Source organism: Streptococcus infantis, from assembly GCF_964243025.1.
Lineage (GTDB): Bacteria > Bacillota > Bacilli > Lactobacillales > Streptococcaceae > Streptococcus > Streptococcus infantis_N.
Window position 1 is genome coordinate 240,507 of sequence record NZ_CAXTDJ010000003.1, and the last position, 46,196, is coordinate 286,702.

Genomic DNA, 46,196 nt, shown 5'->3' on the forward strand with positions numbered 1-46,196 from the left:
CGTCTATCAGTCTCCCCATCAGGTAGACATCAAGAAACTCTCCTCCTTCTATACAAGCACCACGTTCCTGCTGGCCTTCTATGATAAAGCCCATCTTTTTATATAGATGAACAGCTGCTAGATTTCGTTTTTGAACTGTCAGTTGTAAGCGTCGAATACTTCCACTCGACTGGGCCCATTCAATAGCTTCCTCCATCAGGATACTACCGAGACCATTGCCCCAATAGGCTTTCTTGATGCCCAAGAAAACATCGCCAATGTGTCGAACTCTCGGACGCTGATCAGCCGTTATATTGATGACTCCTGCCAATTCTTCATTCAAAAAAGCTAACAGAGTAATCTGATTATCCGATTGGGCCTGCTTGTTAATAAAACGTTGCATTTCAGATTCAGTCATTGCAATTCCATTTTCATCCAGACTGGTAAAACTAGATTCATGACCAATCTGATCCAAAAGTGCAATAAGACCTGTAGCATCCTCTACTTCTGCTTCACGAATTAAAAGATCATACTCCATCTGTCAACCTCTGCAAGAGTTCTGCCGCTCGTTGACCGTGGGCATGAAAGACAACTTCACGGCCCTCACCATCTTTAAGAATTTCTAATTCCAGATAGTCGGCTGGAAGAGCATCACCTAATAGGTGCCCCCATTCAATAACTGTCACACCTGAACCAAACAGAAATTCATCCAAGTCGATCGAATCTGCATCCCCTTCGATGCGATAAACATCCAAGTGATACAGGGGTAGACGTCCTTCATACTCTCGAACGATAGTATAAGTAGGACTCTTAATCATTTGATGAATCCCTAAGCCTTTAGCCAGACCTTTGGTTAGCGTTGTTTTACCAGCACCTAATTCACCAGTTAAAATTAGTACATCATTTTTTTCAAGTAGACTACCCAACTCTTGCCCAAGAGCGATTAGTTCATCTTCATTTTTTGTGTGCATGTAAACATTATACCAAAAAGTTTTCTTTTGCGATATTTCTAGTAATAAAAAAGGAGGATATTCCTCCTTCTTTTTTTAAAGTTTTTGTCTTTAGTTAAGTGCCATGCTGATGTAGTTCAAGATGAACAAAGCATCCAAAATCCAAATCATGACATGCACTTCCTTAACTTGACCTTTGACAATCTTCGCCAAGGTATAAGTTAGGAACCCAACGGCAATCCCTTGTGTAATTGAGTAACTGAATCCCATAAAGATAGAGGTGAAGAAGGCAGGAACTGCTTCTGACATATCATCCCAAGGAATATTTTTCAAGTTAGAGAGCATCATAATTCCGACGATAATCAAAATTGGTGCTGTCGCAGCTGAAGGAACAATGGCAAGAAGTGGACTAAAGAAGCTTGATAGGGCAAAACAGATAGCAACAACTAAGGCTGTCAATCCAGTACGTCCACCAGCACCGATACCTGCTGCTGACTCAACATAAGTTGTAACGTTTGAAGTACCTGCAATGGCACCTACTGATGTCGCTACCAAGTCAGAATAAAGAGCTTTATCCAATTTAGCTGACTCATGGTTTTCACCACTTGTCGCAACGATACCAACTTTTTCACCAGTACCAATAAGAGTACCGATAGTATCAAAAATATCTGTCAATGAGAAGGCAAGAATAGCCATCAAAGTTTCTGGCAAACGAGAAGTATTTGAAATCAAAGATCCTAAACCTTCTGAACCAAGAGCAGCACCAAACAAAGTACCTAAGTCGTTAACTGCTGCTGAAAGATTGTTGCTAGCAAAATCGATTCCTGACACATTAACAAGACCAACCGCAATCGCAAGGACTGTCGTTGTCAAAATAGAAAGAATGATTCCACCTTTAATACCTTTGACAACAAAGAAGATTGTAATGGCAAGACCTGCAATAGCTACCAATACTGCTGGAGTATTGAAATCTACCAATCCTGGAACAGCTGCTGCATTTGCAGTAATCGCTGCTTGAGCCTTATCTGCTCCTTCACCTGCTACAGTATAAGTCCCTGGGTCAATTGAGAATTTCAAGAGACCAGCATTCTTAATACCAACATAGGCAAGGAAAACACCAATACCAGCTGAAATTGCTGAACGAAGAGTTGCAGGAATAGACTCAATGATCATTTTACGAACATTGGTTAATGTGATAATCAGTGAAATAATCCCACAGATGAAGACCATACCAAGAGCTTCTTTCCAAGTATAGCCCATTCCGAATACAACCGTAAATGTAAAGAAAGCATTAAGTCCCATACCTGGAGCTTGTGCGTATGGCAAGTTAGCATAGAAAGCCATCATCAAAGTTCCTACTACAGAACCGATGATTGTTGCCAAGAATACACCCTGAACAGGCATTCCTGTTTGCGAAAGCATTTGAGGGTTTACAAAGAGAATATAACTCATTGCAAAGAAAGTTGTTAAACCAGCAAGCACCTCTGTACGGACGTCTGTCCCGTGCTCTTTTAGTTTAAATAATTTGTCCATTTTTAATCTCCTTTGTCATTTTACGAACAATATGACTATTATATCATCAATCATTCACATTTTCAAGCTGTTTTTCCTATTTTTAAAAATTCTTAAAGGATATAATTCTTCTTATTTTTGCTTATAGTCAGCTTTTCTTTCAGCTTTTTGATATAATAGGAAACATCTTATCTGAAACTAAATTCGGGAGGATTTTATGACTAAAAAAATGATTGCCGTGGACTTAGACGGTACCTTACTTAATGGAGAAAGCAAACTCTCTGACTTTACAAAAGAAACCATTAAAAAAATCTCTAAAAAAGGCCACCATGTGGTTATCGCAACCGGTCGCCCATATCGTATGGCCAAAGATTTTTATGACCAACTTGAACTTGAGACTCCTATGATCAACTTCAACGGTTCACTCACTCACCTACCTGGTAAGGTTTGGAAACATGAAAAATGCCTTACTGTGGACAAAAAATACCTCTTGGATATCGTAAAACGCAAAGAGGACATCGAGGCAGACTTTATCGCAGGTGAATACCGTAAAAAGTTTTACATTACAGCTCCGAACAAAGAGATTGCCGACCCTAGGCTATTTGGTGTTGAAAACTTCAGACCTGAAAATCAATTTAATCCTGAACTTGTCACCAAGGACCCTAACTGCATTTTATTTCAGACTCGCGCAAGTGACAAATATGCTCTCGCAGAAGAAATGAACAGTTTTTACAAGCATCAACTCAACATTAATACTTGGGGTGGTCCTTTAAACATCCTCGAATGCGCACCCAAAGGTGTTCACAAAGCCTTTGCTCTTGAATACCTCCTCAATGTCATGAATATAGACAGACAGAACTTGATTGCCTTTGGTGACGAACACAATGACCAAGAAATGCTCTCCTTTGCAGGTAGAGGATATGCCATGAAAAATGCTAATCCCGCTCTACTTTCTTTCGCAGACGAGCAATTACCGCTAACCAACGAAGAAGACGGAGTCGCTCACTTTTTACAAGAGCAGTTCCTTTAATAAAAACTATCCCTCCATACTTTTTTGGTAGAAAATAGCTACCTTAATCGTATGGATTTTTTTTTTGCCAAAAATCGATTAAAGAAAAAAGGACCCGAATCCGTGTTAACGAGATTCAAATCCTTACAAAAGATATCTATTTTTTTAGAACGATACGATCAGAAATTTCGCGACCCATATCATCAATAATAATTTGATTGCCATCAGCTACATAAACCTTTATATCATCTCCAATAAAGACTCTCTGACTTTCTGGTTCGAAGGTGACCTTTTTAATTTCCTGATCGCCATCAGGTTCTACTTCTGTCCATGTTCCAGTATTACCAGTAACTACGAGAGTAATGCTATCGCCCTCATCTTGCCCTTTATAGGTCCCATCAATGTTAGTTACTGAGCTAGCAGTCGAACTAGAAACAGTCGTTTCTGCTGACTGAGCAGTCGTTACTTCCGTACTAGCACTTGCTTGAGTTGAAGGAGTTGCTTGCTCTTTTGGCGAACATGCAGCTAAGAGACTAAGACTTGCCAAAGAAGCAAGAGAAAGTGTGAATTTTTTTAGTGACATGATGGCTCCTTTCTTTTAGTGGCTTAAAATCAGAATAACCCTGCTGAGCCACCACACCTTTACTATAACAAATAAAGATAGGAGGGTCAATCAAATGAATCTAGGGCCATGAGACAAGCTCGAACCTCAGATATAAAATAGAGAGAGCCTGTCACAAATAGCAAGTCTTTCTCTTGTGCAGAAGCTTCAAAATTATCTATAAAATCTCGATAGGAAGCAATGCTTGTATAATCTCCAAAGTCTTGCTCTTCCAAGGAACCCTGATAGTCAAAACTCGTAACATAGAGAGCTACATCAGGTAAATGCTCTGTTAAATAAGTAAGCATCCCACTATAATCTTTCCGCTTTAGGGCACCAAATAGAATTTGAGGCTGATACCCTTGCTGGATTTTTTCTTGGATAAACTCAACCAAACGCTCTAGAGCTGGTAAATTGTGAGCCCCATCTAGATAAATGTGCTCAGTGACAGCTTCTAGCCTTCCAGCCCATTTAGTAGCTTGCAAGGCAGCACGTACTGCTTCTTGATCTACTTTCTCGTTTCTTTGTACCATAAATAGTAGAAAAGCCTGCAAGGCAAGAGCAGCATTTTCCTCCTGATATGCTCCCTCCAATCCCAATATTAGGTGGTTAAAGTCAGCTAGAGAAGATGAAAAGTTCCCATTTCGGAAAGAAAAATCTTTATTAGCTTGATAGAGACTTACACCCAAATCAGTGGCTGTCCTTTGACAAACGAGTTGGGCTTCCGGTGCTAAATTTGCAATCACAGCTGATTTCCCAGGCTTAAAAATTCCTGCTTTCTGCTCTGCAATTGCTGTTAAACTATCGCCCAAGGTCTCCTGGTGATCGAGGCCGATTGATGTGATGATTGCAATTTCTCCTGTCACGACATTGGTAGTATCAAGAAGTCCACCTATCCCAACTTCCAGTAGGACCAAATCTACTTCTTGCTCTTTAAAATAAAGCAAAGCAATCAAGGTCAGCAACTCAAAAAAAGATAGCTGATCGTGGGTTTCTAGAAGTCTTTGCTCCATTGCTTTGACTTGATCTGCTAAACGAATAAAATCTGTGTCCGATATAGGCTCACCATTAATACAGATACGGTCATGGATGCTGACAATGTGGGGCGAAGTAAAGGTACCAACCGTTTTCCCATGGGCAACAAAAAGCTCCCTCATAAAAGCAATAGTTGACCCCTTGCCATTTGTCCCTGTCACATGGATAATTGGATAGGTTTGCTCAGGATTCCCCAGCAAATCTATCGCTCTTTGCATCCGTCCCAATCCTGATCTAAAATTCAAGCCAATCCGACTATGAAGCCATTTTTCTACTTCAATCATGCTTATCTCCTTAACAAAAAAGCGAAGATTCTCTTCGCTTTTTACTCATTTTGCTAGATACTAGCTAAATTTTATTTTTAGCGTCAGGCTAAAAACGTCCACTGGACTTACCAGTTCTCTCTTATTTTAAGGAACTGGGCTGATACAGTCTACCAGACTACCTGCGTTTCTATTTTCTAGCGCAGGGCTAAAAACATCCCCCGAACTTACTGACGGTCTTTATTTTTAGCGTCAGGGTAAAAATGTTCACTGAACATTTTTACTCCTCCATAAAGCTGTTGAAGACTTCTTCAATCATGTTCCATTCATCTTCTGAATCTTCAGGGATTGGTTGCAATTCACCTTCAGTTCCATCTTCATTTTCGATGAATGAGTATGCTTGAATTTCAACTTCACCGTTTTCATCTTCTTCTGCATTAACTGGTACAAGAAGAACATAGTTTTTACCAAATTCTTCTTTTCCGTCAATAGTCAAAAGGATTTCAAATAAAGTTTCGTTTCCTTGCTCATCTACAAGTGTAATAAGTTCACGTTCTTCGTGATCGTGGTTGTGATCGTGTGACATAGTTTCTCCTCTGTCTTAAAATTTTCTATCTAAATAATTTTGCAAAATCAACTGAGCTGCTAATTTATCAATAACTTTTTTACGCTTATTGCGACTAATGTCTGCTTGCTCAATCAACATGCGCTCAGCAGCAACCGTGGTTAGGCGCTCATCCTGGTACTCCACTGGTAAGCCAAAGAGTTCTTCCAGTTTTGCTCCATAGGCTTGACTCGCTTCCACCCGCGGTCCACTGGTATTGTTCATATTTTTAGGTAAACCAACAACAAAGCGCTCCACCTTATAGGTGTCAACCAATTCCTTGAGTCGTTCAAAGCCGAACTCTCCTTGATCTTCATTGATTTGGATGATTTCGAGCCCTTGTGCTGTAAACCCTAACGGATCGCTAATCGCTACTCCTACTGTTTTGGAACCAACGTCCAACCCCATAATTCTCATTGGTTATAGATCGACTCCTTGTCCCTTAAGGTAGTAGCGGACCAATTCTTCAACAATCTCATCGCGTTCGTATTTACGGATTTGATTTCTTGCGTTATTGTAACGAGGAACGTAAGCTGGGTCTCCACTGAGAACATAGCCCACAATTTGGTTAATAGGGTTATACCCCTTCTCGTTCAATGAAGCATAGACTTCTGTCAATGTTTCACTAATTTCTTTTTTATTGGAATCATCCAATTTAAAACGTACGGTTTCTTCAGTAAATCCCATTCTAACACCCTCTTTCCTTAGAATAGTACTATTATAGCACATTCACAACCATTCTACAAATGACACAGCCTGATTTTGCTGATTTTCTGTGACTTCCTTACTGGACAGTCGCGCCACTTGCAACTCGATTTTCAATATATTCTTCTGGTTCGTTTTTTAGTAGATTTTCTAATCCCACATTTTTTAAATATTCGCTTTCGCTTGCCTTTTTAACGTCTAGAACTTGAAAATCATAACTTGTTTTTGTTTCAATCTCGGTTTCACTTAAAAGATTGGTTTCAATGTTAAATCCAGGAATTTTACGTGCTTCTTGGACCGACTCATCCTTGTCTTCTCCTTCTTTCAAGGCCTTTCTTGCTTCCTCTAATCCATGCTCTGCAATAAAGTTCTTGAGGTCTTCTGAAATTTGTCGTTTTTGCTGAATCGTTAAGGTCAAGAACTGTTTGCCCTTATAGGTAATGGTCTGGGTTTGTTGAACCCCATTTTCGTCAGAAGGTAGAACAAGCGTCTTTGTTACAACTGTATTGTTATTGGCATTTTCTAGAATAGGCAAAGTTGATTGAAGAGCTTCTGTCGTTGTATCTTTAGAAGATTCCGCAGACTCTTTTTTCTGTCCACAGCCAGCTAGCAAAAATAGGAGCGCAACTGTACCGATAACTATCTTCTTCATATTTATTTTTCCTTATTTATCTATCAAATAAGGCTAGGAGTCACTCCCAGCCTTTATGTTTTATAGTGCTGCACGTAAACGTGCTTCTGCATTTTCTACATTGCGGACAGAGCGTGGCAAGAAGGCACGAATGTCATCTTCTTTATAGCCAACTTGTAAACGTTTCTCGTCAACAAGAATTGGACTTTTTAGGATGCGTGGTGTTTCCATGATTAAATTAAGCACTTCATTGACACTCAAATCTTCGATATCAACTCCGAGAGCTTTAGCGTAGCGATTCTTTGATGATACAATGCTCGCAATTCCATTGTCTGTTTTTGTTAGAATATCTAATAATTCTTCTCTAGAAATCCCCTCTTTACCGAGGTTTTGTTCTTTATAACTTAACTGGTGGGCATTGAGCCAGGTCTTAGCTTTTTTACAGCTAGTACAACTTGAGACTGTATAAATTTTGATCATGTACCTACCCCTTTCGCTACACGTTACTATCAGTTTATTCTATTATACCATAAAAAACATCCGACTTGCGACCTATTTTTAAAAAAATTTAACTTTTTCCCCAGTTTTCTATCTTTTTTCTTGACAAAAACCGAACTATAACCATTCTTTATACTTCTTAATGTAAAATTTCTTAATAACTGTAACGCTAAACATATACAAGAAAATAATACAGATTAAGAACAAGAAGTAAGGAAGCCCTAAGGGTGCTAGACGAAGGATATTTACTAGCGGTCCATAAGGTAGACTTGTTACGAAAAAGGCTGCAACCAAGGTTGTCAAGATCACAAGCCAAGCTGGTCTGCTTTGTACAAAAGGAACTTTTGCCGTACGAAGCATATGGATAACCATGGTTTGAGACCACATAGATTCAATGAACCATCCTGTTTGGAACAAGATAATAAACTGAAGGGCAGATTCTGACCCATGAACATAATGATAGCCTGTCACCAAAGGAACAATAATAAAGTAGAGGAAAATAAAGGTCAAAATGTCAAAGATAGATGAGATTGGACCCATCCAAACCATAAATCGCGTAATGGATTTTGCTTCCCATGTATGGGGTTGTTTTAGGAAGTCTTGATCCACATTATCAAACGGCAATGCCACACAAGATAAATCGTAGACTAGGTTTAGGACAATGAGATGAACAGGAGCCATTGGTAAAAATGGCAAGAAGATACTTGCAACCAATAGAGAGAAGATATTCCCAAAGTTTGAACTAACTGTCATCTTAATATATTTGGTCATGTTGGCGTAGACCTTCCGGCCTTCAACGATACCTGTTTCAAGAACCATGAGATCCTTGTCCAACAAAATAACATCAGCTGTTTCCTTTGCGATATCTACTGCTGTATCAACGGAAATTCCAACATCTGCCACCTTCATAGATGGGGCATCATTAATACCGTCACCCATATAACCAACGGCATGACCATTTTTCTTCAATTGTAGAATAATTCGAGCTTTTTGGTCAGGAGACAATTTGGCAAAGACTGCTACACTTTCAACCGCTTCTGCCAATTCTTGGTCTGTCATTTGGTCGATATCAGCTCCCAAAAGCATCTGCTCAACATCCAAACCAACCTTTTCACAGATGGCTTGGGTTACTTTTTCATTATCCCCAGTTAAAATCTTTGTTCTGACACCATGCTCAAGCAAAGTTTGAATAGCGGGTGCTGCAGATGGTTTTGGTGGATCCAAGAAGGCAAGGTAACCTGTAAGGATCATGTCACTTTCATCAGTCACAGCATAGGCATAATCTTCACGGAGACCTGACTTGTAACCAACACCTAATACACGTAAACCTTGACGATTTAATTGACCAACTTCTGCCAGTACTTCTTGGCGAATACCTTCCGTAATAGGGATTATTTCTCCATGATATTCCACATGTGTCGAAATGGTCAACATTTCTTCCAAGGCGCCTTTGGTCACCATACTAACAACATTACTATCATCTTTGACGATAACACTCATGCGTCTACGTTCAAAATCAAATGGTAGTTCGTCGATTTTTTGGAAGCTGGTGTCTAGATTTTGTAGGATAGCGTGTTCTTTGGCTTCCTTTTCAGTTCTACTGATGATGGCACGGTCCATCAAGTTTTTCAAACCTGTTTGAAAATGTGAATTTAGATAAGCTCTTCTTAAGACCGCCATATCCAAATCACCATGGATATCCAAGGGATATTCTAAGACAATCTCATCTTGCGTAAGAGTTCCAGTTTTATCCGTACAAAGGATATCGATTGCTCCTAGATCTTGGATAGCATTGAGTTTTTTGATGACTACCTTTTCCTTGGCCATGATAATGGAACCTTTTGCTAAGCTGGCTGTAATAATCATTGGCAGCATTTCTGGTGTCAGTCCGACACCAACGCTCAAGGCAAACACTCCCGCTTCTAGCCAATCTCCATCGGTTAAACCATTTGCAAAAAACACAATCGGGATCATGACAAGCATCAAGCGGATCAAGAGCCAGGAAATGCTGTTCATTTCACGTTCAAAAGAAGTTGGCTCATCATAAGTATTAAGAGTTTGCTCAATAGCTCCCATCATGGTGTCATCCCCAACTGCTAGGACCATAGCTGTAGCACTTCCTGAGATAACGTTTGTCCCCATGAATGCCAAGGATTCTGCTTCTAAGAGGCTATCTATATTTTGACCAGTGACTTTATTTAAAGCTAGCTTTTCAACTGCATCACTTTCTCCAGTCAAACCTGACTGTTGAACGAAAAAGTCGCGGGATTCAAATAAGATAACATCTGCTGGAATCATGTCTCCCGCACTCAATTTCACGAGATCTCCCACAACCAACTCATCGATTGGCAACTCTTGTTCAAGACCATCACGAATAACAGTTGCAGTGTTGACAATCATTTTTGAAAGGTTGGTTGTTGCCTTATCGCTCCGCAACTCTTGGACAAAACGGATGCCTCCTGAAATCAAAACCAAGACAACGATAATAATAGAGGTCGTAGGGTCCTCTTGGCCAGGTTTGGCAAGCCAGACGTTTGTAACGAGAGAAATAAAGGCAATCACAAGCAAAATGATTGTGAAAGGATTAATAATGGACTCATAAATCTTTTTAAAGATGGAATCCTCTTGACCCTTGGTAATGGTATTTTCACCATATAAGTCACGGTTTTCTTCGACTTGTTCTTGGTCTAAGCCTTTTAGACTTGTATGGTAAAAAGCTAGACTATCTTTAAATGGAGTTTGAATAGCTGCTGCTAATCTTTCTTTTGTAGTTTTCATTGGTTTCTCCTATCTGTATGAATGATAATTTCATACACAGGAACCAATCACTTTATAAGGACAGAACGACACAAATCAGCGATTGGCTGTGTATGTGCGGTTCTGGATGATCGTCAATTTGCATCGTTTGTCTCCTTTCTTTGTTTTAAAACAGCAGAAAATCCTGCCATAAAATGGCAGGACTAAAAAACTTATGATCTGTTTTCGTTCAAGCTTTAACTCCATAGGGCGATGTAATGAGCTTAGTCTTGACCTTCGCGACCAGGACTGTTGACCAACGAGTAGTGTCTCCACTGCTTTGCGGTAGTCATCCGTATCCCTATGGTAGCCTCACCTACCGTTTTCGCCTTTCAGTATAAACCTTTAACTAGTAAAAGTCAACGATTTATCTCATTTTCTTAGATCACAATCAATTCTTTTGGAGCAAGGGTTAATAATTCGCAACCTGTCTCTGTGATCAGAATGTCATCTTCGATACGAACCCCGTATTTACCTTCGATATAAATACCAGGCTCATCAGTCAAGACCATACCCGATTTAATAACTTCTGTAGAAGTTTGGCTAAAGTATGGCTCTTCGTGGATATCAAGTCCGATACCGTGCCCGATACCGTGTGTAAAGTATTGTCCATAACCTGCTTCCACAATAATGTCACGAGGAATCTTATCAAAGTCTCGGAAACCTAAACCAGCCTTAGCCTGGTCAATCAATGCTTGGTTAGCCTTCAAAACAGTGTTATAAATTTCTGCTTGTTCGTCGCTGACATGACCAAGGTAGATGGTACGGGTCATATCACTGACATAGTGGTCGTAAAGGCAACCGAAGTCCATAGTAATAGCTTCACCTAGTTCTACTGGCTTGTGCATTGGGTGAGCATGGGGTTTAGAAGAGTTGATCCCACTAGCTAGAATCGTGTCAAAAGACAAACCAGCAGCGCCTAATTCACGCATACGGAAGTCCAGGAAGTTGGCAATTTCAATTTCTGTCTTCCCTGGCTTGATAAAGTCAAGAGCATCATGGAAAGCTTGGTCAGAGATGGAACAAGCCTTACGAATAGTCGCAATTTCTGTCTCATCCTTAATCATGCGAAGGGCTTCAACAAACTGTGTCTGTGGAACTAGTTCTAAACCTTCAAAGGCGGTTTGCATGCGATGGTAATAAGAAACTGAAATCTCATCTTCAAACCCGATACGAGAAAGGCCCATGTCCTTAGCAATTTTTGCGATAGTAGCCAACTCGTCACGTTCTGCAAAAATCTCAAAACCAGTAACTTCCTGCTTAGCAGCGATAATATAGCGGGCATCTGTCACCAAGACCTGACGGTCACGACTGATAAAAACTGTTCCATTTGAACCCCAAAATCCTGTCAAATAGTAGACATTTTTAAGGTTATTGATAATGATTCCATCTAGTTCTTTTTCTTGCATTTTATCGAGAAATGCTTGCACACGTTTATTCATGATGTAACTTTCCTTTCAAATACTGTCCTGTATAGCTAGCTTCATTGGCAGCTACTTCCTCTGGTGTTCCTGTTGCGATAATAGTACCACCGCCAACACCACCTTCTGGGCCTAGGTCGATAATATGGTCTGCTGTTTTGATGACATCTAGATTGTGCTCAATGACGAGAACTGTATTTCCATCATCGACAAAGCGAGACAAAACGGTGAGTAGACGAGCGATGTCCTCAGTATGCAAACCAGTTGTCGGTTCATCTAAAATGTAGAAGGACTTACCTGTCGAGCGCTTGTGGAGTTCACTAGCCAGCTTCATACGCTGCGCTTCTCCACCAGAAAGTGTCGTAGCTGGTTGTCCCAAGGTCACATAACCTAGACCTACATCCTTGATGGTCTGGAGTTTGCGTTGAATTTTCGGAATGTGTTGGAAAAATTCTACTGCGTCATTGACCGTCATATCCAAGACTTGCGAGATATTCTTTTCCTTGTAATGAACTTCTAGGGTTTCACTGTTGTAGCGGGTTCCATGGCAGACTTCACAAGCCACGTATACATCTGGCAAGAAGTGCATTTCAATCTTGATAATCCCATCACCCGAACAGGCCTCACAGCGACCACCCTTGACATTGAAACTGAAGCGACCCTTTTTGTAGCCTCGAATCTTGGCTTCATTTGTCTGAGCAAAGAGGTCTCGAATGTCATCAAAGACACCTGTATAGGTAGCAGGATTAGACCTCGGTGTTCGTCCAATTGGACTCTGGTCAATGTCTATCAGACGATCGATATGCTCAATTCCTGTAATCGTCTTAAACTTACCAGGTTTGTCTGAATTGCGATTGAGCTTTTGAGCAATGGCTTTTTTGAGAATGCTGTTAATGAGTGTCGACTTCCCTGAGCCAGATACCCCTGTCACCGCAATGAATTTTCCGAGTGGGAAGCGAGCGGTGATATTTTGCAAGTTGTTCTCACGCGCACCTGTCACTTCGATAAAGCGACCATTGCCTACACGGCGTTCTGACGGCACTGGAATCGCGCGTTTCCCTGACAGATACTGTCCTGTAATGGATTTGCTGTTGCGAGCTACCTGCTTAGGCGTTCCTGCAGCAACAATTTCTCCACCAAAGACTCCCGCTCCAGGACCGACGTCAATCAGATAATCAGCTTCTCGCATGGTGTCTTCATCGTGTTCTACCACGATCAAGGTGTTCCCCAAGTCACGCATCTTTTTCAGACTGGCAATCAAACGGTCATTGTCCCTCTGGTGAAGACCGATGGACGGCTCATCAAGGATATAGAGAACTCCTGAGAGATTGGAACCAATCTGGGTCGCTAAGCGAATACGTTGACTCTCCCCACCTGATAGGGTTCCTGCCGAGCGGGATAACGTTAAATAGTTAAGGCCCACGTTATTTAGGAAAGTCAAGCGGTCCTTGATTTCCTTGAGGATAGGACGAGCAATGATAGCTTCATTTTCAGATAAGGTTAGCTGGTCAATAACTTCCAAATGGTCTGCAATGGAGAGGTCTGAAATTTCTCCGATATGGAGTCCTTTTTCTCCCCCTACTCGAACAGATAAGGCCTGGTCATTGAGACGATAACCATGACAGGTGCCACAAGTCAGCTCGTTCATATAAAGACGCATCTGTGTACGAGTGTAGTCGCTATTGGTTTCATGATAGCGACGCTTGATATTGCCAAGCACTCCCTCAAATGGAATATCGATATCACGAACTCCACCAAATTCATTCTCATAGTGGAAATGGAATTCTTTCCCATCTGAACCATAGAAAATGAGATGTTTATCCGCCTCAGACAAGTCCTCAAAAGGCCTATCCATATCCACTCCAAAAGCTGTCATAGCTTGTTCCAGCATGTTTGGATAATAGTTAGAAGAGATAGGGTTCCAAGGCGCCAAAGCGCCCTCGCGAAGAGTCTTGCTAGCATCTGGCACTACCAAGTCCGTATCAACCTCTAGCTTGATTCCCAAACCATCACACTCACTACAGGAGCCAAAGGGTGCATTGAAGGAGAAGAGACGGGGTTCTAGCTCTGGAACTGTAAAACCACAGACTGGACAAGCGTAGTGTTCTGAGAAGAGCAACTCTGAATCATCCATAGTATCAATAACGACATAACCTTCAGCGATACGGAGAGCTGCTTCAATCGAATCAAAGAGACGACTACGGATACCATCCTTGATGATGATACGGTCTACCACCACGTCAATGTTGTGTTGTTTATTCTTTTCAAGTTCAGGAACTTCGGTCACATCATAGACAATCCCATCGACACGGACACGAACATAACCATCCTTTTGAATCTTTTCAATCAGCGTCTTGTGTTGCCCTTTTTTCTTACGAATAACAGGAGCCAAAATCTGCAAGCGTTGGCGTTCTGGCAATTCCAAAACCTTATCCACAATCTGCTCTACAGACGAAGCCTTGATAGCCCCATGTCCATTGATACAGTAGGGTGTCCCTACACGTGCATAGAGAAGACGTAGATAATCGTTGATTTCCGTCGTTGTTCCAACCGTCGAACGAGGATTTTTACTGGTCGTTTTCTGGTCAATGGAAATGGCAGGGCTGAGACCGTCGATAGAATCCACATCTGGCTTTTCCATATTGCCCAAGAACTGACGAGCATAGGCTGACAGACTTTCAACATAGCGACGTTGCCCTTCTGCATAAAGGGTATCAAAGGCTAAACTAGACTTTCCTGATCCAGATAGTCCCGTCACCACCACTAGCTTGTCACGTGGAATTTCCACGTCAATATTTTTTAAATTATGGGCGCGTGCCCCATGGATGACAATCTTATCTTGCATGTTACTTCTTTCTAGTCCATTGTTGCTTTCCATTATACCAAAAAAAGTGAAATTCTATTACCAAAAAAGCCGATTTTGTAGTATAATAGTACGGTGCTAAAAATCACTGAAACACGGATTAGATTAGGAAAGGATAGGAGATATGAAGCAAGTCTTTCTCTCAACTACAACTGAATTTAAAGAGATCGATACGCTCCAGCCGGGCACTTGGATCAATCTCGTCAATCCTACTCAAAGCGAATCGATGGAAATCGCCTCTGCCTTTGATATTGATATAGCTGACCTCCGTGCACCACTCGATGCGGAAGAGATGTCTCGTATTACTATCGAAGATGAGTACACCTTGATTATCGTGGACGTCCCAATCACAGAAGAAAGAAATAATCAAACCTACTATGTGACTATTCCCTTGGGGATTATCATCACAGAAGAGGCTATCATCACCACCTGCTTGGAGCCTCTCCCACTTCTTGATGTCTTTATCAATCGTAGACTTCGGAATTTCTATACCTTCATGCGTTCGCGCTTCATCTTCCAAATCCTATACCGCAACGCGGAGATTTACCTAACTGCCCTCCGTTCGATTGAACGTAAGAGTGAGCAGATTGAAAGTCAACTTCACAAATCTACTCGAAACGAAGAATTGATTGAACTCATGGAGTTGGAAAAGACTATCGTCTACTTCAAAGCTTCACTTAAGACAAATGAGCGCGTGATTAAAAAATTGACCAGCGCAACTAGCAATATCAAGAAATATCTCGAAGACGAAGACTTACTGGAAGATACCTTGATTGAAACGCAACAGGCCATCGAGATGGCGGACATCTATGGAAACGTCCTTCACTCTATGACAGAGACCTTTGCTTCTATCATTTCAAATAACCAGAACAATATCATGAAAACCTTGGCACTTGTGACTATCGTTATGTCCATCCCGACCATGATTTTCTCAGCTTACGGAATGAACTTTAAGGATAATGAAATTCCTTTAAACGGAGAACCGCATGCTTTCTGGCTCATCGTCTTTATCGCCTTTGCTATGAGTGTTTCTCTCACTCTTTACCTCATCCATAAAAAATGGTTCTAAACAGGAGTTATTATGTCACAGATTGATTTAAAAGAATTAACCAAGAAAAACCAAGAATTTATCCACATTGCAACCCAACAGTTTCTTAAAGATGGAAAAACCGACACTGAAATCAAGGCTATTCTTGAAGAAGTGATTCCTCACATCCTTGAAGAACAACCAAAAGGTGTGACCGCTCGTTCTATCTACGGAGCACCAACTCACTGGGCTCACAGCTTTAGCGAAAAAGAGCAATACGAGAAAGAACATCCAAAGGAAAATGACGATCCAAAATTGATGATGTTGGATTCAGCCCTTTTCATCACAGGACTGTTTGCAGTGGTTAGCGCCTTGATGAGCTTCTTCTCAAACCAACCCGTAGCTTACGGATTGGTAACACTTATCAGTGTAGGGGCCTTTGGTGGAGTTGCCTTCTACCTTCTCTATCACTTCATCTACCGCTACTACGGACCAGATACTGACCGTAGCCAACGCCCTCCATTCTGGAAATCACTTTTAGTTATGTTAGCGACTATGTTTGCTTGGGTCTTCATCCTCTTCTTGAGTAACTTCCTTCCACAAGCCATCAACATTAGTCTCCCACCACTTGTTTTGTTGGTAATCGGTGGAGCTCTCCTTGCCCTACGTTTCTACCTCAAAAAACGTTTCAACATTAAGAGTGCAAGTGCAGGACCTGCTAGATATTAAGATAAACAATAAAAGTAGTGTGTTTTGTAGACAGACTACTTTTTTTATAGTTCCAAATCATTTTTTGATTCTCCAAAGAAAAGTAGCTACATTTTCTAAAAACGTTCTAATATAAAGTCTTTCCTTAGAATCCCGAGGTTTTTCCTTGAATCCAAGTTGTTTTTCTGTTATACTAATAAAATAATAAGGAGAAATATATATGACTAAACAGAGAATTAATCAAATTGTTGGTTCAATTGGTGCCTTTATCGGAATTATTGTATTTATAGCCTACATCCCTCAAATTTTTGCCAATTTACAAGGAAACAAAGCTCAACCATTCCAACCTTTATCTGCCGCAATCTCTTGCTTAATCTGGGTCATTTATGGATGGACAAAAGAGCCTAAGAAAGATTGGATTCTAATCATTCCAAACTCGGCCGGGGTTGTCCTTGGCGGACTGACCTTCCTTACTGCTCTATAAGAATGCAACTACTATAAAAAGCAACCACATCGAACGGTTGCTTTTTTACTACTTTCGTGATCTAAAAGCCATTTTCTGATTCTAATTCTTGTTGTTTCTCCTCATCTTTTGTGATACAATAGCATCAATTTATTTCTAGGAGGATGAGATATGGTTTCTACTATTGGTATTGTTAGTTTGTCTAGTGGCATTATCGGAGAAGACTTTGTCAAACACGAAGTGGACTTGGGTATTCAACGTCTCAAGGATCTAGGACTCAATCCTATCTTTTTGCCCCATTCGTTAAAAGGCTTAGACTTTATCAAGGACCATCCTGAAGCACGTGCGGAGGATTTGATGCAAGCCTTTTCTGATGATAGTATCGACATGATCCTATGCGCCATCGGTGGAGATGATACCTATCGTTTGTTGCCCTACCTTTTTGAAAATGACCAACTAGAAAAAGTTATCAAACAAAAGATTTTTCTTGGTTTCTCAGATACAACCATGAACCATCTCATGTTGCATAAACTAGGTGTTAAAACTTTTTATGGTCAATCCTTTTTAGCAGACATTTGTGAATTAGACAAAGAAATGTTAGCCTATAGCCTTCACTACTTTAAAGAATTGATTGAGACGGGAAGAATCTCAGAAATCCGCCCTAGTGACGTTTGGTATGAGGAACGAACTGACTTCAGTCCCAAAGCTCTAGGAACACCTCGTATCAATCATACAAATACTGGTTTTGACTTGTTACAAGGAAATGCCCAGTTCGAGGGAGAAATCCTCGGTGGTTGCCTCGAATCTCTCTACGATATCTTTGACAACTCTCGATACGCAGACAGCACGGAGCTCTGCCAAAAATACAAACTTTTCCCTGACTTGTCAGACTGGGAAGGAAAGATCCTCTTGCTAGAGACAAGCGAAGAAAAGCCTGAGCCAGAATATTTCAAAAAGATGTTGCAGACTTTAAAGGAAACTGGGATATTCGAGGTCATCAGCGGACTCTTGGTCGGAAAGCCAATGGATGAAACCTTTTATGACGACTATAAGGAAGCACTACTGGACATCATTGACAGTAATATCCCGATTGTCTATAATCTGAATGTCGGCCATGCGACACCAAGAGCAATTGTTCCCTTTGGAGTCCACGCGTATGTAGACGCAACGGAGCAAGTCATTCGCTTTGACTATAACAAAGAAAGCTGAGATGAATTTCTCAGCTTTTTCTCATTATCATTACTGGCATTTTCATCACATACTACTGATAGCTACAATGATCAAGGCGAGGCTGTTGCCTAACATATGAACCAGTAAGGGATAGTAGACATTCTCCTTTTCTTTCACATAAATGATAGAAAAGGCAAAGCCACCACCTAGGTATCCGACTGCACCAATCCACTCTGACAAAGACAAACTGTGCATATGGATTAAAGCAAAGGCAAGTGCGACTATAAAGATACTCAGCCAAGTTGGCAGACTTCTTCTCAAATATCTCAATAGAATTTGACGGAATAAGAGTTCTTCCATCAAAGGTCCAATGATGCAGGCAAAAACCGCTATCAGTAGTGGTTGTTCTTGAAAGATGCTTTGAAGATTCGACTGATTTAGACTTTGTCCGTCCAGTCCCAAAAACTGCCTCAACATTTCTGATATAGAGCCAAAGACAACAGTCATCAGAATAAGAAAGAGGCAGCCTTTTAAAACGCCAAAGAAGAATTTTCTTTTAGTCTTTCTGATCTCATTCCATTGTTGAATCAATCTATCCTTGCACAAGAAAGAGCCATATAGAGCTAATACTACATAGAGTAGATAATGTAGATAATTCGCAATGGCAGATGGCATCAAAGCAGCCAGCAATTTCACACCACCAAACACAAAGAGAACTGTATAAAGAATCGCAAAAATCAGAATTCCCTTATTTTTGTTAGACTTCATTTCACTTTCCCTTCCATTCACAATCATTCTCGTGGTCGTCAACCAGACCTGCAGCCTGCAGATAGGACAAGACAGCGACTGGTCCAGTGAACTTAAAACCACATTTTTTGAGATCCTTGGATATTTTTTCAGACAAAGGCGTTTTGGCTGGTGCTTGACTGTAGTCCGGGATATCATTAACGATGGTTTTTCCATCTACAAAAGACCAGAGATAAGCATCAAAAGAGCCATACTCTTTCTGAACTTGTAGAAAGGCCTGGGCATTAGCTCGCGTCGCAAATATCTTGGCGCGATGACGAATGATAGCTGGATTGTCTAACAAAGATTCCAGCTCTTCATCCGTCATGTCTGCAACAGCTTGAATTTGGTAACCATGAAAAGCTTGACGGAAGGCTTGGCGTTTATTGAGCACCGTTTCCCAAGACAGGCCTGCCTGATAGGTCTCCATACACAACAACTCAAACAATGCTTGATCATCATGTAGGGGTTGGCCCCACTCTTCATCATGGTAGGCTACATACAGAGGGTTGTTCATTTTAACCCAGCCACAGCGTTTTGGCATAGACTTCTCCTATTTCACCAACATCTTGAGAGCAGATTTAATGTAATTTTCTGCTGTATCTGTCGTTCCTTCAAAGAATTTCTTGATTTTCTTAAGCTCAGCCGCCTTGTAGCCCAAGGCCAACATGGCTTCCATGGCTTCTTCCAATTCTTGGTTGTCGTTGCTAGATGGAATAGCAGTCTTAGCAGGGAAGTCATCACCTGCCACAACCACCTTACCTTCTAGGTCCAAAACCATCTGTTGGGCTGTTTTCTTGCCGATCTTCGGAAACTTGGTCAAGTAAGTGATGTTCTTGCTTTCGATAGCTTGGACAAGGCCTGCATTGTCATCAGCTGCAATAATGGCAAGAGCTGATACAGGACCAATGCCCGACACCGAAATCAAACTGAGAAAGAGTTTTTTCTCGTCTTCCGAACGGAAACCGTAAAGCAGGTGAGCATCTTCGCGAACGACTTGATGCACATAGATTTGCGCTTCTTGGTTGACTTGTCCTGAGTAAGCATAGGGGTTAGCCACGTGCAAAATGTAGCCGATGCCGTTTGCTTCTAGGACGATGTATTTAGCAGTAATTTTGGTAATAATACCCTTTAGATATTCGTACATAATTTTCCCTTCAATTTATACTCAATGAAAATCAAAGAGTAAACTAGGAAGCTAACCGTAGGCATAACTTGAGTTAGGCAAGGTAAGGCTGACGCAGTTTAAAGAGATTTTCGAAGAGTATTAGTATTTTCCTAGTTCTCGTAGGCTAGTATGATTTTCTTGAATGCGACGGAACATCTTTTCCATATCTGACTTGGTAAAGTGGACCAAAACAGGACGTCCGTGGGGACAATTGTATGGGTTGTCGCATTGAGAGAGTTGATAGAGAAGCTGTCTGGCTGAGTGGTCATCGATACGATGGTTGGCCTTGATTGACCGTTTGCAGGACATCATAATGGCCAGCTCTGCTCGGTATTTCTTGATAGAAACTTCCTTTGTCAAAAGGAGCATATCACACATCTCATAGATACCAGACTCGATTTCCTCTTCTGCCATCCAAATAGGATGTTCCCGAAGGATGAATTGATTCTCACCATATTCTGCTAGAAAGACTCCCACTTCCTCTAAAAGAGGCATTCTTTCCTTGAGACGAAGGGCATCATCCGCTGGAAATTCGAAGATGTAAGGCACTAGGAGCTGCTGCTGGCTCTGGTCAACATTGCCAATACTTTCGCGATACTCCTCATACTTAACCCGTTCCTGAGCCGCGTGCTGATCTATGATGTAGAGCCCATCTCGACCTTGGGCAAAGAGGTAGGTTCCGTGCATCTGACCGAAAAATTCCAACTCTGGGAAGCTAGACGACTCTTCCCTTTCCAGCTTATCATAAGCCTTATCCAAACTAGCTAGATCTAACTCTGGATGATCTAGTTGATCGTAACTAACAAGTTTTCTCTCTGCAAAATGCAGTTTGGCTGGTTTGGTTATCTGGTCTAAGGTTTCCTTAGCAAACAGATTCAAATCCTGTTTCTCTTCAGTCAGATTCACCTGATAATCAGCCACCTCAGCTTGGCTAGGTCTTGTCGGCTCAGTTTGCTCATAGTAAAGAGTGTTTTCTTTGAGTGGGAGAATGGTCTGCTCCACCTTTTCACGATTGCGAACAGTAGATTTGGCCAGATTTTCCAAGGCATCTGGTATCAAGGTTTGTTCCTTGAGACTATTAGAAATAGCTTCTGAAACCAGCGTCATCAGTTCTTTTTCCTTGGAAATCCGCACCTCTTGCTTGGTTGGATGCACATTGACATCTGCCAGATATGGGTCAATCTGGATATGAATCACAGCCAGCGGGAACCGCCCCACCATGAGCTTACTGCCGTAACCATCTAAAATAGCACGATTGAGCAGGAAGTTTTTGATATAACGGCCATTGATAAAAAGACTGATATAGTTACGATTAGCCCGTGTCAATTCAGGCAATGAGACAAAACCAGAAATTTCAAAATCGAGGTCAGCATTCTCAATTTCAACCATTTTTTTGGCACTGGCTAAACCATAAATCCCAGCAATGGCTTGGCGCAGTTGACCCGTACCAGCTGTTCGTGTCATTTCCTTACCATCACTAATCAGACTAAAGGAAATCTCCGGATGGGCTAGCCCCAAACGGTTGACAATATCAATGATGTGAGACAACTCCGCCTGCTGATTCTTCATATACTTGAGACGAGCTGGTGTGTTGAAAAAGAGGTCCTCCACACAAACCTTAGTTCCCACAGGACTGGTCGCTGGAATGATTTCCTCAACTTCTCCCCCACGAGCGACTAGCTTGGTCCCGTGACTTGCACCATCCACCGCTGTCAACAAAGTCAAAACACTGACAGATGCGATAGAGGGCAGGGCTTCACCACGAAAACCCAGCGTGCGAATCCGAAAGAGATCTGCCTGATTCTTAATCTTACTGGTTGCATGACGACGCAGAGCCAACTCGACTTCATCGTGGGCAATCCCGTGACCATTATCGGTAATTTGGATTTTCTTAAGACCAGCTTCTTCGATCTCAACGATAATCTGGCTTGAGCCAGCATCGATAGCATTTTCAACCAACTCTTTAACTACGCTGGCAGGACGCTCGATAACTTCTCCTGCTGCAATTTGGTTGGCCAATACTTCTGGCAATTCAATAATATGAGACATTTTTCAGCCCCTTTCTTAACGATTTTTTCTATTTCTCTGAAAATAAGCTAGTGCTATTATACCATATTTCACTCGTTTCCAAAAAAGTCCAAGTAGCAACTTTCTTCCCGATTTTACTAGGTTATTTGCCAAGTTTGTGGTAAAATAGGTAGAAATAATATTTTAAAAAGGAGAAAAGACACATGCACATTTTTGATGAGCTAAAAGAGCGTGGTTTGATTTTTCAAACGACTGATGAAGAAGCTTTGCGTAAAGCCCTAGAAGAAGGTCAAGTTTCTTATTATACTGGCTACGATCCAACTGCTGACAGCCTTCACCTAGGCCACCTTGTTGCAATCTTGACAAGTCGTCGCTTGCAGTTAGCAGGTCACAAACCATATGCGCTCGTTGGCGGTGCTACAGGTCTCATCGGAGATCCGTCCTTCAAAGATGCTGAACGTAGTCTCCAAACAAAAGACACAGTGGATGGCTGGGTCAAATCTATCCAAGGACAACTTTCTCGCTTTCTTGACTTTGAAAATGGTGAAAATAAAGCTGTCATGGTCAACAACTACGACTGGTTTGGCAGTATCAGCTTCATTGACTTCCTCCGTGATATCGGAAAATACTTCACTGTCAACTACATGATGAGCAAGGAGTCTGTGAAGAAACGGATTGAAACAGGGATTTCTTACACTGAGTTTGCCTACCAAATCATGCAAGGTTATGACTTCTTTGTTTTGAACCAAGAGCACAATGTAACCCTTCAAATCGGTGGTTCTGACCAATGGGGAAATATGACTGCTGGTACAGAGTTGCTTCGTCGTAAGGCTGATAAGACTGGTCACGTTATCACTGTTCCACTCATCACAGACGCAACTGGCAAGAAATTTGGTAAATCTGAAGGAAACGCTGTTTGGCTCAACCCTGAAAAGACTTCTCCATACGAAATGTACCAATTCTGGATGAACGTCATGGACGCTGACGCTGTTCGCTTCTTGAAAATCTTTACTTTCTTGTCACTTGATGAGATTGAAGACATCCGTAAACAATTTGAAGCGGCTCCACACGAACGCTCGGCTCAAAAAGTCTTGGCTCGTGAAGTCGTGACTCTTGTTCACGGAGAAGAAGCCTACAAAGAAGCCCTTAACATCACTGAACAACTCTTTGCCGGAAATATCAAAAACCTTTCTGTCAAAGAACTTAAACAAGGACTTCGTGGCGTGCCAAACTACCAGGTACAAGCAGACGAAAACCACAACATCGTAGAACTTCTCGTATCATCTGGTGTTGTTAATTCAAAACGCCAAGCCCGTGAAGACGTCCAAAACGGAGCTATCTACGTCAACGGTGACCGCATCCAAGACCTTGACTATGTCTTGAGTGACGCTGATAAGTTAGAGAACGAACTGACTGTTATCCGTCGTGGGAAGAAAAAATACTTTGTATTGACCTACTAAACTGTTCAACATTTATCTATAAATAAAGGAGTTAACCTCGAGAAAGGTAACTCCTTTTTGTTGTTGATAACCTCATCTATCTAGTTTTAATAGACAGGCTACGCAGTACAATGCGTAAGGTTGTTAGATTATGTAAGATAGAGAGATTTGAAGGACTGAGCCAGTTAAACAAGCCAAAGCCAATCAAACTACTATTTACGACAACGGTATCTTGAATATTCTTCTTAATGAGTGTTTGCAAAGATGATGATAGCGAATCCAACTCTTGGAAGAAATCCAAACGATTATCTAACAATAAGATATCACTCATCTGCTTAGAAATATCTGCACTCTCATTCATCACCACACCGATATCTGATAGGGTTAGAGCCGCTGAGTCATTCAATCCATCTCCAACCATCAAAATAGTGTGACCTGCTTTCTGCAGTTCCTCTACTAACTCAAATTTCCCATCAGGTTTCAAGTCTGTATATACCTGATCAAAGGGCAAATCTTTGACTAATTCCTCTGTCCTAACCAAGGTGTCCCCTGTTGCCAGAATCAATTTTTTCCCCTGTGCCTTAAGTTTATCCAAGGCTGTTTTTGCTTCTTTTCTCAAAGGAGTATGAATGCAGAACATTCCAATCAATTCATTCTGATAAGCCAAGAATAAGAGATTGTAGTGACTCTTGTACTCTTCAATTAAAGCATTTTGTTCTGAACTGATATGAATCTGCTCATCCTGCATCAAGACATAATTCCCAATAAGAACTGGTTGGCCATCTATATGAGATTTGATCCCCTTGCTTGCGATATATTGGAGTTTCCCATGCATTTCCTCATGTTCAATCCCCTCTATCTCAGCTTGCTTGACGATGGCATTAGCAATAGGATGATAAATGTGTTCCTCAAGACAGGCACTGATTCTGAGAATATCTTCCTCACTATAGTCTCCAAAAGGTAACACCTTTTCAACTATCGGATAGCTAGTTGTGATTGTTCCCGTCTTATCAAACAAGAAAGTATCAACTTCCAGATATTTCTCCAAAACATCTCCATCCTTAATCACCATTTCACGGTTCAACCCCTCCTTGATAGCTGTCAAATAAGCTACAGGAGTAGAGATTTTCAAAGCGCAGGAGAAATCGACCAATAGGAAAGAAATAGCCTTAGAAAAAGAACCTGTCAATAGGTAAGTCAGTCCAGCCCCCAAGAAATTATATTTGACGACCTTGTCCGCCATTTTGATGAAATAGCGTTGTTTCGTTTTCTTGTTTTCTTCAGATTTCTTCATCAACTCAATCAGTTGTAAAACCCGGCTGTTCATCTGATTATCGGTTACACGAATGCGTAACTCTCCAGTTTCTAATACTGTATTTGCACAAACCAAATCAGACTCTCTTTTTTCAACTGGAAAACTCTCTCCCGTCAAGGAACTTTCGTTGACCATACCTAAACCTGAAACTACTTGTCCATCAAACAGAATTTCATTTCCTTGAGATAAGACCAAAACATCTCCTATTTGAACATCGGAACTCTTGATACTAACAACCGTATCGCCCTGTACTAGGAATACATCGCTCTCTTTTGCAAGAAGACTCTGTTCTAAATCTGTTGCAGTTTTTTTCAAGGACCACTGATCTAAATGATTCCCCAAATCAAGCATAAACATGATGTTGCTAGCAGTCTTGGATTGATTCATGAACAAGGACAATAAAATCGCCGAACAGTCCAAAACCTCCATCGTTAGTTCCTTACGCGCTAGGATCTGATAAGCTTCTTTGACATACCCCAGAGCCTGATAACAAGTCCATATATAGCGAATAGGAGACGGTACAAGACTACGAAAAAGCACACGCTTAATCGCTGCACCTGAAACAATAGAATAGGCACTATCTTCTCTACGAATGGGAAGAGTCATCAACTCAGAAACTTTCCCTCTATCAATTCTTTTTAAAAAGGCTTCTGCATTATCTAATACAGAAAAGCCTTCTTTTATACGTAGAGTAAAGTGCTGTTGATCCATGTAAAACTGGATAGACTCAATTCCTTTTTCATCTCTCGCCAAGGAACGAAGATAGTCTTGAATATCCAAGGTGAGTGAAAAAGAAGATGATAGTCGGATATGTTGGTATCCTCTATGTAGCACTTTAAAAGACATATTATTCCCCTATCAGGCTATCTAATTGCTCTTCTTTTTTCTCTTGCTCATACAAATATTTAGCATCTTGCAAGACATCGTCTCCATGTTGTTTTACAATGGAAACAGATGCATCCAATTCATCTTTCAATTTGTAAGCTTTAGCCAAAGCTTTAGAATAACCTTTTTTAGCTTCCTTACTTGCTAAGATTTTCAAACCAAGAGTGCCAAATGCTACACCACCCAAAAAGAGTGATGATTTTTTCGCAACTTTTGCGACGCTTAATACTTCTTTTAACATACTTATTTCCTCCTTATCATTATTATATAGCAATTTAGATATAAAAGCAATTTCATTCTATAAATTGGAGAATTAATTTTATTTCTACTGAATCTCCCATCTACTTATTCCTAAGGTTGCTTTCATTTGCCTCTTTTGATACACTTAAACTATGAATACAAACCTCAAACCAAAACTTCAACGTTTTGCTACTGCTAGTTCCTTTTCCTGCCCCATCTGCCAAGAAGATCTCACCTTGGTAGAGTCTAGCCTTAAGTGTAGCAACCGCCATTCTTTTGATCTGGCAAAATTCGGCTATGTCAATCTGGCACCGCAAATCAAACAATCCACCAACTATGACAAGGAAAATTTTCAAAACCGTCAACAAATCCTAGAAGCTGGTTTTTATCAAACTATTTTAGAAACCATCTCAGACCTGCTTACAAATTCTAAAACTAACCAAACAATTTTAGATATCGGCTGTGGCGAGGGATTCTACTCTCGAAAACTCCAAGAAAGTCACTCTGACAAAATCTTCTATTCCTTTGATATTTCTAAAGATTCCGTCCAAATCGCTGCTAAGAGTGAACCCAACTGGGCAGTCAATTGGTTTGTTGGTGACCTAGCTCGTCTTCCTATAAAAGACGCTAGTATGGATATCCTGCTCGATATCTTCTCGCCTGCCAACTACGGAGAATTTCAAAGAGTATTATCAAAAGACGGCATCTTGATTAAGGTCATCCCGACTGAAAATCACCTCAAAGAAATCCGCCAAATGGTGCAAGATCAGCTGACAAAGAAGGACTATTCCAACCAAGATATCAAAGAACATTTCCAGGAACATTTCAGCATTCAATCTAGCCAAACGGCCTCTCTGACCAAACCTATCACGGCTGAGCAACGCCAAGCTTTGCTTGCCATGACGCCCCTTCTCTTTCATGTTGACCAGACCAAGATTGACTGGAGCCAACTGACAGAGATTACTATCGAAGCAGAGATTCTGGTCGGAAAAGCACTGTAAATTAGTTTAAATATGAAAAAACGCACCTTAAATAGATGCGTTTTGTTTTACAATCTGATGTAATGTATCTTAGTTCAAGTGCCAGATATCTTCGTTATACTGAGCGATTGTACGGTCAGATGAGAAGAATCCTGCTTTAGAAATGTTAACGATAACTTTGTCCAACCATGCGTCACGGTCTTCGTAGTCAGCCAACATTTGCTCTTTAACTTTGATGTAGTCTTCCAAGTCAAGAAGAGTCATGAACCAGTCTTTGTTGATTAATTCGTTATAAAGACGTTCCAAGCGTTCAATCTTACCAACTGCAAGAACAGCGTCGCTCACGATAAAGTCAACCAATGGTTTGATCGCTTTACGAGCGTAGAATTCGCTTGATTTGTAAGCTGATTTTGCGTAAAGATCGATAACAGTTTCTGAATCTTCACCGAAGATGTAGATGTTTTCATCGCCAACCAACTCAGCGATTTCCACGTTAGCCCCGTCCATAGTACCAAGAGTCAAAGCTCCGTTCAACATGAATTTCATGTTACCAGTACCTGAAGCCTCCTTAGAAGCAAGTGAGATTTGTTCAGAGATATCACATGCTGGAATCAAGAAGCTTGCTGCAGTAACGTTGTAGTTTTCAACCATAACCACTTGTAAGTGTGGTGCAACTGCTGGGTCATTAGCAATCACTTCTGACAAGCAAAGGATCAAGTGGATGATGTCTTGAGCAATTGTGTAGGCAGGGGCTGCTTTACCACCAAAGAAGACTGTGATTGGACGAGCAGGGATGTTACCAGCCTTGATGTCAAGGTATTTATGGATAACATACAAAGCGTTCATTTGTTGACGTTTGTACTCGTGAAGACGTTTGATTTGGATGTCAAAGATAGAGTTTGTATTGATTTCCACACCTTGGTGCTCTTTCAAGTGACGAGCCAATTTACGTTTGTTGTGAGATTTGATGCTTTCAAATTTTTCTTTGACAGCAGCCTTGTCTTCGTATGAAAGAAGGTCTTCCAATTTAGAAGCTTCATGGTGCCATTCGTGGCCAAGAATCTCATCCAAGTAGTGAGACAAGCTTGGGTTCGCATGCATAAGCCAACGACGGAATGTGATACCGTTTGTTTTGTTGTTGAATTTTTCTGGGTAGATATCGTAGAAAGCTTTCAACTCTGAGTTCTTCAAGATTTCAGTGTGAAGAGCGGCAACCCCGTTTACGCTGTATCCATAGTGGATATCCATGTGGGCCATGTGTACACGATCGTTTTCATCAATGATTTGAACAGCTGGATCTTTGTATTCTGCTTTAACACGACGGTCCAATTCTTTGATGATTGGTACCAAGTGAGGAACCACTTCTTCCAAGAATTCAAGAGGCCATTTTTCAAGGGCTTCAGCAAGGATTGTATGGTTTGTGTAAGCAGTCATGCTACGAACGATAGAGATTGCTTCATCAAGTTCGATACCACGTTCAGTCAAAAGACGGATCAATTCAGGAATCACCATTGATGGGTGAGTATCGTTGATTTGTACAACTGCGTAGTCAGCAAGGTCATGCAAGTTGCTTCCTTTTTCGATTGCTTCATCGATGATCAATTGTGCACCGTTTGAAACCATGAAGTATTGTTGGAAGATACGGAGCAATTCACCTTGTTTGTCGCTATCGTCTGGGTAAAGGAAAAGAGTCAAGTTGTGAGCGATGTCTGTCTTATCAAAGTTAATGCCATCTTCAATGATAGATGAATCAACTGAATCCAAGTCAAACAAACGCAAGCGGTTTTTCGTAGCAGTTTTGTAACCAGGTACATCGATATCGTAAAGAGTAGATGTCAATGTAAAGTGTGCAAATGGCACTTGGTAGCTACGGCTTGAGCGAACCAACCAGTTTTGGTCAGTCAACCAAGCGTTAGGAATAGTTTCTTGTTGGTTGTTTTTAAGCACTTGTTGGAAAAGACCAAAGTGGTAGTTCAAACCAACACCGTCACCGTTCAATCCAAGTGTAGCGATTGAGTCGATAAAGCAGGCTGCCAAACGTCCCAAACCACCATTACCAAGTGATGGTTCCAATTCTACTTCTTCGATTTCGATCAACTCTTTACCTGCGTCAGCAAGTTCTTTTTTAACTTCGTCATAAAGACCAAGGTTAATCAAGTTGTTTGACAAGAGTTTACCAATCAAGAACTCAGCTGAGATGTAGTAAACTTTTTTCTTACCAGTGTTCACTGGTTTTTGGCTGCTTGCAAGTTTGCTGTAGTTAAGAAGAGCAAGGTAAAGCTCCTCATTGCTACATTCTGCGATAGATTTATTGTAACGATTTTGTACAAATTCTTTTAATGGTAACATTTTTTGTGTCTCCTGATAATGTCTTATTTCTTTAATTCTACCAAATTTTCATTGATTCGGCGATAAATTGTAGTCAAGTCAAGCAAAGTTTCTTCGACAGCAGGAGTCAATTGATCCTCTGTCATACGCCATGACCAGTTTCCACCAAGAGTAGATGGGAAGTTCATACGAGCTGACTCATCTAGTTCTAGCAAGTCTTGCATGGTTGCAATAGCCATGAAGCTAACTGATGAAAATACTGTGCGAAGCATTGCGTGTGGCACTGTTTCATACTCTTTACGGTTCGTGTAACGAGCCATGTATTCACGAGTTGGATCGTCAATCTCATTACGGTACCAACCAAGAACTGTATTGTTATCGTGTGTTCCTGTGTACATAACAGAGTTGGCAGGTGCCAAGTGTGGGCTATCGATACTTTCGTCTTCTGGGTTGAAGGCAAATTGAAGAATCTTCATTCCTGGGAAGCCAGTGCGTTCACGTAGTTCAATAACTTCGTCAGTCATGAATCCAAGGTCTTCTGCGATGATGTTCAAGTCACCAAGTTCCTCTTTAACCGCTGCAAAGAGTTTGTAGTCAGGACCTTTCACCCATTTACCAGGTGCTGCTGTTTCAGAACCAGCAGGAATTTCCCAGTAAGACTCAAATCCACGGAAGTGGTCGATACGAACGATATCGTAGATTTTGAAGCTTTCACGCAAGCGTTCAATCCACCATTTGTAGCCATCTTTGTCCATAGCTTCCCAGTCATAGATTGGGTTACCCCAGAGCTGACCAGTAGCAGAGAATTCATCTGGTGGGCAACCTGCGATGCAAGTTGCTTTCCCGTTTTCATCTGTTTTAAAGAGATGTGGATTTGCCCACATGTCGCTTGAATCTTCCGCTACATAGATAGGCATGTCTCCGACAATCTCGATGTGATTCTCATTAGCGTATGCTTTCAATTTCAACCATTGTTGGAAGAAAAGGTATTGGGTTACGCGGTGGTAAACAAGCTTGTCAGCTAATTTCTCACGGTAGCTTTCAAGAGTTGAAGCTTTACGAGCACGAGCATCTGCATCTGGCCATTCTGTCCAAGCAAGATTATCAAAATGCTCCTTGATGGCCATGTACTCTGCAAATAGTTCAAGCCATGATTGATTTTCTTGAGCAAATTTTTCGAAGTCTTTGACATCTCCAGTTTCAAGGAAACGTTTGACAGCTTTCTCTAGAAGTGGACGACGTGCATAGTAGATTTTAGCGTAGTCAACTTCAGTTGGGTTGCTACCAAAGTCCACACCTTCAAGATCACTTGCTTCCAACAAACCTTGCTCCACCAAAATATCAAGGTCGATAAAATGAGTGTTTCCAGCAAAGGCTGAGAATGATTGGTATGGAGAATCTCCATAGCTGGTTGTTCCTAAAGGAAGGATTTGCCAGTAGCGTTGCTTCGTACGAACCAAGAAGTCAACAAAATCATAGGCGCTTTGACCAAATGATCCGATTCCGTATGCTCCTGGAAGTGATGAGATGTGCATCAACACACCGCTTTGACGTTTTTTCATATTAGCACCTCAAGTGTTTATATTGTTAATTATTTCAATCTTTGCGCAAACGTTTGCGCTAAGTCAAGTATACCCCATTTCTAAAATAAATGCAAGCGTTTGTAGAAAACTTTTTTTGATTTATTTATATAATTAAAAATGAAATTTACTATATCCTCTTCTCTTATCTTGATATTTTTTTCAAAAAAATTGCGCAATCGTTTCCATTTGTCCATTTCCGAACAATTTTTTCTTAATTATTTACTTTTTCTTCTTATTATATCGACAGTTTTCGGTTTCTCTTGATTTTAAGCTTTTTAAAAATTTTTCAAAAAAACGCTTGCAACCGTTTTCCGTTTGTGCTATACTAGGTTCATAAGGGAAAACGTTTGCGTTTCCTCGAAATTAAAATTTGTTATTCTTTAGGAGGAATACACTATGTCAACTAAATTCATGAAGAGTGCTGCTGTACTTGGTACTGCTACTCTCGCTAGCTTGCTTTTGGTAGCTTGCGGAAGCAAAACTGCTGATAAAGCAGCTGATTCTTCTGCATCAGGAAGCCAAGAAATCACACTTTACGTTGAAGACCAATATAAAGCATTTGCTGAGAAAGTTGCTGCTGCTTATGAAAAAGAATCAGGAACAAAAGTTAACATCAAATCTGGTGACCAACTTGGTGGACTTGACAAACTTTCACTTGACAACCAATCAGGTCAAGCCGCTGACGTTATGATGGCTCCATACGACCGTGTAGGTAGCCTTGGTACTGACGGACAACTTTCAGAAGTTACTTTGAGCGACGGTGCTAAAACAGATGACACTACTAAATCTCTTGTAACAGCTGCTGACGGTAAAGTTTACGGTGCTCCAGCCGTTATCGAGTCTCTTGTTATGTACTACAACAAAGACTTGCTCAAAGAAGCTCCAAAAACTTTCGCTGAATTAGAAGAACTTGCTAAAGATAGCAAATACGCTTTCGCTGGAGAAGACGGAAAAACTTCTGCATTCCTAGCTGACTGGACTAACTTCTACTATGCATACGGACTTCTTTCTGGTAATGGAGCTTACGTATTCGGACAAAACGGTAAAGATCCTAAAGATATCGGTCTTGCAAATGACGGTGCTATCGCAGGTATCAACTACGCTAAATCTTGGTACGAAAAATGGCCTAAAGGTATGCAAGATGGAACAGCTGCTGCAAACTTGATTCAAACTTCATTCCAAGAAGGTAAAACAGCTGCTATCATCGATGGTCCTTGGAAAGCTCAAGCATTCAAAGATGCTAAAGTAAACTACGGTGTTGCTACTATCCCAACTCTTCCAAACGGAAAAGAATACTCAGCATTCGGTGGTGGTAAAGCTTGGATCATCCCATCAAGCACTAAGAACCTTGAAGGCGCTCAAAAATTTGTAGACTTCCTTGTTTCAACTGAACAACAAAAAGCATTCTACGAAGCAACTAACGAAATCCCAGCTAACACTGAAGCACGTGCATACGCTGAAGGTAAAAATGATGAGTTGACAACAGCTGTTATCAAACAGTTCAAGAACGCTCAACCAATGCCAAACATCTCACAAATGTCAGCTGTTTGGGAACCAGCTGCGAACATGCTCTTTGACGCTGTAAGTGGTAAGAAAGATGCTAAGACAGCTGCTAACGATGCTGTTACATTGATCAAAGAAACAATCAAACAAAAATTTGGTGAATAATTGAATTCGTTACAAGGGGGGAGAATACAAATCCCCCTTTGATTTTATAAATTTACGAATGATTGCAGTTGTCTATCTAGTGATTGGAGACAAACTTCAATCTCGTATCCTATGAAAGGAGTATTCATGGAAAACCAACAACCTAGCAAAGCAGCCTTGCTTTCAGTGATTCCTGGGCTAGGGCAAATCTACAACAAACAAAAAGTTAAAGGTTTTATTTTCCTTGCTGTAACTTTAGTTTTTGTCCTATATTTTATAGCACTTGCAGCGCCTGAATTGAGTAACTTGATTACACTTGGGGTTAAACCTGGTCGTGACAACTCTCTCTTCATGCTGATTCGTGGTGCCTTCCACTCTATTTTTGTAGTTGTTTATCTAGGATTTTATCTTTACAATATAAAAGATGCATATACTATTGCTAAACGTATCAATAATGGCATCCCTGTCCCACGTACCTTTAAAGATATGATCAAAGGTATCTATGAAAATGGATTCCCTTATCTCTTGATCATCCCATCTTACGTTGCCATGACATTTGCGATTATCTTCCCTGTTATCGTAACATTGATGATTGCCTTTACAAACTACGACTTCCAACACTTACCACCAAACAAACTCTTGGACTGGGTTGGATTGACTAACTTTACAAATATCTGGAGCTTAAGTACCTTCCGTTCAGCCTTTGGTGCAGTTCTTTCTTGGACTATCATCTGGGCTCTGTCTGCATCTACTTTGCAGATTATTATTGGTATCTTTACAGCTATTATTGCTAACCAACCGTTTATCAAAGGAAAACGTATTTTCGGTGTTATTTTCCTTCTTCCTTGGGCTGTTCCAGCCTTCATCACTATCTTGACTTTCTCAAATATGTTTAACGATAGTGTCGGAGCTATTAACACTCAAGTATTGCCTATCTTTGCTAAGGTTCTTCCTTTCTTAGATGGTGCCCTTATCCCTTGGAAAACAGACCCAACTTGGACTAAGATTGCTTTGATTATGATGCAAGGTTGGCTTGGCTTCCCATACATCTACGTTTTGACCTTGGGTATCTTACAGTCTATTCCTAACGACTTGTATGAAGCAGCTTATATCGACGGTGCTAATGCTTGGCAAAAATTCCGTAACATCACTTTCCCTATGATTTTGGCTGTTGCGGCTCCTACATTGATCAGTCAATACACCTTCAACTTTAACAACTTCTCTATTATGTACCTCTTCAACGCTGGAGGACCTGGTAGTGTCGGAGGTGGAGCTGGTTCTACAGATATCTTGATCTCATGGATTTACCGTTTGACAACAGGTACATCTCCACAATACTCAATGGCGGCAGCTGTTACCTTGATTATCTCTATCATTGTCATCTCTATCTCTATGATCGCATTCAAGAAACTACACGCATTTGATATGGAGGACGTCTAAGATGAATAACTCAATTAAACTCAAACGTAGACTGACTCAAACTCTCACTTACCTCTACTTGGTTGGCCTTTCAATTGTCATTATCTATCCTCTTTTGATTACGATTATGTCGGCCTTCAAGACTGGTAACGTAGTAGCCTTTAAACTAGATAGTAACGTTGACTTTAGTTTTGCTAACTTCCAGGGACTCTTCTCTGAAACTTTATATGGTACTTGGTATCTCAATACTTTGATTATCGCCTTGATTACCATGGCTGTTCAAACAAGTATCATCGTTCTAGCAGGTTATGCCTATAGCCGCTACAATTTCTTGGCACGTAAACAAAGTTTGGTATTCTTCTTGATTATTCAAATGGTACCTACTATGGCCGCTTTGACAGCCTTCTTCGTTATGGCTCTTATGTTGAACGCCCTTAACCAAAGCTGGTTCCTCATCTTCCTCTACGTTGGTGGAGGTATCCCGATGAACGCTTGGCTCATGAAAGGTTACTTTGATACCGTGCCAATGTCTCTTGATGAGTCTGCAAAACTAGATGGTGCAGGACACTTCCGCCGCTTCTGGCAAATTGTTCTTCCTCTTGTTCGCCCAATGATTGCCGTACAAGCTCTCTGGGCCTTCATGGGACCTTTCGGGGACTATATCCTCTCTAGTTTCTTGCTTCGTGAGAAAGAATACTTCACCGTTGCCGTTGGTCTCCAAACCTTCGTTAACAATGCGAAAAATATGAAGATTGCCTACTTCTCAGCAGGTGCTATCCTCATCGCCCTTCCAATTTGTATTCTCTTCTTCTTCCTACAAAAGAACTTTGTTTCAGGACTTACAAGTGGTGGCGAGAAGGGGTAATATTACCCCCCGCCACCCTTTTTCATTTTTGAACTTGTACATCGATTGTCTGGTGAGATACAAGAGCTTGCTGAGATTACCTTGTTAGTTAGTGTACGAATCATAACAAACATTCACTTTTTCCAAGGATTCTACTATCCCCGCTTGAAATTAAAAACATTTCTCTATATAATACTCGTATAGAAAAATGCCTATAGAAAGAGATTTATGTTACCATATCCATTTTCTTATTTTAATAGTATTTGGGGATTTCGTAAGCCCCTCTCTCATCGTTTTGGTCTAAATTGGTTTCAACTGATTTTTACCAGTATTTTCTTGATTAGCTTGTCTATGGTCCCTATTGCCATCCAGAATAGTTCTCAAGAGACATACCCTTTAGAAACTTTCATCGATGATGTCTACGCTCCTTTGACGGACGAAGTCGTTCAGAATCTAGCTACCAATGCTCAGATTGTAGATGGTAAACTAAGCTATACGGGTTCGACTCCTCATCAAGCTTCTGTTCAAATCGGGGCTTCTGCTAGTTCAAGTTTCCCTGAGGAATTACTTCTTAACTTTGAACCTGAACAACTCGTCATCAGTAAGCAAGGAAAAGAACTAACCAGCATTCGCTATCACGCTATTACAACTGATAGTTTCCAAAGCAAGGAAAGCTTGACTCATGCTATTTCAAAAGACTGGTACCAACAGAACCGCGTCTATATCAGCCTCTTCCTTGTCTTAGGTGCTAGTTTCCTCTTTGGACTTAATTTTTTCATTGTAGCTTTAGGTGCGAGCCTTTTGCTCTACTTTACGAAAAAATCACGTCTCTTCTCATTTAAGACCTATAAAGAGTGCTATCATTTTATTTTGAACTGTTTAGGATCGCCAACTTTAATTACCCTGATTCTAGGTCTTTTGGGACAGAATATGGCAACTTTGATTACTGTTCAAAACATTTTATTTGTTCTATACCTGGTCACTATCTTTTATAAGACTCATTATCGTGATCCAGACTACCAAAAGTAGGAGATTATTATGCCTGTTACGATTAAAGACGTGGCCAAGGTTGCAGGAGTTTCACCTTCAACCGTAACCCGTGTTATTCAAAACAAATCAACGATTAGCGACGAAACAAAAAAACGAGTTCGAAAAGCAATGAAAGAACTTAATTATCATCCTAATCTAAATGCTCGAAGTCTCGTTAGCAGTTATACGCAAGTTATTGGCTTAGTTCTTCCAGATGATTCAGATGTTTTCTACCAAAACCCTTTCTTCCCTTCTGTTCTTAGAGGGATTGCACAGGTTGCCTCGGAAAATCACTATGCCATTCAGATTGCGACTGGTAAAGATGAGAAAGAGCGTTTAAACGCCATTTCACAAATGGTCTACGGAAAACGTGTGGATGGGCTTATCTTCTTGTATGCACAAGAAAATGATCCCTTGGTGCAACTAGTTGTCGATGAGCAATTTCCCTTCCTCATTCTTGGAAAATCACTTTCTCCTTTCATTCCGCTTGTTGATAATGATAACATCCAAGCCGGATTTGATGCGACCGAATATTTCATCAAAAAAGGATGCAGTCGCATTGCTTTCATTGGTGGTACCAAGAAGCTCTTCGTTACCCAGGACCGTCTGACAGGTTACGAGCAAGCACTTCAAGAACACAATCTGCCTCTTGATAGTCACCGTACCTTCTTTGCAGACGAGTTTCTAGAAGAAAAGGGCTATAACTTTAGTAAACAACTCTTTAAACACGACCCTCAGACCGATGCTATTATTACAACCGATAGTCTCTTAGCTGAAGGTGTCTGTAACTACCTCAACGAACACCAGCTTGATGTTCCGGTTCTCAGCTTTGATTCGGTGAATCCAAGATTGAATCTAGCTGCCTATGTTGATATCAATGGTCTTGCTCTTGGCCGAACTTCATTTGAAACCATTCTGCAAATCATTAATGATGTCAAGGAAAATCGTCAAATCTGCTATCGACAAGTAATTGCACACGAAATCGTTGAAAAATAAAAACCAACTCTCTATTTTGAGTTGGTTTTTTTGTATTCTATTTACCTGAACAACTAGTTTTCAACTTCGACAAATCGTCCAAGAATATGAACATTCTCTGAGACCGATACAAAGGCTGTTGGATCCACTTGCTTCATGATTAGTTTAAAATCATTAAACTCTGCACGAGTGATAACCGTAATCAAAACTGCCTTACGTTCGTGGTTATAAGTCCCTTCAGCATCGTGAATCATGGTCGCTCCACGGTGCAATTTATTGTGAATTTTCTCAATCACAGCATCTGGATTACTAGTAACAATCATAGCCTGCATGCGTTTTTGTTTGGTGAAAACTGCATCTGTCACACGGCTTGAGACAAAGATGGTAATCATAGAATAGAGGGCATATTTCCAACCAAAGGTCAAACCAGCAATCAGCATGATTGTCCCGTTCACTAGGAAAGAGATACTTCCAACGTTACGACCTGTCTTCTTACGAATGGTAAGACTGACAATATCTGTTCCACCACTGGAAATGTTATGGCGTAAAGCAAAACCGATTCCCAATCCCATAACGACACCCCCAAAAAGGGCATTGATGATTGGGTCCTCTGTCAGTACCACCACTGGCACAAACTGGATAAAGAGCGAGCTCATGGATACCGTGATAAAGGTAAATATCGTAAACTTATGTCCAATCTGGCGCCAAGCTAAAATCATGAGTGGTATATTGATACAGTAGAAAGCTACAGAAATTGGAATATGGAAATTAAACCAGTAGTTACTAAGGCTTGAGATAATCTGAGCTAAACCTGTTGCTCCACTTGAATAAACGTGTCCTGGCTGGAAGAAGAAATTGACGGCTACTGCTGATAGAAAACCATATACCAGAGAAGCTGAAATTTTTTCATCGTATTTTTCTTTAGAAATCCCTTGTAAGACACGCAAAATCTTCACCCGATGAGCAAAGCGGCGTAGATAATAGTGCCACTTTTTAGTTAGTTTCGTTTGTTTCATCTTGTTCTACTTGTAGATTGAGTTCTTCTAGTTGTTTAAGAGCTACTGTTGATGGCGCTTGTGTCATTGGATCTGTCGCCTTGTTGTTCTTAGGGAAGGCAATGACTTCACGGATGTTATCTTCGCCTGCTAAGAGCATGACAAAGCGGTCAAGTCCGATAGCCAAGCCACCGTGTGGTGGGAATCCATAATCCATGGCTTCCAAAAGGAATCCAAACTGGTCATTAGCTTCTTCAGCTGAGAATCCAAGGGCCTTGAACATACGTTCTTGGAGCTCTTTTTGATTGATACGAAGGCTACCACCACCAAGTTCATAACCGTTCAAGACGATGTCGTAGGCAATGGCACGAACCTTGGCCAAATCACCTTCTAGTTCATGAGCAGTATCTGCTTGAGGAAGAGTAAATGGATGGTGGGCACTCATATAACGGCCTTCTTCTTCAGACCATTCAAACATTGGCCAGTCAACAACCCAAAGGAAGTTAAACTTGTCAGTATCAATCAAGCCAAGTTCTTTGGCAATACGTCCACGAAGGGCACCAAGTGTTGCATTGGCTACTTCAAGCGTATCAGCTACAAAGAGAACTAAGTCCTTATCTTCAAGACCAAGCGCACTTGTTAAATCGCCTTGAATGCTAGTCAAGAATTTAGCAACTGGACCGTTTAATTCACCGTCAACAACCTTGACCCAAGCCAGACCTTTAGCGCCATACTGCTTGGCTACTTCTGTCATCTTGTCGATATCTTTACGTGAGTAGTTGTCTGCTGCTCCTTTGACTACGATGGCTTTAACGGCAGGTGCTTCTGAGAAGACTTTGAAATCAACACCCTTGACAAGATCTGTCAAGTCTTGAAGCAACATCTCAAAGCGAGTGTCAGGTTTGTCAGAACCATAAAGAGCCATGGCATCATCATACTTCATACGAGGGAATGGTAATGTCACTTCGATGCCTTTTGTTTCCTTCATCACGCGCGCAATCAAGCCTTCTGTGATATCTTGGATTTCTTGCTCAGTCAAGAATGATGTTTCCAAGTCGACCTGAGTGAACTCAGGCTGACGGTCACCACGCAAGTCTTCGTCACGGAAACATTTGACGATTTGGTAGTAACGGTCAAATCCCGCATTCATCAACAACTGTTTTGTGATCTGCGGACTTTGAGGAAGAGCGTAAAAATGACCTTTATTGACACGTGATGGCACCAAATAGTCACGCGCCCCTTCTGGTGTTGACTTAGAAAGGAATGGCGTTTCCACATCGATAAACTCCAACTCATCCAAGTAGTTGCGGATCGAATGTGTCACCTTAGCGCGAAGTTTAAGATTTTCTAGCATCTCTGGACGACGAAGGTCAAGGTAACGGTAACGTAGACGCGTATCATCGTTTGCTTCAATGCCATCCTTAATTTCAAATGGTGTTGTTTTGGCTGTATTAAGCACAGTAAGAGCCGTTACATTCAGTTCAACCGCTCCAGTCGCCAATTTGTCATTTGCTTGCTCACGTGCTGCAACTTGACCAGTCACTTCGATGACAAATTCACTACGAAGGCTTTCAGCCGTTGCCATCACCTCTGCAGAAACCTTCTCAGGATTAATAACCAACTGCATAATCCCTTCACGGTCTCGCAAATCGATAAAGATCAATCCACCCAAGTCACGACGACGGGCAACCCATCCTTTCAAGGTAATTTCTTGTCCGATGTGCTCCTCACGAACACGACCAGCATACATACTACGTTTCATGTTTTCTCTCCTCTTTTATTCTGTTACTATTTTACCATAAAAGCGCAAGCTCTTCATGAAAATCAGCAGAAAAGTTTGATTGTCTTTAGGAATCAAAACGAACAGACAAAAAATCCGATGAAAACGTCATCGGATTCTCTGATTATGATTCTTAACCTTTTTTACGCTTTTCAGCAATCTCTTCTGTCTTCTTTGGTAGGACAATTTCTGTCACATAAGCTGTCGCAAATCGTATCACTCCTGCGATAGGAGCAAAGATGACCGCTAGATTGTTATAAAAGAAATCTCCCTTAATGAAATAGACAAGTAGGCCGATAACAAAGAAGAGAAATACTGCTTGAACCATTGCTAATAATATTACTCGTTTCATGACTTCCTCCTGAGTCTATTATAGCATCATTATCATGACAAATGAAATTAAATTGTTCAAGGCATGCAATCCCATACTATAAGCCAGCCCACCCTTACTGATATAAGCCAAGCCCATGCTTAAACCAAGGGCACTATAGACTAGGAATTGTTGAGGAGTAGTAGGAAAATGAACAAGTGCAAAAAGTACAGTGCTTACAAGAAGAAAGAGAGCTGTCTGCTTGATGTTATCCTGTTGAGGGAAGACATAGCGGGCTAGCATACCTCTAAAGGTTAATTCTTCTGTTAGGGGTGCAAAGACGACAGCCATGAAGAATGTGAAGAGAGGTTGATCTTGAGCCAATTTATCTACAGCCTGTTGATTAAATGACGGATCATTTGGTAAAAAGTTTTCTACAACAATGACAAGGACCCATACCAAGGCAGGTAGCCAGATGTATTTGTTAAGGGCCGTTTTTTCAATCGTAACGGTTCCTGTCTTATACCACTTGTAGGTAACGAAGGTAAAGATTCCTGCTAATAAGACATAAACAGGGACAGCAACGTAGCTAGGTGCTCCCAATATCAAGGCGGCTAAACCTACGCCCTGAATAAAACTATAGACCATAAGAAATGATAAGAAGGCAAGGCTATACCAGCCAATATTTTTAAGTGTTTTCATAAAATTCTCCTATTTGAAATAACGTTTTGTTTTTCGCAACTGTGCAACATTCGTGTACAAATGGATGACAACTGCCACCAGCAGAGCAACCAACTGTACTTGTCCTAATACCATAGATAGAACTACTAAAACAATATAGATACCTGGTATGATGAGCTGATTGACCTTGAACAAGATCAAGTAAGCTTCTTCCATCTCAGCCTGTTTTTCTCCCTCATCATAAGTATCGAGGTATTCCAAAACTTCCTTGGGTGTGGCCATAACAGAAAGTTTATAGTTACGAATCTTGCTAGTGATTTTTAGGCAGTAAACACCCGACCAAATACTTACAACTATCAAAAGTAAGGATGTTGCTGATATGCCAAATCTTCCTAAGTCTAAAAGCATACAGAATAGCATACTAATTTGGGAAACATTCCAAGCTACCGTACCATAATCCAAGAAACGATACATAGCAAGATAGTCTTGCTCATTTCCTTCATCCTCTTCTTCTCGTTGATAATTCTGATAAGCCTGATGACTTTTTCTAGTGAAATAAAATGTTAGGATTGCCGTAATCAGCCCTAGACCAAAAAAGATTGAGAACAAGACAGGGATTACTTGCTCTTGGCTAATACCTAAAGGTTTAACTCTAAGAGCTCCGGCAAGTATTCCTAATAAAGCTCCTATAATAAAAAGTTTCAGTGCAAAAATTATGTGATTCTTTTCCATATTTTAACCTCTTTCTAAAACAAGCCAGACAACCATTGACCAAAGGCTTTACCTGATTCGAAAATAGCGGTCAAGCCTTCTGTTCCAAGTGACACCAAAATCAAACAAACAGCAAGTAAGAGAATAGCTTGATTTCTAGCTTTTTTTGCTCCATCTCCCAAGGGCTCATTCCCAAGCCAACCTGCTAGATAAGCATAGAGAGTCACGGTTATAATCCCAATCTCCGTCGAAGAGAGGAACAAGAAGACTGTCACCAAACGAACAATGTTGGCTTGAATGTTAAAATAATTTCCTAAACCTGCACAAACACCTGCAAGTGCTTTGTTCTCTGTATCGACTTGAAAACCTGCTAAAAACTCTTTCATAACTTTTCTCCTTTTAGGATCTCTTTAAACTTTATTTTTTTCTCTACCCATCTAAAGACTAATAGTAGCACTATATTAATCCAGAAGAGGTATTTACTTTCGACGATCGTAAACCAACCAAGTAGGCTTCCAATCATAGCCAAAAGATTCACGATAAACACAACTATAGATAGATAATAAATCACTTTATACTTGTTCATCACTCATCCTCCTCTAAACGAAAGACCGACTCGACCGGCTCATGGAATATCTGAGCAATCTTCAGGGCAATGACGATGGATGGGGTGTATTCATCCCGCTCAAGCAAGCTGATGGTTTGCCTGGACACGCCAGCTAGTTTGGCCAGCTCTGTTTGATTCAGGCCATCGCGAGCCCGAAGCTCTTTTAGACGATTTTTTAGTTGCATGTTACACACCTACTCTCCGTCAAATTCAACGGCTTGGATATCCTCAATACGTTGCAACTTGAATTTTTCTTTCCCATTTTTATCAACATGACGTAGTTTGACCCATTCCTCATCAACATCCACAACTTCCCATAAATTTGTTCCAAACACTTGTCCAACGATTGTTGGTTTTTTCCCAATTAATTCTTTTAATAATCTTGACATATCTATATTTCCTTTCTCTTTTCTTTCGATTACCTTTAACCTCTTCTCTAACCGCTTGATTTTTTTAGATTGACTCGTATAAATCAAGACGAGAAAAGGAAAAAAAATCCATATCCACATGTGGCTCCCTCCTATTTCTTTATTTCTTAACTTGATTTTATTGTAACACATCTTTTTATTTTTGACAAGCATATTTGTCAAAAAGTTTAAGATTTTTGTCATTTTGTAAAAGAAAACGGTCAGGAATGGTATCCTGACCGTATTTTTTTAGTTGATAAAAGATTGCTTACCCAGCTGATGAAGCGCCTTGATTTTCTTTCAGCTGGTTTTTATCATCCTTTTTGTAATCTCTTCTGACAATATAAAGCGTTGTTAGACTGATGAGAGTCAATACAGCACCTGTAACCCTTCCTTTTTGGGAGAAGACAAATTCTACTTTGTGTTGTCCGGAAGTAATCGGGAATGAAATAAAGCTGTTCCAAGCTTTTGTCACAGGAACATACTTACCATCCACTTTCACCTTCCAACCCTCACTATAAGGGATAGAAGTCATCATATATTTACTGTCGTCAGTAATATTTACTGAACCGACGATATAAGTATTCGAGAATTTCTTAACTTGTAGACCTTGTTCCTTCCGCTTTTCTAAAGCATTTTGAATTTGACTGATTTCTGCGCGGTAAACCCCTGCGTTCGAAAGGTCAACCTTGTCTGTTTTAAAGCGAAATTCCAGTACAGACTCTTGATTCTCCGCATTGTCAGCGATTTGCCACAGTTGACGTTGCATATTTTTCTTGGAATGAGTAAACCACTTGCCATTCAGAAGGACAGAGTAATCTTTCTCAAAATTTAGACTTGCTGGTACGAAGAAGTAATAGGTCAAGTTTGTTCGAGGAGTAATTCGGTAGCGAACGACTGCATCCTTAGAAGAGTCCACCCGCTTGTAGACTGCAGTTCCTTTTTCTTTGTCGACATTTTCTTCTGTAAGATTTTCTGTTTCAACATCGCCGTATGCTAGAGGTTTGAAGTAGTCGAGGTAATTTTCCTCGCCTTTTTTCACACCTTCCATAGAGTTGAGAATGATATTTTGATTTTGGATAGCGCTATTTCTACCAAAGTTGATGTTTCTTACCAAATCATTTGTTCCATAGGCTAATGGGAAAGAATTTGGATTTTCGTACACGATATAACGTTCATCTTCATAGACCTTCTGCGTGAAATAACGCTGCATATCAAAACGACTTGCAAAACGTGTGAAATACATTCTCTCAGGATGAGCTTCTTTCTCAGCAGGATCCAGATCCTTGACATCCATATAGTATCGAACACCGTATAAGGCATCTGTCAGAGGAGTTCCATTTTCGTATTCAATTGCTTCATCGCCCGCTTTATCCCCCATATAGGCAAAGTGATTCATAGTGGACCTCTCCAAATTTGAACTAAAAGTACTCAAACCTGGATAACCTATCAGAGATGGAGTTGTTCGAGAATAGGCAAAGGTTGTTGCAATTCTATAGAAAGGCTGATCTGCGTTTTCTTGGATTTTATCCGTCACACGTTTAACCGAAAGCGTTCCGTCCACAAATTCATCAACATTTGCATAACTAAAGGTCACTTGTGATAGATAGGCATTGTATCCTAGCTCAAATACTGTCAGAGTTGATAACAAGATAACAGCTAAGCGAATCATTCCTGGACGTAGCAAGGTCAGTACAGCTAAGTAAATGAGTAGAGTTAAGACTACACGAGAAAAGAGATAACCTGTTTGTAATAATAACAGCAATGCCACTACAGATCCAGCCGCAATCACCAATACCCTTTTCTTTTCTTTCTGGGACTTGGCAGAGCGTTCCCAGTATAGATAAAATCCTGTAGCTGTAGCTGATATAACCAGTATCACAATAGCAATAAAATGGCTATTGATAAACAGAGTTAGAGCCTCAGGTTGTTTTTTTGGTAGATAGGTAAAGTCTTTAGTATAGAGGTAGATTGCCGATAAGACTAGGGCTACAACTGATAGCAATTTCCCTCGGCGAGAGATTTTAAATTTCTCTTTTAATGCTTGATAGGCTAAGATTAGCATGAAGAAAGAGAATAACCATGAGAAGCGGAAGAAGAATCCGGCAGGGTTTTGTCCCATATGCCAAATCTTACTCACAAATTCATTGACAAAGGAAGTAAAGAAAATGAGAGTAACCACTCCCGCAGCCCATCTTCTTTCTTTGACTATCCTTCCTGATAAAAAGTACAAGATAAAGCCGATAAACCCGAGAGCTCCAATATAGATATTTGGCAGGTTTGGTCCAGCTGCCCAACCTGATTGTGCATCAAAGCCCCCGATAGTTAGTTTGGATAAAATGTCTAAGGGATTAATCTGAAAGGCCATGGAAAATGTCATGGCTCCTCCTGCTTGTCCCTTACTTTCAAGCAAGTTGAAAAATACGGGAACTAATAATATTGAAGCAGCCGCAACCCCTAGGATAGAGTAGAGAAAGACATTCCATAAGGGTTGGAGGTAATGTTTTAGTCTTACATTCCATGTCCCCTCGATAGAAAAACGAGGCGAAAGATAATAGCAGGCATATAAGACAACAAATAGCGATATCATATAGCCCATGTAGAATTGAAGGAATACCGTTAAGCCTAGTACAAAGGCATATGGATAAGCCGCTTTGCCATCTAACAACTGCTCTAGATATAGGATGACAAGAGGAAGCATGAACATGGCATCATAAAAGATAACATTCATCTGGTAGGATACCAACATACCAGACAGGGCATAAGCTGTCGCAAACAAGGGAACCATCCATCGTTTTGACTCTGCACCCTTATAACGTTTAATTAAGAGATGAGCAAAGGAAAATCCAAAAGCTCCATATCTAAGCCAGATTGTTAGAAAAACAGATAATCCTATATATTTTAAAGGCAGAAGAACATAAATAAAATTGAAAGGGCTCATCAAATAATAGCCCAACTCACCAATCATATCTCCACCTATAGATTTAGTAAAGGAATATGTCAGACTGCTTAAATCACCAGATAGAATGGCATTCTTTAGCAATCCATAAAAACTAATGTACTGTTGATCAAAGACAACGGTCATTAAACTTTTATTTCCAAAAGGATAACTCCCCATGAAAAACCATACCACCAGCATGATGGTCATCGGTAGCAAGGCACTACTGACATAAAGGACACCCTTCGGATATTTTTCCTTTAATTTCTGCCATTGTGTCAACCAATTTTCCATTATTGATTTCTCCTCTATGTTTTTAACCAACTTCTGTTTGCTGTTTGCTACCGGCTACGTTAGCTAGTATTGTAATGTTGGCTTTGTGACTTCGTGATAAGTGGGGTTTCCCCTTGAAAAGGGAAGGATAGGTATCTACTACTCCATCATTTTAACATTTAAAAAAGAGAGAGCAATGCTCTCTCCTCTCTAAAGAAACTTATCTAATATTATTTAGTAAATTTACGTTTCATAACAACTGTTCCTGACATGATTACCACACCAGCCAATACAAGTACTAGGCTTGTAGCCTCACCAGTATTTGGAAGTCCTGGTTTGTTTTCAGTTGTTGTTGGAGCTTCAGTTGTTGCTGGAGCTTCAGTTGTTGTAGTTGTAGTGGTTGTAGTGGTTGTTGGAGCTTCAGTTGTTGTAGTTGGAGCCTCTGTTGTTGTAGTTGGAGCCTCTGTTGTTGTAGTTGGAGCCTCTGTTGTTGTAGTTGGAGCCTCAGTCGTTGTTGGAGCTTCAGTTGTTGTTGGAGCTTCAGTCGTTGTTGGAGCTTCAGTTGTTGTTGGAGCTTCAGTTGTTGTTGGAGC

The 46,196-nt window shown here is 40.7% G+C and carries 44 protein-coding genes and 1 riboswitch (1 of these 45 only partly in view); of the genes, 12 read left to right on the forward strand and 32 right to left on the reverse strand.

Translation table 11 applies throughout. The features are described from left to right. The 3 genes from ACESNQ_RS05085 to ACESNQ_RS05095 form a co-directional block, all read right to left on the reverse strand. A protein-coding gene (locus ACESNQ_RS05085) for a GNAT family N-acetyltransferase (protein ID WP_373075503.1) crosses the window boundary here: on the reverse strand, positions 1 to 517 show its 5' portion. 5 nt of this gene lie to the left of the window's left edge; the window shows 517 of its 522 coding nt (coding positions 1–517); the start codon lies at positions 515 to 517; its stop codon lies beyond the left edge, outside the window. After that, the gene (gene tsaE, locus ACESNQ_RS05090) at positions 507 to 950 is read right to left on the reverse strand and encodes a tRNA (adenosine(37)-N6)-threonylcarbamoyltransferase complex ATPase subunit type 1 TsaE (protein ID WP_373075505.1); all 444 of its coding nucleotides are present in this window, start codon (positions 948 to 950) and stop codon (positions 507 to 509) included. The genes ACESNQ_RS05085 and tsaE overlap by 11 nt, the downstream gene beginning before the upstream one ends. 90 nt (positions 951 to 1,040) lie before the next feature. Continuing rightward, positions 1,041 to 2,462 carry an NCS2 family permease gene (locus ACESNQ_RS05095; RefSeq protein ID WP_373075507.1) on the reverse strand — a complete coding sequence of 474 codons (1,422 nt, stop codon included), beginning with the start codon at positions 2,460 to 2,462 and terminating at the stop codon, positions 1,041 to 1,043. Between the two features lie 196 nt (positions 2,463 to 2,658). Here ACESNQ_RS05095 and ACESNQ_RS05100 point away from each other — a divergent pair, with 196 nt between their 5' ends. Beyond that, the gene (locus ACESNQ_RS05100) at positions 2,659 to 3,471 is read left to right on the forward strand and encodes a Cof-type HAD-IIB family hydrolase (protein ID WP_373075509.1); all 813 of its coding nucleotides are present in this window, start codon (positions 2,659 to 2,661) and stop codon (positions 3,469 to 3,471) included. 136 nt (positions 3,472 to 3,607) lie between these two features. On the opposite strand, the gene ACESNQ_RS05105 is transcribed toward ACESNQ_RS05100, so the two are convergent. The 10 genes from ACESNQ_RS05105 to uvrA all read right to left on the reverse strand — a co-directional run bounded on the left by ACESNQ_RS05105 (position 3,608) and on the right by uvrA (position 14,849). Further along, entirely contained in the window at positions 3,608 to 4,033 is a 426-nt protein-coding gene (locus tag ACESNQ_RS05105) for an SP_0198 family lipoprotein (RefSeq protein ID WP_373075510.1), read from the reverse strand. An 86-nt stretch (positions 4,034 to 4,119) separates the two neighbouring features. Next, a complete protein-coding gene (locus tag ACESNQ_RS05110) occupies positions 4,120 to 5,370 on the reverse strand; it encodes a bifunctional folylpolyglutamate synthase/dihydrofolate synthase (RefSeq protein ID WP_373075512.1) in 1,251 nt (416 codons plus the stop codon). Positions 5,371 to 5,629: 259 nt separating this feature from the next. Further along, positions 5,630 to 5,935, reverse strand: a complete 306-nt coding sequence (locus tag ACESNQ_RS05115; RefSeq protein WP_000017624.1) for a DUF1292 domain-containing protein — start codon at positions 5,933 to 5,935, stop codon at positions 5,630 to 5,632. Positions 5,936 to 5,950: 15 nt separating this feature from the next. Continuing rightward, on the reverse strand, positions 5,951 to 6,370 hold the full coding sequence (ruvX, locus tag ACESNQ_RS05120) for a Holliday junction resolvase RuvX (RefSeq protein WP_006152930.1): 420 nt from the start codon (positions 6,368 to 6,370) through the stop codon (positions 5,951 to 5,953). Positions 6,371 to 6,373: 3 nt separating this feature from the next. Then, positions 6,374 to 6,640: an IreB family regulatory phosphoprotein gene (locus tag ACESNQ_RS05125; protein WP_004250500.1), complete on the reverse strand. Its 267-nt coding sequence runs from the start codon at positions 6,638 to 6,640 to the stop codon at positions 6,374 to 6,376. A gap of 97 nt (positions 6,641 to 6,737) precedes the next feature. Continuing rightward, positions 6,738 to 7,310: an SP0191 family lipoprotein gene (locus ACESNQ_RS05130; RefSeq protein WP_373075515.1), complete on the reverse strand. Its 573-nt coding sequence runs from the start codon at positions 7,308 to 7,310 to the stop codon at positions 6,738 to 6,740. Between the two features lie 60 nt (positions 7,311 to 7,370). Next, a complete protein-coding gene (spx, locus tag ACESNQ_RS05135; RefSeq protein ID WP_000591164.1) occupies positions 7,371 to 7,769 on the reverse strand; it encodes a transcriptional regulator Spx in 399 nt (132 codons plus the stop codon). A 135-nt stretch (positions 7,770 to 7,904) separates the two neighbouring features. After that, positions 7,905 to 10,565 (reverse strand): magnesium-translocating P-type ATPase, encoded by a 2,661-nt coding sequence (gene mgtA, locus ACESNQ_RS05140; RefSeq protein ID WP_373075517.1) that lies wholly within the window; start codon positions 10,563 to 10,565, stop codon positions 7,905 to 7,907. Between the two features lie 192 nt (positions 10,566 to 10,757). Further along, positions 10,758 to 10,911, reverse strand: a riboswitch (M-box (ykoK) riboswitch). 52 nt (positions 10,912 to 10,963) lie between these two features. Further along, positions 10,964 to 12,025, reverse strand: a complete 1,062-nt coding sequence (locus ACESNQ_RS05145; RefSeq protein ID WP_373075519.1) for a M24 family metallopeptidase — start codon at positions 12,023 to 12,025, stop codon at positions 10,964 to 10,966. Continuing rightward, positions 12,018 to 14,849 (reverse strand): excinuclease ABC subunit UvrA, encoded by a 2,832-nt coding sequence (gene uvrA / locus ACESNQ_RS05150; protein ID WP_373075521.1) that lies wholly within the window; start codon positions 14,847 to 14,849, stop codon positions 12,018 to 12,020. Before uvrA ends, ACESNQ_RS05145 begins: the two co-directional genes overlap by 8 nt. Before the next feature lie 142 nt (positions 14,850 to 14,991). On the opposite strand from uvrA, the gene ACESNQ_RS05155 reads away from it, so the two are divergent. From ACESNQ_RS05155 to ACESNQ_RS05170, 4 genes are all read left to right on the forward strand, one after another. Beyond that, positions 14,992 to 15,936, forward strand: a complete 945-nt coding sequence (locus ACESNQ_RS05155; protein WP_000815631.1) for a magnesium transporter CorA family protein — start codon at positions 14,992 to 14,994, stop codon at positions 15,934 to 15,936. 12 nt (positions 15,937 to 15,948) lie between these two features. Continuing rightward, positions 15,949 to 16,623, forward strand: a complete 675-nt coding sequence (locus tag ACESNQ_RS05160; protein ID WP_070458248.1) for a DUF1129 domain-containing protein — start codon at positions 15,949 to 15,951, stop codon at positions 16,621 to 16,623. Positions 16,624 to 16,822: 199 nt separating this feature from the next. Continuing rightward, a complete protein-coding gene (locus ACESNQ_RS05165) occupies positions 16,823 to 17,086 on the forward strand; it encodes a SemiSWEET family transporter (RefSeq protein ID WP_000166358.1) in 264 nt (87 codons plus the stop codon). A 150-nt stretch (positions 17,087 to 17,236) separates the two neighbouring features. Then, entirely contained in the window at positions 17,237 to 18,274 is a 1,038-nt protein-coding gene (locus ACESNQ_RS05170; RefSeq protein ID WP_373075524.1) for a S66 family peptidase, read from the forward strand. Between the two features lie 45 nt (positions 18,275 to 18,319). Here ACESNQ_RS05170 and ACESNQ_RS05175 read toward each other — a convergent pair whose 3' ends face one another. The 4 genes from ACESNQ_RS05175 to mutL form a co-directional block, all read right to left on the reverse strand. Continuing rightward, positions 18,320 to 19,003, reverse strand: a complete 684-nt coding sequence (locus ACESNQ_RS05175; protein WP_373075526.1) for a CPBP family intramembrane glutamic endopeptidase — start codon at positions 19,001 to 19,003, stop codon at positions 18,320 to 18,322. A 1-nt stretch (position 19,004) separates the two neighbouring features. Continuing rightward, complete coding sequence (locus ACESNQ_RS05180) at positions 19,005 to 19,565, reverse strand: DNA-3-methyladenine glycosylase I (protein WP_247913164.1); 561 nt, start codon at positions 19,563 to 19,565, stop codon at positions 19,005 to 19,007. Positions 19,566 to 19,574: 9 nt separating this feature from the next. Beyond that, positions 19,575 to 20,168, reverse strand: a complete 594-nt coding sequence (gene ruvA / locus ACESNQ_RS05185) for a Holliday junction branch migration protein RuvA (RefSeq protein WP_247913165.1) — start codon at positions 20,166 to 20,168, stop codon at positions 19,575 to 19,577. Positions 20,169 to 20,288: 120 nt separating this feature from the next. Further along, on the reverse strand, positions 20,289 to 22,238 hold the full coding sequence (gene mutL / locus ACESNQ_RS05190; RefSeq protein WP_373075529.1) for a DNA mismatch repair endonuclease MutL: 1,950 nt from the start codon (positions 22,236 to 22,238) through the stop codon (positions 20,289 to 20,291). A gap of 182 nt (positions 22,239 to 22,420) precedes the next feature. Between mutL and tyrS the strand changes: the two genes are divergently transcribed. Continuing rightward, the gene (gene tyrS, locus ACESNQ_RS05195) at positions 22,421 to 23,677 is read left to right on the forward strand and encodes a tyrosine--tRNA ligase (protein ID WP_373075531.1); all 1,257 of its coding nucleotides are present in this window, start codon (positions 22,421 to 22,423) and stop codon (positions 23,675 to 23,677) included. 76 nt (positions 23,678 to 23,753) lie between these two features. Here tyrS and ACESNQ_RS05200 read toward each other — a convergent pair whose 3' ends face one another. Both ACESNQ_RS05200 and ACESNQ_RS05205 read right to left on the reverse strand, forming a co-directional pair. After that, on the reverse strand, positions 23,754 to 25,817 hold the full coding sequence (locus ACESNQ_RS05200) for a heavy metal translocating P-type ATPase (protein WP_373075533.1): 2,064 nt from the start codon (positions 25,815 to 25,817) through the stop codon (positions 23,754 to 23,756). A 1-nt stretch (position 25,818) separates the two neighbouring features. Further along, a complete protein-coding gene (locus ACESNQ_RS05205; RefSeq protein WP_000910902.1) occupies positions 25,819 to 26,097 on the reverse strand; it encodes a DUF6110 family protein in 279 nt (92 codons plus the stop codon). A 151-nt stretch (positions 26,098 to 26,248) separates the two neighbouring features. Between ACESNQ_RS05205 and ACESNQ_RS05210 the strand changes: the two genes are divergently transcribed. Continuing rightward, on the forward strand, positions 26,249 to 27,097 hold the full coding sequence (locus ACESNQ_RS05210; RefSeq protein WP_371620680.1) for a putative RNA methyltransferase: 849 nt from the start codon (positions 26,249 to 26,251) through the stop codon (positions 27,095 to 27,097). A 69-nt stretch (positions 27,098 to 27,166) separates the two neighbouring features. Here ACESNQ_RS05210 and glgP read toward each other — a convergent pair whose 3' ends face one another. Both glgP and malQ read right to left on the reverse strand, forming a co-directional pair. Beyond that, on the reverse strand, positions 27,167 to 29,425 hold the full coding sequence (gene glgP, locus ACESNQ_RS05215; protein WP_373075535.1) for a glycogen/starch/alpha-glucan family phosphorylase: 2,259 nt from the start codon (positions 29,423 to 29,425) through the stop codon (positions 27,167 to 27,169). A 23-nt stretch (positions 29,426 to 29,448) separates the two neighbouring features. After that, complete coding sequence (malQ, locus tag ACESNQ_RS05220) at positions 29,449 to 30,966, reverse strand: 4-alpha-glucanotransferase (RefSeq protein WP_373075537.1); 1,518 nt, start codon at positions 30,964 to 30,966, stop codon at positions 29,449 to 29,451. Positions 30,967 to 31,383: 417 nt separating this feature from the next. Between malQ and ACESNQ_RS05225 the strand changes: the two genes are divergently transcribed. The 5 genes from ACESNQ_RS05225 to ACESNQ_RS05245 all read left to right on the forward strand — a co-directional run bounded on the left by ACESNQ_RS05225 (position 31,384) and on the right by ACESNQ_RS05245 (position 36,922). Beyond that, on the forward strand, positions 31,384 to 32,655 hold the full coding sequence (locus ACESNQ_RS05225; protein WP_373075539.1) for an extracellular solute-binding protein: 1,272 nt from the start codon (positions 31,384 to 31,386) through the stop codon (positions 32,653 to 32,655). A gap of 126 nt (positions 32,656 to 32,781) precedes the next feature. Then, on the forward strand, positions 32,782 to 34,074 hold the full coding sequence (locus ACESNQ_RS05230) for a sugar ABC transporter permease (RefSeq protein ID WP_373075541.1): 1,293 nt from the start codon (positions 32,782 to 32,784) through the stop codon (positions 34,072 to 34,074). Between the two features lies 1 nt (position 34,075). Next, on the forward strand, positions 34,076 to 34,918 hold the full coding sequence (locus tag ACESNQ_RS05235) for a sugar ABC transporter permease (RefSeq protein WP_142558958.1): 843 nt from the start codon (positions 34,076 to 34,078) through the stop codon (positions 34,916 to 34,918). Between the two features lie 207 nt (positions 34,919 to 35,125). Further along, entirely contained in the window at positions 35,126 to 35,926 is an 801-nt protein-coding gene (locus ACESNQ_RS05240) for a DUF1189 domain-containing protein (RefSeq protein ID WP_373075543.1), read from the forward strand. Between the two features lie 9 nt (positions 35,927 to 35,935). Then, positions 35,936 to 36,922, forward strand: coding sequence for a LacI family DNA-binding transcriptional regulator (locus ACESNQ_RS05245; RefSeq protein WP_373075545.1), 987 nt, complete (start codon positions 35,936 to 35,938; stop codon positions 36,920 to 36,922). Positions 36,923 to 36,975: 53 nt separating this feature from the next. Here ACESNQ_RS05245 and ACESNQ_RS05250 read toward each other — a convergent pair whose 3' ends face one another. From ACESNQ_RS05250 to ACESNQ_RS05300, 11 genes are all read right to left on the reverse strand, one after another. Next, positions 36,976 to 37,917, reverse strand: coding sequence for a YitT family protein (locus tag ACESNQ_RS05250; RefSeq protein WP_373075547.1), 942 nt, complete (start codon positions 37,915 to 37,917; stop codon positions 36,976 to 36,978). Further along, on the reverse strand, positions 37,895 to 39,658 hold the full coding sequence (gene aspS, locus ACESNQ_RS05255; RefSeq protein ID WP_373075549.1) for an aspartate--tRNA ligase: 1,764 nt from the start codon (positions 39,656 to 39,658) through the stop codon (positions 37,895 to 37,897). Before aspS ends, ACESNQ_RS05250 begins: the two co-directional genes overlap by 23 nt. Positions 39,659 to 39,809: 151 nt before the next feature. Then, on the reverse strand, positions 39,810 to 40,028 hold the full coding sequence (locus ACESNQ_RS05260) for a hypothetical protein (protein WP_373075551.1): 219 nt from the start codon (positions 40,026 to 40,028) through the stop codon (positions 39,810 to 39,812). An 18-nt stretch (positions 40,029 to 40,046) separates the two neighbouring features. Beyond that, the gene (locus ACESNQ_RS05265; protein WP_373075553.1) at positions 40,047 to 40,688 is read right to left on the reverse strand and encodes a CPBP family intramembrane glutamic endopeptidase; all 642 of its coding nucleotides are present in this window, start codon (positions 40,686 to 40,688) and stop codon (positions 40,047 to 40,049) included. Between the two features lie 9 nt (positions 40,689 to 40,697). Further along, positions 40,698 to 41,399, reverse strand: coding sequence for a DUF3169 family protein (locus tag ACESNQ_RS05270; RefSeq protein WP_373075555.1), 702 nt, complete (start codon positions 41,397 to 41,399; stop codon positions 40,698 to 40,700). A 14-nt stretch (positions 41,400 to 41,413) separates the two neighbouring features. Beyond that, on the reverse strand, positions 41,414 to 41,764 hold the full coding sequence (locus ACESNQ_RS05275) for a PspC domain-containing protein (protein ID WP_373075557.1): 351 nt from the start codon (positions 41,762 to 41,764) through the stop codon (positions 41,414 to 41,416). Then, positions 41,761 to 41,964 carry a hypothetical protein gene (locus ACESNQ_RS05280; RefSeq protein WP_373075559.1) on the reverse strand — a complete coding sequence of 68 codons (204 nt, stop codon included), beginning with the start codon at positions 41,962 to 41,964 and terminating at the stop codon, positions 41,761 to 41,763. Before ACESNQ_RS05280 ends, ACESNQ_RS05275 begins: the two co-directional genes overlap by 4 nt. Beyond that, entirely contained in the window at positions 41,964 to 42,170 is a 207-nt protein-coding gene (locus ACESNQ_RS05285; protein ID WP_049508780.1) for a helix-turn-helix transcriptional regulator, read from the reverse strand. Before ACESNQ_RS05285 ends, ACESNQ_RS05280 begins: the two co-directional genes overlap by 1 nt. Before the next feature lie 9 nt (positions 42,171 to 42,179). Continuing rightward, positions 42,180 to 42,596 carry a hypothetical protein gene (locus tag ACESNQ_RS05290; protein ID WP_373075561.1) on the reverse strand — a complete coding sequence of 139 codons (417 nt, stop codon included), beginning with the start codon at positions 42,594 to 42,596 and terminating at the stop codon, positions 42,180 to 42,182. Positions 42,597 to 42,660: 64 nt separating this feature from the next. Further along, positions 42,661 to 45,624, reverse strand: coding sequence for a glycosyltransferase PgfM1 (pgfM1, locus tag ACESNQ_RS05295; protein WP_373075563.1), 2,964 nt, complete (start codon positions 45,622 to 45,624; stop codon positions 42,661 to 42,663). Positions 45,625 to 45,833: 209 nt separating this feature from the next. Beyond that, positions 45,834 to 46,196: LPXTG cell wall anchor domain-containing protein (locus ACESNQ_RS05300; protein ID WP_373075565.1), on the reverse strand; the 363-nt coding region annotated here is incomplete at its 5' end.

What these genes read in the sequence shown, in the direction of transcription:
- tsaE (WP_373075505.1), bottom strand. Translation starts at nt 950, where the DNA reads ATGCACACAAAAAATGAAGATGAACTAATCGCTCTTGGGCAAGAGTTG.
- ACESNQ_RS05095 (WP_373075507.1), bottom strand. Translation starts at nt 2,462, where the DNA reads ATGGACAAATTATTTAAACTAAAAGAGCACGGGACAGACGTCCGTACA.
- ACESNQ_RS05100 (WP_373075509.1), top strand. Translation starts at nt 2,659, where the DNA reads ATGACTAAAAAAATGATTGCCGTGGACTTAGACGGTACCTTACTTAAT.
- ACESNQ_RS05105 (WP_373075510.1), bottom strand. Translation starts at nt 4,033, where the DNA reads ATGTCACTAAAAAAATTCACACTTTCTCTTGCTTCTTTGGCAAGTCTT.
- ACESNQ_RS05110 (WP_373075512.1), bottom strand. Translation starts at nt 5,370, where the DNA reads ATGATTGAAGTAGAAAAATGGCTTCATAGTCGGATTGGCTTGAATTTT.
- ACESNQ_RS05115 (WP_000017624.1), bottom strand. Translation starts at nt 5,935, where the DNA reads ATGTCACACGATCACAACCACGATCACGAAGAACGTGAACTTATTACA.
- ruvX (WP_006152930.1), bottom strand. Translation starts at nt 6,370, where the DNA reads ATGAGAATTATGGGGTTGGACGTTGGTTCCAAAACAGTAGGAGTAGCG.
- ACESNQ_RS05125 (WP_004250500.1), bottom strand. Translation starts at nt 6,640, where the DNA reads ATGGGATTTACTGAAGAAACCGTACGTTTTAAATTGGATGATTCCAAT.
- ACESNQ_RS05130 (WP_373075515.1), bottom strand. Translation starts at nt 7,310, where the DNA reads ATGAAGAAGATAGTTATCGGTACAGTTGCGCTCCTATTTTTGCTAGCT.
- spx (WP_000591164.1), bottom strand. Translation starts at nt 7,769, where the DNA reads ATGATCAAAATTTATACAGTCTCAAGTTGTACTAGCTGTAAAAAAGCT.
- mgtA (WP_373075517.1), bottom strand. Translation starts at nt 10,565, where the DNA reads ATGAAAACTACAAAAGAAAGATTAGCAGCAGCTATTCAAACTCCATTT.
- ACESNQ_RS05145 (WP_373075519.1), bottom strand. Translation starts at nt 12,025, where the DNA reads ATGAATAAACGTGTGCAAGCATTTCTCGATAAAATGCAAGAAAAAGAA.
- uvrA (WP_373075521.1), bottom strand. Translation starts at nt 14,849, where the DNA reads ATGCAAGATAAGATTGTCATCCATGGGGCACGCGCCCATAATTTAAAA.
- ACESNQ_RS05155 (WP_000815631.1), top strand. Translation starts at nt 14,992, where the DNA reads ATGAAGCAAGTCTTTCTCTCAACTACAACTGAATTTAAAGAGATCGAT.
- ACESNQ_RS05160 (WP_070458248.1), top strand. Translation starts at nt 15,949, where the DNA reads ATGTCACAGATTGATTTAAAAGAATTAACCAAGAAAAACCAAGAATTT.
- ACESNQ_RS05165 (WP_000166358.1), top strand. Translation starts at nt 16,823, where the DNA reads ATGACTAAACAGAGAATTAATCAAATTGTTGGTTCAATTGGTGCCTTT.
- ACESNQ_RS05170 (WP_373075524.1), top strand. Translation starts at nt 17,237, where the DNA reads ATGGTTTCTACTATTGGTATTGTTAGTTTGTCTAGTGGCATTATCGGA.
- ACESNQ_RS05175 (WP_373075526.1), bottom strand. Translation starts at nt 19,003, where the DNA reads ATGAAGTCTAACAAAAATAAGGGAATTCTGATTTTTGCGATTCTTTAT.
- ACESNQ_RS05180 (WP_247913164.1), bottom strand. Translation starts at nt 19,565, where the DNA reads ATGCCAAAACGCTGTGGCTGGGTTAAAATGAACAACCCTCTGTATGTA.
- ruvA (WP_247913165.1), bottom strand. Translation starts at nt 20,168, where the DNA reads ATGTACGAATATCTAAAGGGTATTATTACCAAAATTACTGCTAAATAC.
- mutL (WP_373075529.1), bottom strand. Translation starts at nt 22,238, where the DNA reads ATGTCTCATATTATTGAATTGCCAGAAGTATTGGCCAACCAAATTGCA.
- tyrS (WP_373075531.1), top strand. Translation starts at nt 22,421, where the DNA reads ATGCACATTTTTGATGAGCTAAAAGAGCGTGGTTTGATTTTTCAAACG.
- ACESNQ_RS05200 (WP_373075533.1), bottom strand. Translation starts at nt 25,817, where the DNA reads ATGTCTTTTAAAGTGCTACATAGAGGATACCAACATATCCGACTATCA.
- ACESNQ_RS05205 (WP_000910902.1), bottom strand. Translation starts at nt 26,097, where the DNA reads ATGTTAAAAGAAGTATTAAGCGTCGCAAAAGTTGCGAAAAAATCATCA.
- ACESNQ_RS05210 (WP_371620680.1), top strand. Translation starts at nt 26,249, where the DNA reads ATGAATACAAACCTCAAACCAAAACTTCAACGTTTTGCTACTGCTAGT.
- glgP (WP_373075535.1), bottom strand. Translation starts at nt 29,425, where the DNA reads ATGTTACCATTAAAAGAATTTGTACAAAATCGTTACAATAAATCTATC.
- malQ (WP_373075537.1), bottom strand. Translation starts at nt 30,966, where the DNA reads ATGAAAAAACGTCAAAGCGGTGTGTTGATGCACATCTCATCACTTCCA.
- ACESNQ_RS05225 (WP_373075539.1), top strand. Translation starts at nt 31,384, where the DNA reads ATGTCAACTAAATTCATGAAGAGTGCTGCTGTACTTGGTACTGCTACT.
- ACESNQ_RS05230 (WP_373075541.1), top strand. Translation starts at nt 32,782, where the DNA reads ATGGAAAACCAACAACCTAGCAAAGCAGCCTTGCTTTCAGTGATTCCT.
- ACESNQ_RS05235 (WP_142558958.1), top strand. Translation starts at nt 34,076, where the DNA reads ATGAATAACTCAATTAAACTCAAACGTAGACTGACTCAAACTCTCACT.
- ACESNQ_RS05240 (WP_373075543.1), top strand. Translation starts at nt 35,126, where the DNA reads ATGTTACCATATCCATTTTCTTATTTTAATAGTATTTGGGGATTTCGT.
- ACESNQ_RS05245 (WP_373075545.1), top strand. Translation starts at nt 35,936, where the DNA reads ATGCCTGTTACGATTAAAGACGTGGCCAAGGTTGCAGGAGTTTCACCT.
- ACESNQ_RS05250 (WP_373075547.1), bottom strand. Translation starts at nt 37,917, where the DNA reads ATGAAACAAACGAAACTAACTAAAAAGTGGCACTATTATCTACGCCGC.
- aspS (WP_373075549.1), bottom strand. Translation starts at nt 39,658, where the DNA reads ATGAAACGTAGTATGTATGCTGGTCGTGTTCGTGAGGAGCACATCGGA.
- ACESNQ_RS05260 (WP_373075551.1), bottom strand. Translation starts at nt 40,028, where the DNA reads ATGAAACGAGTAATATTATTAGCAATGGTTCAAGCAGTATTTCTCTTC.
- ACESNQ_RS05265 (WP_373075553.1), bottom strand. Translation starts at nt 40,688, where the DNA reads ATGAAAACACTTAAAAATATTGGCTGGTATAGCCTTGCCTTCTTATCA.
- ACESNQ_RS05270 (WP_373075555.1), bottom strand. Translation starts at nt 41,399, where the DNA reads ATGGAAAAGAATCACATAATTTTTGCACTGAAACTTTTTATTATAGGA.
- ACESNQ_RS05275 (WP_373075557.1), bottom strand. Translation starts at nt 41,764, where the DNA reads ATGAAAGAGTTTTTAGCAGGTTTTCAAGTCGATACAGAGAACAAAGCA.
- ACESNQ_RS05280 (WP_373075559.1), bottom strand. Translation starts at nt 41,964, where the DNA reads ATGAACAAGTATAAAGTGATTTATTATCTATCTATAGTTGTGTTTATC.
- ACESNQ_RS05285 (WP_049508780.1), bottom strand. Translation starts at nt 42,170, where the DNA reads ATGCAACTAAAAAATCGTCTAAAAGAGCTTCGGGCTCGCGATGGCCTG.
- ACESNQ_RS05290 (WP_373075561.1), bottom strand. Translation starts at nt 42,596, where the DNA reads ATGACAAAAATCTTAAACTTTTTGACAAATATGCTTGTCAAAAATAAA.
- pgfM1 (WP_373075563.1), bottom strand. Translation starts at nt 45,624, where the DNA reads ATGGAAAATTGGTTGACACAATGGCAGAAATTAAAGGAAAAATATCCG.